The sequence below is a fragment of the Actinoallomurus vinaceus genome (assembly GCF_039542055.1).
Lineage (GTDB): Bacteria > Actinomycetota > Actinomycetes > Streptosporangiales > Streptosporangiaceae > Actinoallomurus > Actinoallomurus vinaceus.
The window spans coordinates 1-56,475 of record NZ_BAABHK010000027.1; the positions used below are offsets into that span (position 1 = coordinate 1).

A 56,475-nucleotide genomic window follows, 5' to 3' on the forward strand; every position below is an offset into this window, starting at 1 on the left:
GACGGGTGGTACTGGTCCGACGGGGCCCACTGGTGACGTCGGCGCGACCGGCGCGACTGGAGCCAGCGGTGCCACAGGTCCTACTGGTCCCACGGGTCCGACGGGTGGTACTGGTCCGACGGGGCCCGCCGGTGACGTCGGCGCGACCGGCGCGACGGGTTCTACGGGTCCGACCGGTCCAACTGGTGCCGCCGGTGCCACCGGTGCGACGGGGCCGTCCGTGTGCGTCGGTACGGCGGCGGCTCAGGGGCAGACGAAGGCGGTCGTGGCCGTTCGTAACGGGAAGGTGTTCGGTCAGACGGTCAACGAGGCGACGAGTCCGCCTACGCCCACGCCGCTTACCAACTTCACCTCGAGCTTCGGCGCCGTGACGGTGGCTTGTGCAGCGGTCTCGATCCAGGGCAACGCGAACGTGTTCGTCACCATCCGAACAGACACCAATCAGCTGCTAGAGGTCGGATGCACGCTGAACAACTTCCCGACCAGTTGTGGCGGCACGGTGGTCAACCTCGGGGTGATCCCCATGGGCGTTCAGGAGCAGGCGGATTTCCTCCGTCGGCTCAAGGCACGACTGGCGGCCATTCCAGGTCCGGTCAAACCACCGTCCGTCGGACATCGAGGTGCCCAGGGCGATAAACACCCGACGGTCGACCAGCGGGCTGCTCCTAAGAAAGACGGGCATCATCCATATCGTCCACATCGATAACCGTCTCGTCTTTGGCCTGGATTCCGCATCCAGGCCAAAGACGCGCGGCGGCCGTCAGGCCGTGTTCAGGGTCAGCGGCGGGTCTCGTCGTCGACGTACTCGAAGGCCGGTTTCGGGTGCATCAGGAAGTCATGGTGGGAGATGTTCCACGCGTACGCGCCGGCGAGGGCGAAGGCCACGACGTCGCCGAGGGCGATCCGATCCACGGGGACCTGCCGGGCGAACACGTCCTTCGGCGTGCACAGCTGCCCGACCAATGTCACCGCGCCGCTCGCGACCGGCCCGTCGCCCGCGGGCAGCCCCCCGAGCGCGATCGGCCCACCAGCCGCCGGTCTGCCGCTTACGCCCAGCCCACCGGCCACGCCCAGCCCGTCGAGTGCGAGCCGCCCGCCGAGTGCGACCGGCTCACCGCCCGCCGCCGGTCCGCCGCCTACGCCCGGCCCACCGGCGGCACCCGGTCCGCCGCCCGCGAGCCGCCTACCGCCCGATACCGGCCCGCCCTCCCTCGGTAGCATCGTGAACGGCTGGTCGTGGCCCTTCGTCACCGGCGTGCGCAGGTGGTGAGTGCCGCCGCGCAGTACCGCGTACCACTCCCCGTGCGAGCGCTTGAGGTCGAGCACGTCCGTGACGTACCACCCGCAGTAGGCGGTCAGCGCCCGGCCCGGTTCGATCCGGAGCGTCTCCTCGGGGCGTCGCAGGGACGCGAGGCCGGCGCCGTACGCCGCCCAGTCGAAGCGGGCGTCGGGGTTCCGGTAGTCGACGGCCATGCCGCCGCCCAGGTTGACCTCCTTCGGGCCGTCCATCCAGGTCCGGGCCCAGCCGAGGATCTGGGCGGCGACCTCCAGCAGGGGCCCGGCGTCCAGCCCGGACGCCAGGTGCGCGTGCAGGCCGCGCAGGCGCAGCCAGGGCGCGTGCTCCAGGATGTCCAGGCAGGCGGCGAGCGCCTCGGGGTCCATGCCGAACGGGCCGCTCATCCGTAGCGCCGCCCCGCTGATCGCGACCGGCAGGTTGACGCGCAGCAGCACCTCCGCCTCCGCGCGCAGGGCGGCGAGGCGCCGCAGCTCGTTCGGGCTCTCGACGTGGATCCGGTCGACCCCCGGACCGACCGCGGTTACGAGTTCGTCGTCCGTCTTGCCCGGTCCGCCGAACGCCAGGCGCGCGCCGGGCAGGGCCGCCCGTACGTGGGCGAGTTCGCCGCCGGAGGAGACCTCGACGCCGTTCACGTACGGGGCGAGCGCGGTGAGGACGCGCGCGTCGGGGTTGGCCTTCGCGGCGTAGAAGATCTCGACGGGGACCGCCGCGCGCACGGACGCGGCGTGGGATCGCAGCGCGGCGAGGTCGTACACATAGGCGGGCAGCCTCGTTGACAGGGCGCGCTCGCCGACCGCCTCCGGCAGCGCCGGGCCGGTCATGCCGGCTCCTCGGCGAGCGGACTCGGCGACGGTCGTGCCGGTTCCCCGGGTTCCGCGGCGGTCATGTCGGGTCCTCGGACGGCGGGTTCCGCAGCGGTCACGTCGGGTCCTCGGCGAGCGGGTTCGGCGGTGGTCATGTCCGGTCCTCGGCGAGCGGGCTCCGCGGCGGTCATGTCCGGTCCTACGCGAGCGGGTTCCGCGGTGGTCATGCGAGGGTCTCGGCGAGCGGGTTGGGCACCGGGACGTAGGCCGCCTGCCGGTCGGGGTCGCGGGCCCACCGGGTACGCAGGTTCGCCTTCGCGGGCAGCGGGACGCCGGCCAGCAGCGCTCGCAGGCGGGCCGCGCCGTCCGTCCCCGGCGGCGTCTCGTCGGCGCAGCGGGCGACGTGCCGCCGCACCACCCGCCACAGCGCGGGTTCCAGCGACGGGCACAGGTCCGCGAGGGCGGCCGCCACCTCGGCCAGGTGGTTGACGAACAGGCAGTACACGACGCGGTTCCAGCCGCGCTCGGCGTCGTAGGTCAGGGCGGCGGCCACGGGGCCGGGCAGGTCGGCGAGGAACGCCGCCCACGGCCCGGGCACGAGCTTGGTCCCCTCCAGGTCCCGGAAGACCGCCCGGATCGGCATGCCGTCGCCGTCGACCGCGACGAGGACGTTCTGCAGGTGAGGTTCGAGGACGACGCCGTGCCTCAGGTAGGCGTGCAGGACCGGGGGGACCACGTGCCCAACGTAGGCGTCCCACCAGGCCAGCAGCCGGTCCGGCGAGGCGTCGCCGCCGAGCAGCCGGGAAACGGCGGCGGGGCTGTCGCCGTCCGGGTCGGCGATGGCGGCGGCCAGCAGCGGCGTGCCCGGCAGGCCGCGCACGCCCTCCCGGACGATCACGCCGAGACCTTCCCGCAGGCGGGTGCCGCCGACGGACACCGTCCGGTAGCCGGGCTCGGTGAGCAGCTCGCAGGGCAGCCCGTCGAACACCGGCCGCAGCGCCCGCGTCAGCGCCACCGCGCCGGACAGCTCGTACCAGGCGTTCTTGCGCACGCAGTTGGTGATGCGGACGTCGAGGCTGAACTTCAGGAAGGCGTCCGGGACGTACACCGTCCGTACGGACGACGTCGGGGCCGCCTCCGGGCCGTACGGGCCGAGGTCGACGATCGCGTCGGACTCCGGCCGGAGCAGGGCGAGCTGCCAGGGGTGCGCCGGCAGGACGCGGTAGCCGGCCCGGACCGGCGGGCCCAGCCGGTCCAGGAGCGAGACGTCCCCCTCCTCCAGGACGGCGTCCTCCCGTACGGCGAGCCAGTGCAGCGGGAACCGGGCCCCGGTCTCGGGGGCATACGCCGGCCAGTCGGCGCCCTGCCGCGACTTGGGGGAGGGATGGAAGCGGTGCCCCGCGACCAGGGATTGCTCCGACCGCAGGAAGGGGTCGGCGTCGCCCGGCATCCGATGCCGGGTGATCAGTTCCATGGCGTCGTGGCTGGTCGCCACCTGCGCGGCGAACTCCGGGTTCGCCGTCCCCGTCGTCAGCTCCAGCTCTCCGGCGATCAGGTCGGTCAGCCGCCGCCAGTCCACGGGCGCCCAGTCGTCGCGCCGCTCCTCGATCGGGCCGGCCAGGCGGGGGCTCATCAGCGGGGGCCGGCGCAGGCGGGCGCGCAGGGTGACGCCGACGCGGGGCAGCCGGGCGGTGAGGTGTGCCTCGCCGACCCTCACCTGCTGCTCGGGCGCGCACAGCTCGCGGACCGCGCAGTTGAGCAGGGCGAGGGCGGTGGCCTCGTCCGCGTCGATCCGCCGGATCGCCGCATCGGACGAGTCGGGGGCCGTGGCCTCGTCCGCGTCGACTCGCCGGATCGCCGCATCGGACGCGTCGGGCGAGACCGGGGCGGTGGCCTCGCCCCCATCGACCCGCCGGGCCGCCGGATCGGACGGGCGGGCAGAGGCGGGGGGCGGGGCGAGCGGTGTCACGTGGCCGACCTTTTCGCGTTGAGGTAGTTCGGCCCGGGCGGGCCGTAGTGCTTGTTGATGTCCTGGGCGCCGGTGCGGTCCTTGGCGACGAGGGTCCCAGCGGTGATCATCGCCTTGACGGGCAGCCGGTCCGCGTCGAGCGTGCGCGCCCGCAGGAAGCCGGTGTCGTCGTACGCGTCGAGTGCCGCGCCGAGCCGGTCGCGGACGAGGCCGAGGCCGGTCTCCAGGTCGAGGAGGCCGCGCTCGGCGAGGCCGAAGGCGAGCGCCCCGGCGCACAGGTGCACGGTGATCGTGACGAAGACGCGGGCCAGGGCCTCCGGATCGGAGGTGAGCAGGCGCGGGTCGGCGAACTCCTTCGGGCCGGGGGCGTGGCCCAGCGCGCGGGCGAGCCGGTCCAGGTCGACGAGCGCACCGTCGTTGTCCTTGATGATCAGATGCGGCGGGTCGCCGGGCACGATCGAGACGTTCTGCTGGTGGGCCTCCAGCGCGATGCCGTACCGCGTCGCGAGGAGAACGTTCCAGTCGAACAGGACGCCGAGGTAGGCCCCGAAGAGGCCGGCGACGTCGTCGGCCAGCTCCTCGATGACGTACGGGCCGTCCGGCGTCCGGGCGAGCAGGGCCGCGACCGGGACGCCGTCGGCGGGCAGCCGCCGCACCAGGTATCCGCGCAGCGGGTCGTCGTCCGCGTGGCCGTACGTCTGCTCGTCGGCGAGCAGGATCGGAGCCTTCTCCCGTTCGGCCACGGCGCGCAGCACGCGCTCGACGAGCGCGCCGTCGGACAGCGTGCCGGGCATGATCACCCGCCGGTTGCGCAGGCCGAGTGTGCTGGTCGGCAGCGGGAGCTTCAGGTGTTCGCGGGCGTCCACCGCCACGGTGCGCATCGACAGCGTCGGGCGCACCGTGACGGCCGGCCCCGGCACCGTGGGCACCAGGCGGGCGGCCAGCGGATGGACGGGGAACACGTCGTGTCCCGCGGGCAGGCCCAGGTCGCCGGCGTCGGGCCACCACGCGGGCCGGTCGCCGTGCCGCTCCGAGCGGGCCACGGCGGTCCACGCGAGCCGGAACGACGGCCCGAACTCCGGCGCGTACGCCAGCAGGTCGCGCTCGTCCAGGCCGAGACGGCACCGGGCGGTCGGGTAGACCGGGTGGTCCAGGGCCGCGGCGAGGGCGTCGTACCGGGTGATCCCGGCCGGGCGCGTGCGCACCGCCTCATGCAGGCGCAGGGCCCGCAGCGTCTCCCGGCACTCGCGCTCGAACGCCGCGACGTCGTCGCGCGGATCGGCCAGCGCCCGTACGACGCCGAGCACCTCCTCCAGCCCGACGGCGTCGTCCACGACGCGCTCGGCGAGGAACCCGGGGTACCGCCCCCACCGGCCCGGATCCCCCGGCGCCGCCGCGCTCAGCGCGACGGCCCGGCCGCCGGGCAGGATCAGCCGGTCGCCGTCGACGCGGCGGGCGAGCCCGCCGTAGTCCTCGCGCAGCAGCGCGTCCAGCACGCGCGCGGCGAGGTACCCCTCCTGGGGAGAACGTCCCGCTGCGACGACAGTGCTCGGCGCGGACGGGTGGCTCATGCGTCGATCTCCCAGCGATGCCGCGCGCGGAACCGCCGGATCGCGGCGTCGACGCGGGCGGCGTCCGGGCCGACGGCGCGGATCGTACCGAGATAGTCGCGGTTGGTGCGGCTCCGCTCGATCACGTCACCGGCCGCGCGGACCGGCCAGTAGGCCACCCGCACGCCGTCATCCTCGAACTCCTGCCGTCCGGGCGCTGTGGTGAGCGTGCCGGACCGGTCCGCGATCACCGAGTCGACCGCCGCGTGCCCGGTGGCGGCCGGCGGCTCGGGCACCGGTTCGCCCAGGTGAGCGCGGAGCACCCACGCGAAGACCGGCGCGCCGAGCAGCTCGCCGAGCAGGAAGTCACAGTGGTCGCCGATGATCCGGTAGTTGACCTCGACGATCCGCGCCCGGCCCTCATGGACGACGTACTCGGTGTGGCAGGCGCCGAAGCCGACCCCGAGCCGCCGGAGCGCGTCCAGGACCTGGCCGGCGTACGGCGGCGGCGCCCAGTCGAGGCGTTCCTCGATGAAGTGCGGGGGCGGCGACAGCGTCGTGCGGAACCCGCCGAGGACCCGGCCGTTCAGCGTCTCCAGGGTGTGCAGGTCGCCGGGGAGGTACTCCTCGGCGACGAGCGCGCCCGGCCGCCGGTCCCAGATCTCGCGGCAGCGCGCGGCGAGCTCGGCCGCGTCCCGGACGAGGAAGACGTCCTCGCTGGCGACGCCCTCGCGTGGCTTGACCACCAGCGGGTACGGGGCGTCGGCGAGGGCGGGGGACTCCTGGCCGGGCAGCAGCTCGACGGCGAAGACGCCACCGAGCGCGCGGCGCATGAGCGCCTTGTTCTTGGTGCGGAGCGCGGCGCGCCAGTCCTTGCCCGGCAGCCCGAAGTACTCGGCGGCGAGGGCGGTGGGCGCCTGCAGGTGGTCGCTGTTGGAGAAGATCGCGGCGGGAGCCTCGCGCCGGGAGACCGCGTCGATGATCGCGCGGAAGTCGGTGACGTCGCACCGCACGGTCTCCTCCGGCCAGGGCCGGTCCGTGAGCAGGGTGACGTCGAGGCCGAGCGAGGCCGCCGCGGGCAGGAAGCCGTGGGCGACGGAGTCGGTACGCTTGCCCGCCACGATGTAGAGCCGCACGAGTCTCCCGAACGGTGAGGTTAGGCTTACCTAAGTCGATCGAGTGACCATAGTGGCGCGGCCGGCCCGCGGGCGCAACCAGCCGCACCCGTGCGTGTCGGCCTTATGTACGCTCGCTGTCGATGACTCCTGTGCTGCGTGTGGAAGACGTGCGCTTCGTCCGGGATCACCGGGCGCTGCTCGACGACGTGTCGCTCACCGTCCACGAGGGCGAGCACTGGGCCCTCCTCGGCGCCAACGGCGCCGGGAAGTCCACGCTGCTCAGCCTCGTCGGCGCCTACCAGCATCCGACGAGCGGGCAGGTCGAGATCCTCGGCCACCGGCTCGGCCGGATCGACGTCCGCGAGCTGCGCGCCTGGATCGGTCACGTCAACCCGCATCATCCGCTCCGGTCCGCGCGTACGGTCCAGGAGGTCGTCCTGACCGGTGCGACCGGGTCGATCGAGCTGGTGCCGCACTGGAAGCCCACGCCGGAGCAGTTCGACCGCGCCGAGGAGCTGATCGACCTGCTCGGCCTGACCGCCCGCCGCGACGCCCGCTGGCCGACGCTCTCGCACGGCGAACGCGGGCGCACCCTGATCGCGCGGGCCCTCATGCCCCGGCCGAGCCTGCTGCTCCTCGACGAACCGGCCACCGGCCTCGACGTCGCCGCCCGCGAGCAGCTCCTGCCCTCCATCGACCAGCTCCGGCGCGCGCAGCCGTCGCTGACCAGCGTCCTCGTCACGCACCACCTCGAGGAGCTGCCCGCCAGCACCACCCACGCGATCCTCCTGCGGCAGGGGCGCGTGCTGGCCTCCGGACCCGCCGACGACGTGCTGACCACCGACCTGATCAGCGCGTGCTTCGACCACCCCATCACCATCGACAGGTCCGGCGGTCGCTGGACCGCGAGGGCCGTGTGATGAGCCTGCTCACCCGGTGGCCCGGCCCCGAGGTCCTCGGTGCCGAGCTGATCCGCCGCTACGAGGAACCGCACCGCCGCTACCACACCGCCGAGCACCTCGCCGAGGTCCTCGACCGGATCGACGAGCTGGCCGGCGAGGCCGACGACGCCGACGCCGTACGCCTCGCGGCGTGGTTCCACGACGCGGTCTACCAGCCCCTGCACGCCGACAACGAGGAGCGCAGCGCCGTCCTCGCCGAGCGCATGCTCGCCGACACCGACCTGCCGCCCGAGACCGTGGCGGAGGTCGCCCGGCTGGTCCGGATGACCGCGGCGCACGACCCGGAGCCCGGGGACCGCAACGGCGCCGTCCTCAACGACGCCGACCTGGCGATCCTGGCCGCCGACCCGGAGCGTTACGCCGCGTACGCCGCGGCCGTGCGCGAGGAGTACGCCGCGATCCCGGACGAGGCGTTCCGGCAGGGCCGCGCCGACGTGCTGCGCGGCCTGCTCGACGCGCCCGCGCTGTTCCGTACGGCACCGGGCCGCGAGCGGTGGGAGACCGCCGCCCGCCACAACCTCGAGACCGAGCTCATGCTGCTGGGCCGCGCCTGACCTGCGACTTCCGGCGGCGCAGCCCCGACCCGATGAGCCGGGTCACCAGCTCCTGGGAGCCGACCGGCGTCGCGCCCAGGCCGATCGCCGCGTCGTACACCTCCGCCGGCACGTCGTAGTGATCCCGGTCGAACGCCCGGCGCGGCACGCCCAGCCGGTCGGCGAACGCGTGCAGTTCCTCGTACGACACGTCGCTGACCATGTGCGACCAGAGGCGACCGCGCGCGGGCCAGAGGGGGCGATCGATGTAGACGGACACCGGACTAGAGTGCCAGAGGACCTTCTTCCTGCCAGAAAGCTGCCCATGGACGCACGTGCTTACATCGACGCGAACGCGAGCGGGTTCTTCGACGCGCTGAAGGAGTGGCTGGCGATCCCGTCGATCTCCGGCGACCCGGAGCGGGTCGACGACGTACGGCGCTCCGCCGAGTGGCTGTCCGAGCACCTGCGCGACACCGGCTTCCCGACCGTGGAGATCTGGGAGACCGGGGGGCTGCCGGCGGTGTTCGCCGAGTGGCCGGCCGAGGACGCCGGCGCGCCCACGGTCGTCGTGTACGGGCACCATGACGTGCAGCCGGTCGAGCCCCTCGAGGAGTGGGAGACCTCGCCGTTCTCCCCGGTGGAGAAGGGCGAGCAGCTGATCGGCCGGGGCTCGTCCGACGACAAGGGCCAGGTCTTCTTCCACACGCTCGGGCTCAAGGCGAACCTCGCGGCGAGCGGCCGTACCGCCCCGCCCGTCACGATCAAGATGCTGATCGAGGGCGAGGAGGAGTCCGGCTCTCCGCACTTCGCCGACCTGCTGCGCGCCAAGAAGGACCGCCTGGCCTGCGACGCGATCGTCATCAGCGACACCACGATGTGGTCCGCCGAGGTCCCGTCGATGTGCACCGGCATGCGCGGCCTCACCGAGGCGGAGGTCTCGCTGTACGGCCCGTCGATCGACCTGCACTCCGGCTCCTTCGGCGGCGCGGTGCCCAACCCGCTGCACGCCATGACCACGCTGCTCGCCGGCCTGCACGACGAGAACAACAGGGTCACCCTCGACGGCTTCTACGACGGCCTCGTGGAGCTCACCGAGGAGGAGCGGGCGCTGTTCGCCAAGCTCCCCTTCGACGAGCGGGAGTGGCTCGCGACGGCGGGCGGGTCCGGCGCCGCGTACGGCGAGGAGGGCTTCACCACCCTGGAGCGCATCTGGGCCCGGCCGACCGCCGAGATCAACGGCATGTGGGGCGGCCACACCGGCCCCGGCGGCAAGACGATCGTGCCGCGCGAGGCGCACGCCAAGCTGTCGTTCCGGCTCGTCGCCGGGCAGGACCCGTCGCGAGTGCACGAGGCGGTCCGCAAGTACGTCGCAGAGCACACCCCGCCGGGCATCCGCGCGGAGGTCCGCATCCCGGGCCCGGGCGTGCGGCCGTGCTTCTCGCCGATCGACTCGCCCGGCGTGCTGGCGGCCAAGCGGGCGATGGAGAAGGCGTTCGGCACGGAGGTGCTGTTCACCCGCGAGGGCGGCAGCGGCCCGGAGGCCGACCTCGCCGACATCCTGGAGGCGCCGCTCGTGTTCGTCGCCGTCGGGCTGGACGACGACCGCATCCACGCGCCCAACGAGAAGGTCGAGATGCCGCTGCTGCTCAAGGGCGCGGAGGCCGCCGCGTACCTCTGGGACGAGTTCGCCGTCAGCCTCTGAGAGAGGGCCCCGCCGTGACCGAATCGCTGGAAGCACTCGACTGGCTGGCGCTCTCCCGCAGCACGCTCGACCGCGTGGGGGAGCGCCGCCGCGACGAGGAATGGCTGGCCACCGCGTGGGCCGACGCGCGGACCCGCGTCGTGGTCGTCGAGCGGGGCACCGCGCTGGTCCGGCCGGGACCGGCCCTGGTCCTCCTCGGCCCGGCAGAGGCCCCGGCCGGGGAGCGGTACCTGCTCGGGGCCGACGCGGACGGGGTCGTCTACTTCGCCGTCTCGGCGACCCTGCCCGCGATCGAGGGCACCGAGCCCGCCGACCTGCGGCGGGTGGGGGCCGCGCTCAGCGATCGGGACGCCGGGCTGCTCACCCAGGCCGTCGCCCTGCAGAACTGGCACGCCACGCACACGCACTGCCCGCGCTGCGGGGCGCTCACGACACTCGCCTCGGCGGGCCACACCCGGATCTGCACGGTCGACGGATCCGAGCACTTCCCTCGTACGGACCCGGCCGTGATCATGCTGGTCCACGACGGCGAGCGGATCCTGCTCGCCAGCGGCACCCGGTGGCCGGCGGACCGCGTGTCGATCCTCGCCGGGTTCGTCGAGCCCGGCGAGTCGCTGGAGCAGGCGGTCGCCCGCGAGGTCCACGAGGAGGTCGGCGTCACCGTGCGCGACTGCCGCTACCTCGGCAGCCAGCCCTGGCCACTGCCCCGCAGCCTCATGCTCGGCTTCGTCGCGGTGGCCGACGCCGGGCAGGAGATCCGCATCGACGAAGACGAGATCAGCGGCGCCCGCTGGTACACCCGCGAGGAGCTCAAGGCGGCGACGGAGTCGAAGGAGATCCGGCTGCCCGGACGGGTCTCCATCGCCCGTCAGCTCATCGAGCGCTGGTACGGCGGACGGCTCCCCGGCGACTGGTGACCCGCAAGCCGAAAGGTTGAGATCGTGAACCATCAGCACGACGCCGCGCCCGGGGCGACGGACTGGATCACCACGCCCGTCACCGCGGAGCTCCTTCGCGGCGCGCTCGAGGTGGAGCGCACCGAGCACGGCCTACTGCCGCACCGGCTGCCCGCGCGGGCCCGCGCGCAGGGCGCAGACGGGCAGCTGGCCATGGTGGAGGCCCAGCCCTCCGGCGTACGGCTGGTGTTCCGCACCCGGGCCACCGCCATCGAGCTGGACACGCTCCGCACCAAGAACGCCTACGAGGGCGCCCCGCCCCGTCCGGACGGCGTCTACGATCTGCTCGTCGACGGCCGCCTGGCCGGCCGGGCCGGTACGACCGGCGGCAACGTCCTGATGATCGACATGACCACCGGGTCCGCGGAGACCCGGCCGGGCCCGGTCGGCACCGTCCGGTTCACCGATCTGCCCGAGCGGGTGAAGGACGTCGAGATCTGGCTGCCGTACAACGAGATCACCGAGCTGGTGGCCCTGCGCACGGACGCCCCCGTCGAGGCCGCGCCGCCCGGGCAGCGCAGGGTGTGGCTGCACCACGGCAGTTCGATCAGCCACGGCTCCGACGCCGAGAGCCCCACCATGACCTGGCCGGCGCTGGCCGCCTCCCTCGGCGACGCGGAACTGATCAACCTGGGTTTCGGCGGCAGCGCCCTGCTCGACCCCTTCACCGCCCGCGCCCTGCGCGACACCCCCGCGGACCTGATCAGTGTCAAGATCGGCATCAACCTGGTCAACACCGACCTGATGCGCCTCCGCGCGTTCATCCCGGCCGTGCACGGCTTCCTCGACACCATCCGCGAAGGCCACCCCACCACGCCTCTGCTCGTGGTCTCGCCGATCCTCTGCCCCATCCACGAGGACACCCCCGGCCCCACCGCTCCGGATTTCAGCAAGCTCAGCGAGGGGAGACTGGCGTTCCGGGCCGCGGGCGACCCCGCGGAGATCGTCGCCGGAAAACTGACCCTGGGCGTCATCCGCGAGGAGCTCTCCCGCATCGTGAAGCAGCGGGCGGCCGACGACCCTCGTCTGCACTACCTCGACGGCCGTGAACTCTACGGCGAGGCGGACTTCGCCGAGCTGCCGCTGCCCGACCAGCTCCACCCGGACGCCGCCACCCACCGCCGCATCGGCGAACGCTTCGCCGCCCTGGCCTTCGGCGCCGGCGGCCCCTTCGCCGCCCAGCGTGCCTGAACCGTACGCGTCCTGCTCTGCCTGGCCGCACCTGGTGCCCCTCGTGCCTGGTGACCGCCTCGGCCAACGTGGACGGGTGCACCGGCTTCTCGGCCGATCTCGCGCGCGCCGAGTTCGGCACCCTGACCACTTCCAGGGAGCCGGGACGGGGTGATCGGAAATGCGGGAGACACGGCCCGGGCGGCTCTGCCAGCCTGGAGAGATGATCATGAAGGGGGCCTCGTGAGCGACGACGAGAAGTCCCGCCTCGGCGAGTTCAGCGCCCGGCTGGAGAGCGACGACATCGACGTCGTCTGCGGGACTCTGGACGATTACCAGTCGGCGCAGGCGGACACCAGGTGGGGTGTGGACAACCCCTACTGGCCGCTGGCCAATGAGGTGCGCTTCGCCGCCCGAGACCTCCTTGGGCAACCTCCGTCCGGCCGCAGCCACGCGAGCGCTCTCACCGTGATGTTGCATCTCGCCGAGGAGGAGGACGCGGACTTGATCGCCGACGCCCTCGAAGGGGCCCCGGATGCCGAGGTGCGGGAGATGGCGCTTCTCGCGGCCGGCACCGCCCTCGCGGAGGGCGAGGAGCCGAACCGGCGGCTGCTGGCGCTGATCAGCGCCATGGTGCTGGACGAGGGCCTCGATGTGCGGGATCGCAAGGACGCCGTGCACGCCCTGGACGATCTCGATCTCCCGCAGGTCGAGGACCTCATCGTCCGTCTCAGTGAGTCGTCCGAACTGGAACTCCAGGTGTGCGCGGCGGGTTGTCTCGCGACGCCCCTGCGGCTCCGCGTCCACCGCGACCGCGTCAGGCGGCTCGCGGAGTCCTGGCCGGAGGACGCGGGTTGGGGGGCCGAGCACATTCGCGAAGCGGTCGAGGGCTTCCACAGCACCTACTGGAAAGACGCCGAGCTGGACGATCCGGTACTCCAGGAGGCCCATGACGAGCTGAGGTTCCCGCTCAGCGACGAGGGATGCCTGCGAGCATTCGCCACCCTGCTCCGCAGCGAGGACCCGGTCGCCGTGGGCATCGCGCTCGACCATTACGAGTCCTCGGAGGGGCTGCGTCGTGTCCTGGAGGACGAGGAACGTGCCGAGGCCTACCTGCCCGAGGTGCTGGCCCGCGCTCGTGAGGTGCTCCGGCGGCCGATGTCTCCCGCCGAAGTGAGCGCCCTGAACATGATCGGGGCGCGGCACGCCGAGCCCGGCGATGCCGACGTCCTGCTGGACGTTCTCACGCGCACGGACTCGGACGCGGTGCGCAAGGAGGCCATCTGGATGGCCTACGGCGTGCTCGACGAGGCCGAGGTGAAGGACAAGAGGCTCGTCGCCGCCCTGGGTGACCTGATCTTCGACCCGTCCGTCGGCTTCTACATCACGAAGGAGACGGCGATCCGTGTCCTGGCCGACAGCCTCGGCGCGGACGCGGACGACATTCTCCTCCGGGCGCTCCGCGAGGGTGAGCCGAAGGTGCAGGCCCACGCGTCCTATTTCCTGGTCAGGACGGGAGGCCTGGATCGGCACCGCGCCATCCTGGAGGAGGTCGCGGAGAGCTGGGGCGACCGGCCTCCCCAGTACCCCTGGGGCGAGGACCCCATTGAGCTGATCTTCGGCAAGCCGCACAGCGTTCACTGGGAAGAACACCGGCTGGCGGACCCGGACCTGTATCGCGCCCACAAAAGGCTGAGGGCTCCCACGGTGGACGAGTCATATCACCAGGCGCTTCGCGCGCTACTCGAAAGCGACGACCAGGCGGCCGTGGGCATCGCCCTCGACCACTGGTGGAGTCCCGACGGCGCCGTGAAGCGGGGCGGCGAAGAAGCACGTGAACCGGAGAGGGCACTCGTCCTGGACCGCATCCGGGAGGTGCTGCGGCAGCCTCCCTCACCGGCCGAGCTCAGCCGCGTGTACGGGCCCGAGGCCAAGCACCTCACCGCACTGTCGGCGCTGGACGTCGTGGCAGCGGAAGAGCCGTCCCTGCTCGCCGAGGTCGTGGCGGCCGCCACAAGCGATCTCGTTCGAGAGCGGGCTCTCGATGCGGTGGAAGCGGTGTTCAAGGACGCGGAGGAGGCTGACCTACGACTCGTCGAGGCGCTTGAGAGTGTCGCCTGCGACGAGAACATGCCGTTGAACGACCGCGTCAGGGCACTGGAACTGCTGGACGAGTCTCCGGGGACCAACTCCGTGGACGCGCTCGTCCGGGCGACGCGTTGCCCCGAGGTAGAGGTTCAAGCGGCTGCGGCGTGGGGGCTGATGTGGGAAGAGGTCATCGAGGACCATCGCGCCATGCTTGAGGAGCTGAGCGCGACCTGGCCCGTGGAAGACGCCCCGTGGGAGGTCACGCGGGTGCGGGACATGCTCAACGCCGCTAAGAAGTGAGGCGGGCCGCGCGTCCGCGACCGGCACGTGCATTGTGGCGTGCGAGGCGGGCTCTCGCCCCCATCGCGAAGACGACCCGGCCGGGACGGCTCTCGTGGACGAAGTCGCGGTTCATGGCCGCACCCGGTCCGAGACGATGTCGAACTCGAGGAGCCGGAAGGGATTAGCGACGTCGTAGTGCTCGGCGCGAAGCGGATCGTCAACGACCGTCAACGGTCGGATCAGCGACTCCTTCACCCCGAACACCGCGTCGGAGTCCAAGTACGGGCTGCCCTCGACGAAGACGTGGGTGGTGAGCGAAGCGTGCCCGTCGGCTTCGGCGATGGTGTGGATGTGCGCCGGACGGTTGGGGTGCCTCTCGGTGGCGCCGAGTAGTCGGCCGACCGGCCCGTCGTGGGATCGGGTAGTAGCGGGGAACAACGGTCCGCAACCAGAAACGGCCGTGCTCGTCCGTGACGAACAGTCCCCGGAGGTTGCGCTCGGGCTGGACCTCGGGTTGCTGGACGTCGTAGTAGCCGGCTCCGTTGGCCTGCCACACGTCGACCCGTGCTCCGGGCAGCGGTGTCCCGTCGGACGATCGGACCTGCCCGGCGAACACACAGGGCTCACCGTTGTGGTCGAGTGAGATGTTCGCGCCCAGCTCACGCGGCGGGGACTCGACCATGTGGAACGGGCCGAGGACGGTGGTGTCGGTCGCGGGCGCGGATTTCCGGTTGTTGATCGCGTCGACCAGCATCGACACCCCGAGCACGTCGGACAGCAGGACGAACTCCTGGCGGGTGGCGTCGCACATGTGCCCGGTGGCGGTGAGGAAGTCGATCGCCTGTTGCCACTCCGCCTCGGTGGGCTCGACATCCCTCACGAACGCGTGCAGGTGCTCGACGAGGCTCGTCATCACCCGCTTCAGGCGCGGGTTCGGAGTGCCGGCGAAGCTCTCGGCGACGATCTCCGCTGCGTCGTCCTCGGAGAAACCAGTGTGCTGCCCAGTCATTGAGGCTCCTCGATGCTCGTGACGGCGCGGTGAGGCCCGCGCGGTCGAGGCGCCTACTCCTATGAGGAGATGACCTTGGGAGCGGTGTCCGTCGCAACCCCGATCCTCGGCCTGGACGGTCGAGTCCGCGCCGCACTCGGCATCGTGGCGCACGCTCGGGCCGCTGTCGACCGGCTCGCCTCCGCCGTACGTGCCGCGGCACTGGGCATCGCCCGCTGGGCCAACTGAGCCAGGTGGGCCACCGGGTTCAGACGAGACGGCGCATCTCGTTCATGGAGAAGCAGCGCAACGTCTCGGTCTCGGCGTAACCGCGGCCCGCGACGAAGACCGCGAACTTGGCGGCGACCTCGTCTTCGGGTGCCTCGATGAGGACGACCTGGTCGTACCGCCCCATGCTCAGGTAGGCGCCCAGGACCTTCCCGCCCATCTCCTCGAAGGTCTTGGTGACCTCGGTGACCCGGTCGGGCAGCGTCGCCACCTCGCGGCGTCCCATGTCCGTCCACTTACAGAGCAGCATGTACGTAGCCATGACGATGATCCCCCGATCAATGCGCTCATCAGGTCACATTCCCGCCCCCGATGCCGTCAACCCAGGGCTCGTGCGGCGGTCCTGGCCCTGGTGGCCGGGCCGCACGGCCAGTGGGCCCGATTCTTCGTCCGCTACTTGTTGTTCAGCCGGGCGATGAGCTCCTCGTAGTGCTGATTTTCGAGGACTTCTTCCCCGGAGGGGAGCATCACGAGGGCCATCAGGATAATGATAGGGAGAATAATTATCCAGATTGTCAAGGGCCACAAGAGAGTCGAAGTCTCCACACCGCCCGGCATCGGCGCATTGGCGTTCAATGCCACGCTGGTGGCGGCCATACCGGTGTAATGCATGCCGCACACGGCCAATCCCATGATCGGCACCGCGGCGGCCATGGCCAATTTGCGTCGGATATTTTTGGTTATCCACAGCGCCGCGGTCGCCGCTCCAACTGCGATCACCACGGACAGCACCACAAGCGGGACGTTGTATCTGGTCGACCCCTGCATCCGCATCGCTGCCATGCCCGTATAGTGCATTGCCGCGACGCCGCCTCCGGTGATCAGGCCGGCCAAGAGCAGCGTTCGCGGGCCGGACGCGCCGTAGCCGACCAGGAATACGCCGACTCCAACGATCGCAACGGCAATGAGGAGGCTCGCGACCGTCAATAGGACGTCCCACCTGACCGGCGAACCATGAACCGTGACCCCGAGCATTCCAGTGAAATGCATGCCCCATATTCCGGTGCCGCCGATCGACACCGCTGACAAGGCCAGCCAGAAGTTACGGGAAGTGCGGGTGCCGACCCGGGCTTGAGTGGTGCAGACCAGGCCCAGCCCGCAGCCGAGGCATGAGATCAGATAAGCGATCAGGGGTATGTACGTCCCGTTCTCCATGTGCCCCAAAGCCGAGCCGCCTCCAATGCGATCGCCGATAGTCAGGCACTGGACACCGCACGTAGCGGCGTGCATGACTGACTACATTCGGTTAGCGTTTTCGGTCACCAAGACATCTGCTCGACGGATGACCAAAAATGCGACCACACCTCAACACATGATCGAGGTTGATCACAAGAGCAGAGGCTGATCGGCATCGGAATTGACAATCCGTGTGGCGTGGGAGTCGGCAGGTATGTGGCCATGACGATCCCCCGATCGATGCACTTGCAAGATCGCGTTCCCGCACGTCACGCCCATCAACCCGTAGGTCTGGGGCAGGCGATCCCTGGTCGCCGCCCGATCGTTCCCGGGCCTGCGGGGGGTTCGGCCCTTCACAGAAGAACGTCCGTGGTCACCCCTTGACGATGCAACGGACATGGGCGTAAACACATAGAAACACAGACGAAACGGCGGTGAACCAACACGTGATCGTCACACTGACGCTCAACCCGAGCCTGGACCGCACGATCGAGGTGGACCGCCTCGTCACGGGTGCGGTGATCCGTGCCACCTCCGTGCGGCTCGACCCGGGCGGCAAGGGGGTCAACGTCTCCCGCACGCTGCTGGCGAACGACGTGCCGACGGTCGCGGTGGTGACGGCCGGTGGGGCGGACGGGGACCAGCTCGTCCACCTGCTGGAAACCGACGGCATACCGCTCCGTGCGGTGCCGGCGGCCGGCCGGACCCGGTCGAACGTGACGATCGTCGAGCCCGACGGCGTCGTCACCAAGCTGAACGAACCGGGCGAGCCCCTGTCCCGGGCGGAGCTGGACGCCGTCGCCGACATGGTGCTCGCCGCGACAGAAGGCGCGAGCTGGGTGGTGACGTGCGGCAGCCTGCCGCCGGGCGTGCCCACCGAGATCTACGCCCGGTTGTGTGAGTTCTTCACCGCCGCCGGGGTACGGGTCGCCGTCGACACCAGCGGGCCCGCCCTCCTCGCGGCACTGGAGGCGAAGCCCGTTCTCGTGAAACCCAACCGCGAGGAGCTGGCCGAGGCCGTCGGGCGCCCGGTCGGCAGCCTGGGCGACGTCATCGAGGCGGCGGAGGAGCTGCGCGATCGCGGCGCCCGGACCGTGCTCGCGAGCCTCGGCGCGGACGGCGCCGTGCTCGTCGAAGAGGAAGGAGTGACGATCGGCGAGGCGCCGGTCGCCGCGCCGCGGAGCACCGTGGGCGCGGGCGACGCGCTGCTCGCCGGATTCCTGGCCGCCGGAGCTCGGGGGGCCCCGGCGCTCGCCGAAGGGCTGGCGTGGGGGGCCGCCGCCGTGTGCCTGCCCGCCAGCCGGATGCCGCGCCCCGAGGACATCCGGCGCGACATCGTCCGCATCCATACGCGTCCGGACCTCGGCCGGTCGCTCATCGCCTGAACATGCAGATCTCGATTCATTAGTGCCGCGTCAACGAACGTTGGTGATTAGACCATGTTGTTGATCCTCGCCTGGGGCGAGCGACTCCCCACCGGGTGGTGGGGCGGGCCGCGGCCGGCCATGGGACCCGTTGACGGTGCCGTGATGGGGGCGTCGTCTTGGGTCACGCCGGGCTGGTTCGGTACCGGGGAGGTGCCGTCCGGCTCGACGGTGCGTGATCACCACCGGGAAGGGGTTCTTGTTGGTGGTGATGGTGCCGCCCGGTCCACGTCGGGCGATGTTAGCGCCGCCGACCAAGTCGCGGTGCCCACTGAAACCACAATGCATGCACCTGAACTGGCGGCCCCGGGGTTTGGGAACCCGCCGGTCGCAGGCTGGGCAGGTCGAGGAGGTCCCACGCTCGTCCACGAGGACGACGCGGATCCCGGCCTGTTCGGCCTTGTCCTTCAGATAGCGGAGCATCTGGCCGATCCGCCAGTCCTGAACGCGTTTGTTGTGCCGTCGCCCGACCTTCAACGTCAGCACCCCGCGCGGGTCACCGACTACCAGGGTCCCGATCCGGCGCTGGGCAGCCCAGGTGACCACGGTCTTGGCGGCCTCATGCTGCGCCTGCTTGACGCGCCGTTTGTGGCGGGTTTCGAGTTTCCGCTGGCGGGCGCGGTATTTACGCCACCGTCGCGACCCGGCCTGCCCCGGCTTGGGTGCCCGTTTGGCGACCGTGCGTCGGCGGTGTTTGGTGTCTTTGAGGTGCAGATGGGTCTCGGCGCGGATCGCGCGGCCCGATACGACCAGGCCTTCTCCGTCGGGTCCGGCCACCGCGAACGGATGGATCACTCCCGGATCCACTCCGGCCATCCGACTCGAGTCGGGTTCACATCCGGGCGGGTAGGTAGCGACGGGGATTTCGGCGGTCATCTCGACGAACAGCCTGCGGCCTTCGTTGAGGAGGGTGACCGACCGGATCTGCTCGGCGGGGTAGGGCACCTCCCGGTCAAGTCGCACCCACAGGGGCGGATGCCCTCGTGCGGTCGCCAGCCGCACCCGCTGATCCTCGATGACGAAGCAGCCGTACCGGAACCGCACGGGGACCAGACGGCGTTTGCGCCGGGGGAACCTCGCGGTGGCATCACCATTCTTGCGGCGTTTGGCGGCGGCGAACCATGCGTCGCTGTAGCGGCGCAGCACCCCTTCGGCGCATTGGGAGTTCAGCTCCCCGAACACGCCCGGCCCGGCCTTGTGGAGTTCGCGGCACAACTGCTGGAAGTTCGTGATGCCATACAGGCCGCGCTGACGCCGCCACCGGTTCATGTCCAGCACACACGCCCACGCGTCCCCGGCTGCCAGGAGCAGTCCGAAGCACCGCCGCCGCTGGCCGGCTGTGACACGCAGGCCCACCCGGGCGGTGCGCAGCACCACCCGGGGAGCATCCGGATCAACACGTCGAGGCACGGAGCGATTACAGCACGTGCCTACGACAGAACAGCACCGCCACTGATCCATGGCTATCCGGCCCGACCGCCCCAGGCCGCTTACACGACCAAGGTTTGCTCGACACGGCACTAGTAGGAGGCCCTTATGGCCACTGCGTACACCCCCACCGTCACCGGAACCGGCATCAAGGCCCAGATCCAGCGCCTGGGCGGCTACCTGGCCGGCATGGTGATGCCCAACATCGGGGCCTTCATCGCCTGGGGCCTCATCACCGCCCTGTTCATCCCGACCGGCTGGCTGCCGGACAAGCAGTTCGCCGCCCTCGTCGACCCGATCATCACGCTGCTCCTGCCGGTGCTCATCGGCTACACCGGCGGCCGGATGGTCCACGGCCAGCGCGGGGCCGTCGTCGGCGCGGTCGCCACCGTCGGCGTCGTCGTCGGCGCCAAGATCCCGATGTTCCTCGGCGCGATGATCCTCGGCCCGCTCGCGGCGTACGTGCTGAAGAAGGTCGACCAATTCACGGCCGACCGGACCAAGGCCGGCTTCGAGATGCTGGTGGATAACTTCACCGCAGGCATCATCGGCGGTGCCCTGGCCGTCTTCGGCGTCTGGGGCGTCGCTCCCATCGTCCGCCAGGTGACGTCGGCGGCGGGCCACGGCGTCGAGTGGCTGATCCACCATCATCTGCTGCCGTTCGCCTCGGTGCTGATCGAACCGGCCAAGGTGCTGTTCCTCAACAACGCGGTCAACCACGGCGTGCTCGGACCGCTCGGCGTCGCCGAGGCCGTGAACCACGGCAAGTCGATCCTGTTCATGCTGGAGTCCAACCCCGGACCCGGCCTGGGCGTCCTGCTGGCCTACCTGCTGTTCGGACCCAAGGCGCTGCGGCCCAGCGTGCCCGCCGCGATCGTCATCCAGTTCCTCGGCGGCATCCACGAGATCTACTTCCCGTACGTGCTCATGAAGCCGCGGCTCATCCTCGCCTCCATCGCCGGCGGCGCCGCGGGCATCGGAACCTTCATGATCACTGGCGCCGGTCTGGTCGCCACCCCGTCGCCGGGCAGCATCTTCGCGTACGCGGCCGAGACTCCGAAGGGCGGCTGGTTCGGCGTCTTCGCGGGTGTGATCGTCGCCGCGGCCGTGTCCTTCGCCGTCGGCTCGGCTCTGCTGGGCTTCGGCCGGCTCGCGGAGTCCGCGGAGGAGACCGCCGAAGATGGGACTGCCGCCGCGCCCGACGAGTCGGCCCCGGAGAGCACGGCCGGTGACGTCGAGCGGCCCGCCGCCCGCCCCGAACCCCAGGAAGCGTGAGGAAGATGAACGGTAAGGACGTCAAGAAGCTCGTCGTGGCCTGCGACGCGGGCATGGGCAGCAGCGTCATGCTGGCCAGCCAGCTGCGCAAGGAACTGCGGAAGTCCGCGGTCACCGTGGAGCACACCCCGGTCAACTCCATCCCCGGCGACGCGGACGTCGTGGTCTGTCACGCCGGGCTGGGCGCGCGGGCCAAGGCCTCGGCCCCGGACACCCCGATCATCACCTTCCAGGTGTTCCTGGGCGACCCGGCGGTGACCCGCCTGGTGACCGCGATCAAGAATGGGAGCGAGATCAATGCCTGACCTGCTCGATCGCGCCGCGATACGCCTGGATGCGGTCGCGGCCGACCGGGACGATGCGATCCGCCAATGCGGACACGCACTCGAGGGCGTGGGGGCGGTCGACGCCTCGTACATCGACGCGATGGTCGAACGGGAGCGTTCGGTCCCGACCTACGTGGGGGAGGGCGTGGCCATCCCGCACGGCACGCTCGCCGGCAAGGACGCCGTACGCCACGACGCGATCTGCGTGCTGCGCTTCCCCGACGGAGTCGACTGGGACGGGCACCTGGTGAAGCTGTGCGTCGGGATCGCCGCCAAAGGTGATGGGCACGTCCGGCTGCTCTCAGAGCTGGCCCAGATCCTGCTCGATCCGGACAGCGCCCGCGCGCTGCGAGAGAGCGCGAATGTCGATGAGGTGATCCGGCTGCTGCAGCCGGCCGCACAGGAGGTTCCCCAGTGAAGGTCGCCCGATTCCACGCCCCCGGAGACATCCGCCTGGAGGAGGCGCCCGAGCCGACTCCCGGTCCGGGCGAGGTCAAGGTCCGGGTGCGGAACTGTTCCACCTGCGGCACCGACGTCAAGATCTCCAAGTACGGCCACCACCACATCCGCCCGCCTCGCGTCATGGGCCACGAGATCGCCGGCGAGATCGCCGAGGTCGGCGACGGCGTGACCGGATGGCGGCCCGGGGACCGGGTGCAGGTGATCGCCGCGATCCCCTGCGGGCACTGCGAGGAGTGCCGCCGCGGGCACATGACCGTGTGCCCGAACCAGGAGTCGATGGGCTACCACTACGACGGCGGCTTCGCCGAGTACACCATCGTGCCCGCCAAGGTTCTGGCCGTCGACGGCCTGAACCGCATCCCCGACGGTGTCGGCTTCGCCGAGGCCTCCGTCGCCGAGCCGCTCGCCTGCGTCCTCAACGGCCAGGAACTGGCCCGGGTGGGGGAGGGCGATGACGTGGTGGTGATCGGCGCCGGGCCGATCGGCTGCCTGCACGTCCGCCTGGCCCGCTCCCGCGGCGCCGCACGGATCTTCCTGGCCGACCTCAACGCCGAACGCCTGGCCATGTCTGCCGAACGGGTGCACCCCGACGCGGCGCTGACCGGCACCGACGTCGTCGACCAGGTGCTGAAGCTGACGAACGGCCGGGGCGCCGACGTGGTCATCACCGCCGCGGCCTCCGGCGCAGCCCAGGAACAGGCCCTGCAGATGACCGCGCGCCAGGGCCGGATCAGTTTCTTCGGCGGGCTGCCCAAGGACAACCCGATCATCGCCCTCGACTCCAACCTCGTGCACTACCGCGAGCTGACGATCGTGGGCGCCAACGGATCCAGCCCCGCCCACAACGCCCGCGCCCTGGACCTCATCGCCACCGGCGCCGTGCCCGTCACCGACCTGATCACCCACCACCTCCCCCTGACCGACGTGCTGAAGGGCATCGACATCGTGTCCCAAGGCACCGCGATCAAGGTCACCATCGAGCCCTGACGAGGAGCAGACATGTCGACGCGTACCGTGGCCATCGCCTCCAGCACCGGCCTGCACGCGAGGCCGGCGGCGCTGTTCGTCAAGGCCGCCGCCGACCAGGACGTGCCCGTGCGCATCCGCGTCGGGGACGGCCCGGCCGTACCGGCCGCCAGCATGCTCGCCGTGCTGTCCCTCGGCGCCGGGCACGGCACCGAGGTCACCCTCGAGGCCGACGGGCCGGGTGCCGACGCGGCCCTCGACTCGCTCGCGGCCCTGCTCGCCCGCGACCTGGACGCCGAGGAAGCGGCCGATGCCTGACCTCGACGCCCCGCCGCGAGTCCTGCACGGGATCGGGGTCGGGCCCGGCCTGGCCGCCGGCCCGGTGGCGCGGATGGCGTCCCCGCCGGCGCTGCCGGACCCGCGCCCCGTCACCGATCCTGACGGTGAACTCGCCGACGCCGTACGGGCGCTGGAGGCCACCGAGGCCGACCTGCGGGCCCGCGCGGACGCGGCCACCGGCGAGGCCCGCGACATCCTGTCCGCGCAGGCGATGATCGCCGCGGATCCGACCCTGCGGGAGGGCGTGGCCGAGCGCGTACGGAGCGGGGACGACGCCCCGCACGCGCTGCGGACCACCTTCGACCGGCACCGGGAGATCCTCGCCGCGCTCGGCGGGTACCTCGGCGAACGCGCGGCCGACCTCGACGACATCGCCCACCGGGCGATCGCCGCCGCGCTCGGCCGGCCGATGCCGGGCCTGCCTGCCCCCGGGCACCCGTTCGTCCTGATCGCCGACGACCTCGCGCCCGCCGACACGGTCGGCCTCGACCCGGAGACCGTGCTCGCCCTGGTCACCGAGCGCGGTGGGCCGACCAGCCACACCGCGATCCTCGCTCGGGCGCTCGGCCTGCCCGCCGTCGTGGGCTGCGCCGGGATCCTGGACGTCCCGGACGGCACGCTGGTGACGGTCGACGGCACCTCCGGGCGGGTCGGCGCGGGTGTCGGCGAGGAGGAGGCGGCCGCCGTACGCGCGCGGGCGGCCGACGAGCGGAGCAGGCTCGCCGCCGGGCGCGGTCCCGGGCGCACGGCGGACGGGCATTCCGTCGACCTCATGGTCAACATCGGGTCCGCCGCCGATCTCCGGGGAGTGGACCTCGACGGGGTCACCGGGGTGGGCCTGTTCCGCACCGAGTTCCTCTTCCTGGACCGCAAGGACGCGCCCGGCCTGGATGAACAGGTCGCCGCGTACGCCGAGGTGTTCTCCCTCTTCCCGGAGGGCACCGTCGTCGTACGGACCCTGGACGCCGGCGCGGACAAGCCGCTGCCCTTCCTCGGCCTCCCGGAGGAGCCGAATCCGGCGCTCGGCGTGCGCGGCCTGCGGGTGGCCCGGGACCGGCCGCACATCCTCGAGACCCAGCTGGAGGCGATCGCGCGGGCCGCCGAGCGTGCGACCGCGGACGTGTGGGTCATGGCCCCCATGGTGTCGACCCCCGTGGAGGCGGAGGACTTCGTCGCGCGGGCCCGGGCGTACGGTCTGCACACGGCCGGCGTGATGGTCGAGGTCCCGGCCGCCGCGCTGCGGGCCGAGCGTCTCCTTGAGGTCGCCGACTTCCTCAGTATCGGGACCAACGACCTCAGCCAGTACACCCTGGCCGCCGACCGGCAGTCGGGCGCCCTCGCCGACCTGCTCGACCCGTGGCAACCGGCCCTGTTGCAGCTCATCGGGGCCTGTGCGGCCGCGGGCGGGCGCGGCGGCAGGCCGGTCGGGGTGTGCGGTGAGGCCGCCGCCGATCCCGCCCTCGCGCCGGTGCTGGTCGGCCTGGGCGTCACGAAACTGTCGATGAGCCCGCGCAGCGTGCCCGCCGTACGCGCCCGTCTCGCCGCGCACGAGCGTGCCGAATGCGAGGAACTGGCCCGGCTCGCGCTCGACGCCGCCGACGCGGCCGCGGCCCGTGCGGCCGTGCTCTCCGCAGGCCCCTGACGCCGTATCGAAAGAATGCCCTCCGCCGTCGCGGAGGGCATTCTTTTTGTGTCTGGCCGCCATTCCTTAGGGCGGCTTAAATTAGCGGACCAGAAAGACGTGTCCTCAAAATTCGTTATGCGGCTCTTAAGTGGCAGCTAAAGTAGTGTCGCCCATTTTTGACTATAAAGGAGGTGTCAGTAGAACTCATCGAGGAGGAATTCGATGAACCGAGTACGTGCGGGCCTGGTGGCACTCGCGGGAGTCGCGATGGTCGGGACCGGAGTGCTTCTTCCGGCCGGGCCGGCGAGCGCGAAGACGGTCACGGTGACGGGCGATCTGCTCGACACCTGCCCCGACTCCGGCGTGACCGTCCCCTACAAGGCCGACCGATGCAAGTTCGTCCCGGAGAGCCAGGAGTCGTTCCAGTCGGACTTCCACGTCCCGCAGAACGACGAATACGCCTGGAACTGCACGACCGCCGCGCAGGACCACCAGTACCAGATCACCGACGTCGTCGACGAGTCGAACACCTTCGGGATCAGCGGCGGCCCCAAGTTCAAACTGGGGGACGCCATCGAGATCGGGGTGGAGGCCAGCTACGGCCACGTCTGGAACAAGGGCAACTGGACCTGGAACGGTGACACCCACCACGTCCAGCCCGGCAACGTCGGCTGGCTCGAGCTCTCCACGGAGATGCTGAAGGTCAACGGTCACTGGCAGATCAACTACGGGGACCGGGTGAAGACCTCGGACGACGGCGACGCGCACTACGAGTGGTACGTCGGCGGCTCGGTGACCGACGACAAGGACGCCGGCACGCACAACGTGACGTTCAAGGAACGCCCCATGACCGACGAGGAGAAGAACCGGGTCTGCGGCGACAACGGCCAGGGCCCGGGCGAGGGTTCGCCGGGCCTGCGCAGGGAGGTCGTGAACATGGTGATCACGCAGGACGCGGCAGGCAACGTGCGCAAGTGACCGCCGGGGGCCGGGCGGCCGCACCGCGGCCGCCCGGCCCCTTCGCGCGCTCGCGGAAATGGAGATCCAATGAGCATCCGCATGGCCGGAAAGCCGCGGTTGGTGACCATCTTCGTCATCGCCGTCGCGAACATCGCCACGCTCACCACGGCCGTCGTCGCCCTGCCGGCGACCGCGGCGCACGGGACCAGGACCCATCGCTCCGAACGGCACGCCGAATACGCGAAGAGTGCCAACATCGACGAGATCTCGCAGGTCATCGCCGATTATTCGCCCGGCACAAAGAAGGTTCAGCGAGAGGGTCGGTAGTACAGTTTCGTCATGGCGAAGGTATTAGTAGTTGAAGACGACGTCGATGTCCGGACCGCTCTCGTACACGACCTGACCGAACGCCGTCACTCCGTCCGCAGCGTCGGGGCCGCCTGGGAGGCGCTGCGCGATATCTCCGACCGGCCCCCCGACGCCGTTCTGCTGGATCTCGGACTGCCTGATCTCGACGGTTTCGAATTGCTCAAGATGCTGCGGGCGGTATCCGAGGTACCGGTCATCGTGGTGACGGCTCGTGACGACGATCAGGAAGTCGTCCGGTTGCTGAATGCCGGGGCGGACGATTATGTCGTCAAGCCGTTCACGATCGATCAGCTCGAGGCGCGGCTCGGCGCGGTTCTGCGGCGGGCGCGGGGTGGCGGCGAGTCCACGGTCATCGAGGTCGGCGGGCTGCGCATCGACGTCGTCCGGCGTGAGGTGAAACTCGATTCGCGGCCCATCGAGCTGACGCGGCGGGAGTTCGACCTGCTGGCGTTCCTGGCCTCGCGGGCCGGGGAGGTCGTCCCGCGCGCCGATCTGCGGTCCGAGGTGTGGCAGCAGCCGTACGGCGACGACCAGACCATCGACGTGCACCTGTCCTGGCTGCGCCGCAAGCTCGGCGAGACCGCGGCCGCCCCGCGCTACCTGCACACGGTGCGCGGGGTCGGGTTCAAGCTCGTGGACCCGACGTGAGGAGATCCCTCGCGCTGGTCGCGCTGGCGGTGACCTCGATGGTCGCGCTGGCCTTCCTGATCCCGTCCGCCCTGGTCGTACGCGACGCGGCGGCCGACCGCGCGGTCATCCGCGCCCAGCGCCGGGCCGGCGCGGTCCTCCCGGTCGTGGTCGCCTCCGGCGACCCGGCCGCGGTGAGCCGGGCGATCGCGGGCGCGTCCGCCGGCGGCCGGGACCGCATCGGCGTGACGATGCCCGGGGGAACGCGGATCGGGGAGCGGTCGGCGGTGCCCCCGGCGGTCATCGCGCGGGTCCGCGACCGGGGGCAGGCGCTGGAGACGAGCGCCGACGATCGGCGGGTGGTCCTGCAGCCCGTCCCGGCCGGGAACGCGGGCCTGGCCGTGGTGGAGGTCGATGTCGGCGCCGGCCGCCTCCCGCCCGGTGTCGTACCGGCCTGGATCGTGATGACCCTGGTCGCCGTCTTCCTGGTGGCGTGCTCGATCCTCGCGGCGGATCGGCTGGGCCGGAGAGTGGTCGGCTCCGCGCGGCGGCTGGCGGGCGCGGCGGCCCGGCTCGGCTCCGGTGACGTGACCGTCCGCATCCGCCCGGAAGGGCCGCCCGAACTGGAGGAGGCCGCGTACGCCTTCAACGCCATGGCGGATCAGATCGCGCAGCGGCTGACCGCCGAACGCCAGTTCGCGGCCGACCTGTCGCACCGCCTGCGCACGCCGCTGACCGCCCTCCGCCTCAACATCGACCGTCTCGGCCAGGGGCCGGAGATGCGGAAGGCGCGCCTCGCGATGACCCGTATGGAGCAGGAGATCGACATCGTCATCAAGACCGCGCAGCGCCCCGGCGGGGAGCACGCGACGACCACGTGCGACGCGACCGAGGTCGTACAGGACCGCGTCGCGTTCTGGTCGGTGCTGGCCGAGGACCAGGGCCGCCGCTGGCGGCTGCACGGGCTCGACCACCCGGTGCCGGTGCCGGTCGGCCGCGGTGAGCTCGCGGCCGCCCTGGACGCCGTGCTCGGGAACCTGTTCCACCACACGCCCGAGGGCGCGGAGTTCGCGGTGACGATGCGGACCGGTCCCGACCGGGTCGGCGTCCTGGTCTCCGACGCGGGGCCGGGGATCGCCGATCCCCAGCTCATGCTGCAGCGAGGCAGGTCCGGAGGCGGCTCCACGGGTCTGGGCCTGGACATCGTGCGCCGGCTGGCCGAGTCCACCGGCGGTGAGCTGCGCATCGACCGATCCGCCATGGGAGGCGCGCAGGTGGGCGTCTGGCTGCGCACGACCGTCGCGCAGCGGAGGCGCCGCAGGCGGAGCCGGGCGGCGCGGCTGCTTCCGGGCCGGTCGGCCGATCGCGCGCCGTCGTGAGCCCGGTCGGTACGACCACGCTCGTCGGCTGATCGTGGTCAGCTCCACGCCGTCTTGAGCACCGCCACCCTGTCGGCGATCGAGCAGCCGGGTGGCACCGCCAGGAAGGCGATGTTGCCGTTGACGTCCCGGGTGCGTCCCTGGATCGTGTCCTGGCAGGCCGCGTCCGCCCGGACCGCCGTGATTTGGAAGAAACGGCCGATGTCGCGCGTGCCGTCGCCGATCTGCTGGATCGACGAGCTCCACTGGCCGTCCCGGATCGGCACCGGGCCGTCGTCGGTCAGGTAGAACCGCCCGTCCGGGGCGTAGACGAAGATGCGCAGGACGTCTCCCCGGAGGTCGCCGACGCGTCCGTGGACCAGCAGTCCGGCCCGGCCGTTGACCTTGGCCTGATCCGGGGGAGAGGTGATCGTGACGGCCGGGGCGGCCGTCGTCGGCGGTAAGGGAGCGGACCGGGTCGGCGTGGGGCGGGGACGGACCGACGCCCGCGGTGGTCTCGGACCGGGCGTGCGACTCGCGGTGCCGGGCGTGGTGCTCGCCGGTGGCGGCGCCGGCCGGGCCACCACCGGCATGGCCTGGTGGGTCTCGCCCCCCGTCGCGTAGATCTCCTGGATGCCGCAGTAGGAGGTCACGACGGCACCCGAGGTGACGAGCAACCAGACCGCGGCGTACTTCCGTTTTCCGCCGAGTGGCCGGCTGCGACGTCTGTGGCCGGGCCGGGGGGAACGCGTCATCTTCGGCCTCCGCTTCCGCGTAGGCGCCACCGGTCGATGTCCGTTTGACTGTCTTCCGGTTGCTTTTACTTTTGTTTAACGCTCTTTGTGTTGGTTGTCAACGGCGTCGTCAGCCGTCGCAAGGCAACTGGTAATACGCGTCCCAAGCCGCGGAAGGTTCAGAAGTGTGCGGTCCGTGTCAGACGCGTACGACCTCCGGGCCCTCCGCGGCGAGGTCCGCGGCGAGCCCGGCGTCCAGGCCGGTGTCCGTGATCAGAACGCTGACCTCGGACAACCTGGCGAACCGCGCGAGGTAGTCGTTTCCGACCTTGGTGTGGTCGACGAGGACGACCGTGCGCAGCGCGGCCTTCATCATCGACTCCTTCATCGCGGCCTCGGCCGGGTCGGGCGTGGTCAGCCCGGCCTCCACGGAGCATCCGTTCGTGCCCATGAACGCCACGTCGACGCGAAGCCGGTCGAGCGGCCGCATCGCCCAGTCGTCGACCGTCGCCAGCGTACGGCCGCGGACGCGGCCGCCCAGCATGATCACGTTCAGGTTGGCGCGCGTCGCGAGGACGGTCGCCAGGGGCGGCGAGTTGACGATGACGGTCAGCTCGCGGTCGCTCGGCAGGACCTCGACCAGACGCCCGGTCGTCGAGCCCGCGTCGATGATGATCGATCCCTCGTCGGGCAGCTCCGCGAGAGCGGCCTTGGCGATGCGCTCCTTCTCGGCGGTCAGCACCGCGTCGCGGGCCGCGAGCGCCGGCTCGAAGCCGAGCCGCTCGATGGGGATCGCCCCGCCGTGGACGCGGCGCAGCGTGCCCGCCCGCTCGAGGACCGTCAGATCCCGCCGGATGGTCTCCATCGTGACGCCGAAGTCCTCCGCGAGCGTCACGACGTCGACCCGGCCGGCCTCACGGGTGCGGCGGAGAATCTCCTGCTGGCGTTCTTCGGCGTACATGATGTTGGTCCGCTGCCCGTTTCTACGTTGTTTTCCTTTTGGTATCGCCATCAATGTGTGCCGTCAAGCCGCGCTGGTCGGGCTCCAGGCGGTCTGGCGGCTTCCCTGACGGATCGCCCCCTCGCGGATCGCCCCTCCTGGGCGGCCTCCTCCGTGGCATAAGCATCCGTTAAGGCGTGCATAAGGGTAGGGCGACGGCCTGCTCGGTATAACGGATCGGCCGCCCCTCCCCGGCTGGCTGTCCAGGCACAACGACTTTGTTGACACCTTGTTTTAAGGCGGTTAGTGTCCGGGATGACTGATAGGAAGCCTTCCTGTTAGTTGCCTTCGGGGGAGGCTGCCACACTCCGCTCCGGACCGAAGGGAAGCACCGTGCCCCATCGCGTCGACCCCGCGCGTTCGCACCGGTCCATCACCCTGTCTCTCTGCGCGCTCCTCGTCCTCATCGCCGCGCTGATGAGCGGCCCGGCCCCCGCCAGGGCCGCGGGCGAGTCCGTGAACATCTGGCTCACCACCACCGACGACTCCGCCGGACGCCACGTCACCCGCGGCCTGCAGCAGCAGACGCCGGTCTCCTTCGGCACCGGCGGCAGCGCCAACCAGACCATCACCGTCGACGAGAACACGAAGTACCAGCGGTTCACCGGTGCCGGCGCGTCGTTCACCGACACGGCCGCCTGGCTCATGAACAGCAGCGGCGCGCTCAGCTCCGCCACCCGTACCCAGGTCATGCAGAAGCTCTTCGACCCGTCCGCCGGCATCGGGCTCAGTTTCCTGCGCAACCCGATGGGCGCCTCCGACCTGGCGCGCTACAGCTACTCCTACGACGACATGCCCGCCGGCCAGACCGACCCCACGCTCGCGCACTTCTCCATCGCCCACGACCTGGCCGACGTCGTGCCCCTCACCAAGCAGGCCCGGCAGCTCAACCCGAACCTCACGGTCATGGGCACGCCGTGGAGCGGCCCGGCCTGGATGAAGGACAACGGCGACTTCAACAACCCAGGCTGGCTGCAGTCTCAGTACTACGCGGCCTACGCCCAGTACTTCGTGAAGTACCTCCAGGCGTACGAGGCCCAGGGCGTGCACGTGGACCTCGTCTCCGCGCAGAACGAACCGACCTGCTGCAACGGCTACCCGTCGATGAGCTGGAACGGCTCGGGCCTGAACTACTTCACCAAGACGAACCTGCTGCCCGCGCTGCACGCGGCGGGTCTGTCCACCAAGGTGCTGGCCCTCGACTGGAACTGGGACGCCTACGGCGGCTACGGCGCCCCCGTGGTCGACGACTCCACCATCCGGAACGACTCCCTCTTCGGCGGGATCGCCTGGCACGGCTACGGCGGCGACGTCGGCGAGCAGACCACGGTGCACAACCAGTACCCCTCCGTGGACGCCTACGACACCGAGCACTCCGGCGGCACGTGGATCGGCGACCAGCAGAAGGAGGACATGCACAACATCGTCGACTACACCCGCAACTGGGGGAAGAGCGTCGTCAAGTGGTCCCTCGCCGTCGACCAGAACATGGGCCCGCACAACGGCGGCTGCGGCACCTGCACCGGCCTGATCACCGTGCACAACGGCGACTCCCGTAGCGGCCAGGTCGACTACACGATCGAGTACTACGACGTCGGCCACCTCACCAAGTTCGTCCGGCCCGGCGCGTACCGGATCGCCTCCACCGCGAACAGCGCCGTGCCCAACGTCGCCTGGAGCAACCCGGACGGCTCGAAGGCGCTGATCGCCTACAACGACAGCGGCGCCACCCAGTCCGTCAAGGTGAACTGGGGCGGCCAGTCCTTCGTCTACACGCTGCCCGCCCGGACCACCGCGACCTTCACCTGGAACGGCACCCAGAGCGGCGGCGGCAGCGCCACCGGCCAGATCACCGGCATCGGCGGCAAGTGCGTCGACGTCGCCGGCGCGAACAGCGCCAACGGCACCGCCGTCCAGCTGTACGACTGCAACGGCACCGCCGCGCAGCAGTGGACGGTCGGCACGGACGGCACGATCCAGGCCCTTGGCAAGTGCATGGACCTCACCTCGGCCGGTACGGCCAACGGCACCCAGGTCCAGCTCTACGACTGCAACGGGACCGGCGCCCAGCAGTGGACCCGCGGAAGCGGGTCGACCGTCGTCAACCCCGCATCGGGCCGGTGCCTGGACGCCACCGGCGTCAGCTCCGCGAACGGCACCCGGCTGCAGATCTGGGACTGCGCCGGCGGCTCCAACCAGCAGTGGACGCTCCCCGGTTCCTGAGCCCCCCTGACCCTCTCCGCATGGGCTCCCGGGCGACCGCCCGGGTGCCCGGTCCCGGGCGCCCGCCCGCGACCCCTCCGTTCGGCGATGGCCGAAGACCCCATCAGGAGGATCCCCGCATGTCCCGTCCCCGCCTGAAAGCACTGATAGCAGCTGCGATACCCGTCGCGGGCCTGCTGTTCGGCGCGAGCCCGGCATACGCCGCCTCGGCGAACCCCGGCCCCGGATTCCCCGCTCACTACGCCGCCCCGTACGTCGAGACCTGGGGTTCGACGTCCGCGATGGCGAACGCCCAGTCGGCCACCGGGCTGAAGTACTACACGCTCGCCTTCGTCATCGGCGGAGGCGGCTGCAACGCCACCTGGAACGGCGACACGGCCATCGACAACAGCGGCTGGCTGACCGCCATCAACAACCTGCGTGCCTCCGGCGGCGACGTCATCGCCTCCTTCGGCGGCGCTTCGGGCACCGAACTCGGCCAGGCGTGCGGCTCGGTGTCCACGCTGGAGGCGCAGTACAAGAAGGCCATCGACACGCTCAACCTGACGCGGATCGACCTCGACATCGAGGGCGCGGCGCTGGACGACACGGCCGCGAACGACCGCCGCAACCAGGCCCTCGCCGCACTCCAGCAGCAGTACGCGGCCGCGGGCAAGCACCTGGACGTCGACTACACCCTCCCGGTCGACCCCAGCGGCCTGCTGTCCGACTCGCTCAGCCTGCTCAACAACGCCAAGAGCCGCGGCGTCACCGTCAACGCCGTCAACATCATGACGATGGACTACGGCCCGTCCATGGACATGGGGCAGGCCGCGATCAACGCGGCGACCGCGCTGCACGGCCAGCTCGGTCAGATCTGGACGTCGAAGACCTCCGCCGAGCTGTGGGCGATGGAGGGCAACACCCCGATGATCGGGGTGAACGACTCCACGAACGAGGTCTTCACGACCGCGAACGCCTCCTCCCTGGAGAGCTTCGCCGCGAGCAACGGCATCCAGGAACTCGCCTACTGGGCGCTGGGCCGGGACAAGGCCTGCGCGAGCAACGGCACCCTGTCCGACACCTGCAGCGGAACCTCGCAGAGCGCCTACCAGTTCGCCCGCACCTTCAACGCCATCACCGGCGGCGGCACGCCCCCGCCCACCGGTTCCACCGGCCAGATCACCGGCTACGGCGGCAAGTGCGTGGACGTGGCCGGGGCGAACAGCGCGAACGGCACGGCGGTGCAGCTGTACGACTGCAACGGCACGACGGCGCAGCAGTGGACCGTCGGCTCGGACCAGACCCTGCAGGCGCTAGGTAAGTGCATGGACGTGACCGCCGCCGGCACCGCCAACGGCACCCAGGTGCAGCTGTACGACTGCAACGGCACGGGCGCGCAGAAGTGGCAGGCGGGCTCGAACGGTTCGCTGGTGAATACGAATTCGGGGCGTTGCCTGGACGCGACGGGTCCGAGCTCGGCCAACGGCACGCGGCTGCAGATCTGGGACTGCGCCGGCAGCGCCAACCAGAAGTGGACGCTCCCGAGCTGACCCGGCGCTCCATTCCACCTCTTCCACCATGAAAGGGAAAGCGATGTCCTCGTCATCCCGCCGACTCAGGCCGGGCCGGCTGCTGCTGGCAGCGCTGCTGGTCACCGGGCTGGGCGGTACCGCCGCCGTGGCCGCGGGCGGCTCCCACTCGACGGCCCTCACGGCCGCCGCAGCCGCCACCGCCACCTTCACCGACGACTTCGACGGCGCCGCCGGATCAGGCGTCGACGCGAGCAAGTGGCGCCCGGAGACCGGCGACAACGTCAACAACCACGAGCGGGAGTACTACACCAGCGGTACGCACAACGCCGCTCTGGACGGCCAGGGCCACCTGGTCATCACCGCCCGCAAGGACAACCCGGGCGGCTACAACTGCTGGTACGGGACCTGCCAGTACACCTCCGCCCGGCTGTCGACCGCGTCCACGTTCACCCAGGCGTACGGCCACTTCGAAACCCGGATGAAGATCCCGAAGGGACAGGGCATGTGGCCCGCCTTCTGGATGCTCGGCAACGACATCGGCAGCGTCGGCTGGCCGAACAGCGGCGAGATCGACATCATGGAGAACATCGGCAAGGAGCCGGGCACCGTGCACGGCACCATCCACGGGCCGGGCTACTCCGGTTCCGCCGGTATCGGCGCGGGCTACACCCTGCCGGGCGGGGCGAACTTCTACGACGACTTCCACACCTTCGCGGTGGACTGGTCGCCGAACCAGATCAAGTGGTCCGTCGACGGCAATGTGTACGAGACCCGCACCCCGGCCGACCTGAACGGCAACCGCTGGGTCTTCGACCACCCGTTCTACATCATCGTCAACCTCGCCGTCGGCGGCTACTGGCCCGGCGACCCGGACGGCAGCACGCCCTTCCCGGGGCAGCTCGTCGTCGACTACGTGCACGTCACGACGAGCTCCACCGGCGGCGGGACCACCGGTCAGATCACGGGCTACGGCGGCAAGTGCGTGGACGTCGCCGGGGCCAACAGTGCGAACGGTACGGCGGTGCAGCTGTACGACTGCAACGGCACGTCGGCGCAGCAGTGGACGGTGGGTTCGGACCAGACCCTGCAGGCCCTGGGCAAGTGCATGGACGTGACGGCGGCCGGTACGGCAAACGGCACGCAGGTGCAGCTCTACGACTGCAACGGCACGGCTGCGCAGAAGTGGCAGGCGGGCTCGAACGGATCGCTGGTCAACCCCAACTCCGGGCGCTGCCTGGACGCCACGGGCCCGAGCTCGGCCAACGGCACGCGGTTGCAGATCTGGGACTGCGCCGGCAGCGCCAACCAGAAGTGGACGCTCCCGAGCTGAGGCTCTCGAACTGAGATTCACCTCTCCACGCGGGGAGGACGGCACCGGGCGTGCCGTCCTCCTCGTACGGGTATGAGGGACCTTCGGGGGGGACGATTCAGGTGAAAGCGGCGCGCGCTTATCCGATCACCGCGCACACGACGGATGTGCGGATCGAGCAGGTGGAGATACCGGCCCCCGGCCCAGGCGAGGTCCTCGTCCAGATCACCGCGGCGGGCGTGACGCGGCTGGACCACTCCGTGGCGGCCGGCGGCCCGTCCGCGATGGGGCTGCTGCCGCTCACGCTGGGCAGTGAGGGCGCCGGCCTCGTCGTCGCCGACCCCGGTGGGCGCTGGGCGTCCGGCACGCGGGTGATGTTCTTCGCCGGTGACGGCGGCGTCACCGCCGACGGGACGATGGCCGAGTTCGCCGTGGTGCCCGCCCGGAACCTGGCCGCGATCCCGGTCAGTGTGTCCGACGAGGTGGCGGCGGCCGTCCCGATCGCGTACCTCACCGGCCTGCTCGCCCTGCGGGCGGGCGCCTTCGAGCCCGGCATGTGCGTCTTCGCGCCGGGCGTCGGCGGCAGCGTCGGCAACGCGACGGTCCAGCTGGCGCGCGCCCTCGGGGCGGCCGCCGTCGCGGGCGGCGTGGGGACAACGGCCAAGGCGGAGGCCATCCGGGCGGCGCCGTGGGCCCGGGGGATCCGGATCGTCGACCTGGAGCGCGACCGGCTACGGGACGGACTCGGCGACGGGTTCCCCGGCGGCGTCGACGTGGCCGTCGACGGCGTCGGCGGCCCGGTGACCGCGCAGATCGCGGCGGCGATGGCGCCGGGCGGTCACCTGGTCCTGGTCGGCTGCTCGGGCGGCCATAGCACCGAGCTGCCGCTCTGCGAGGTCATCGAACGCCGCACCACGCTGCACGGGTTCTCGCTGCGCGCCGCGACGTCCGCGCGGTCGAGGGCCGCTTGGACCGACATCACCGAACTGCTGGCGACCGGACGGATCAGCCCGGTCATCGACTCGATCTATCCGCTGGAGGCGGTGGGGGAGGCGCTGCGCCACCTGGTCGAGGACCGTCCCGTCGGAAAGGTCGTCATCACCGGCCTGTCCTCACCCCGGCGCTGAAGCCGCCGTCTCAGGCCGCAGCCCCGAGTGCGTACGGAGTCGGCGCCTGCTCCGCGTCAGCTCGCGGTCGTCACCGGGCGTTCGTCCGAATCGCCGAGCGAGGCCTCGGTCGCGGCGATCGTCCGGCTCAGCAGGCTCCGCGCGGCGGCGATCTCGGCGGAACGCCGGTCGAGGGCGTCCAGCTGTTCCCGGAGGGCGTTCAGGACGCCAGGGCACGGGGCGACGGCGGTCTCGGCGGTCGTGCAGGGGAGGACCTGACGGATCACGCGGGTCGGCAGGCCGGCCGCCAGGAGCGCCCGTATCCGCTCGACCGTCTCGACGGCCGTCTCGTCGTAGGCGCGGTAGCCGTTCGGCTCGCGCTCCGGCCGGAGCAGCCCGACCCGCTCGTAGTAGCGGAGCAGGCGTTCGCTCGTCCCGGTCCGCGCGGCCAGCTCCCCGATGAGCACGGTTCCGGTCCCTCCGGCTTGACCTTCCAACTGTGTCAGGGGGCAACAGTGGGCGCACCGGCCGCATTCCGGCGGCCGACGTCGCCAGGAGGCCGACATTGATCATCGACGCGCACAGTCATGTCCACGACCCGGTGGAGACGCACCTTCGTCTCCTGGACGACGCGGGGGCCGACCGTACGGTCCTGTTCCCCACCCGGCCGCACCCCGAGCGGGCCACCGACCTCGACTCGCTGCGCCAGGAGATGAGCGTGCTGGAGAGGGCCGTGAGCGGGCGCGGCACGGGCGACGACGGCCATGCCACCGCATGGCGGGAACTGGACGACGCGCTGGCCGCCCACCCGGATCGCTTCATCGGCTTCGGGTCCGTACCGCTGAGCCTGTCCGAGGATGAGGTGGCCGCGTTCGTCGAGCGGGAGATCGTGGGGCGCGGTCTGCGCGGAATCGGAGAGCTCACGCCGCCTCCCGGCCGGGCCGGCCGGGTGGAGCCGGTGCTCGCGGCGGCGCACGACCACGGCGACCTGCCCGTGGTCGTGCACGGGTTCGCCCCGACGACCGAGGAGGACCTGCGCACGCTGGCCACGCTGGCGGTACGCCACCCGTCCGTGCCGTTGGTCGTGAGCCAGCTCGGCGGCCTCAACTGGATGACGGCGATCGAGCTGGCGAAGGAGACGCCGAACCTCTATCTGGAGCTGTCCACCGCGTACATCGTCTTCGCGGTGAGACTGGCCGTCCGGGAGCTTCCGGAGCGCACGCTCTTCGGCTCGGACGCGCCGTACGGCGACCCGGTGCTCGCGCGTGCCACCGTCGAGCGCGTCACCGCGCCCGGGCAGGTGCGGGACCTGGTCCTCGGCGGAAACCTCGCCCGGCTGCTGAACCTCTGAGGATCAGCGACCGGCGATGGCGGCGAGGCGCTTCTTGACCTCCTTGGCCGAGGGGTTGGTCACCGCGGTGCCGTCGGGGAAGACGACGGTCGGAACCGTCTGGTTGCCGCCGTTGACGTTCATGACGAACTCCGCGGCCGCCGGGTCCCGCTCGATGTCCACCTCGACCATGTGGATGCCCTCACGGGCCAGCTGAGTCTTGAGCCGACGACAGAAGGCGCACCAGGTGGTGGTGTACATCGTCAGCTCACCCGTCACGGGCGCGGTCATGGCTCTCCTTGTCCTGGGCCGACGGCGATCAGCAGTGGCAACGCCCGGCCCCCGAACGGCATTCCCGAAGCGCCGGGTCGGCCACGGCCGGGTGCCGGGCCTGGGAGGATGGAAAGGAGTTAAAGGAGGGACGATGGAGGCCGAGCAGATCCTCGCCGGGCTCGACCCGGACCAGCGCGCGGTCGCCGAGGCGACCCGTGGACCGGTGTGCGTGCTGGCCGGTGCGGGCACCGGCAAGACCCGCGCGATCACCCACCGGATCGCGTACGGGGTGCTGACCGGTGTCATCACCCCGCAGCGGGTGCTGGCCGTGACCTTCACCACCCGCGCCGCCGGCGAGCTGCGCGGGCGGCTGCGGCAGCTCGGCGCGCCGGGCGTGCAGGCCCGTACGTTCCACTCGGCCGCGCTCAAGCAGCTCTCCTACTTTTGGCCGAAGGTGATCGGGGGGGAGCCGCCCACGCTCATCGAGTCGAAGTTCGGCCTGGTCATGGAGGCGGCGCGGGCCTTGCGCCTGTCCCTCGGCCGTACGGAGCTGCGCGACGCCGCGGCCGAGATCGAGTGGGCGAAGGTCACCCAGACGCGGCCGGAGGACTATCCGGCCTCGGCGGCCAAGGCCGGGCGCACTCCGCCGACCGACGCGCCCGACTTCGCCCGGCTGTACGAGGCGTACGAGGAGCTCCGACGCGAGCGCAACCTGCTCGACTTCGAGGGCATGCTGGAGCTGACCGCCGCGATGCTCACCGAGCATCAGGAGGTCGCGAACCAGGTGCGCGACCAGTACCGCTACTTCGTCGTCGACGAGTTCCAGGACGTCAACCCGCTGCAGAAGCTCCTGCTGGACGTCTGGCTGGGCGAGCGCGACGAGATCTGCGTCGTCGGGGATCCCAACCAGACGATCTACTCCTTCACCGGCGCCAGCCCCGCGTACCTCCTGCGGTTCACGGTCGAACACCCCGAGGCGAAGGTCGTCAAGCTGGTCCGCGACTACCGGTCGACGCCGCAGGTGGTGCACCTCGCCAACGGCGTGCTGGCGCAGGCGAGGGGAGAGGCGCGCAAGCACCGCCTGGAGCTGGTCGCGCAGCGGCCCGACGGTCCGGAGCCGACCTTCCACGAGTACGACGACGAGGTCGCCGAGGCGGAGGCCGTCGCCAAGCGGGCGCGGGCGCTCATCGAGGAGGGCGTGCCCGCCCGCGAGATCGCGGTGCTGTTCCGCATCAACGCCCAGTCCGAGCCGTACGAGCAGGCCTTCGCCGACGCCGGCGTCCCGTACGTCCTCAAGGGCGCGGAGCGGTTCTTCGAGCGCGCCGAGGTGCGCCAGGCGGTGGTGCTCCTGCGCGGCGCCGCCCGGTCCGCGAACGACGGCGAGCCCCTCGTACGGGCCGTGCGCGACGTGCTGGCCTCCGCCGGGCTCACCGACCGGCCGCCGGAGGGGCGCGGCGCGGCGCGGGAGCGCTGGGAGTCCCTCGCCGCGCTGGCTCAGCTCGCCGAGGACGTCGCCGCCGACCGGCCGGGCGCGGGCCTGCCGGAGTTCGTCGCCGAGCTGGAGGAGCGCGCGAACGCCCAGCACGCCCCGGCGCTGGAGGGCGTGACGCTCGCCACGCTGCACACCGCGAAGGGCCTGGAGTGGGACGCGGTGTTCCTCGCCGGCCTGGTCGAGGGCACGCTGCCGATCATCTACGCGGAGAAGAGCCCCGAGCAGATCGAGGAGGAACGCCGGCTGCTGTACGTCGGCGTGACGCGGGCGCGCGAGCACCTCGCCCTGTCCTGGGCGCTGGCCCGGTCGCCCGGCGGCCGCAAGGGACGCCGTCGGTCGCGGTTCCTCGACGGCCTCGCCCCGCAGAGCGCCGGACCGCCCCGCGTCGACCGGTCGAAGCGCCGCGCCCCGGCCACGGGGCCGCAGCCGTGCCGGGTCTGCGGACGCCCGCTGACCGCCGCGATCGAGCGTAAGCTCGGCCGCTGTGAGACCTGCCCGGCCGACTACGACGAGGACCTCCTCACCCGCATGAAGGAGTGGCGCCTGACGGCGTCCAAGGAGCAGAAGGTCCCCGCCTACGTCGTCTTCACCGACGCGACCCTGCAGGCCATCGCCGAGCGCGCCCCCGCGACCGAGGCGGACCTGGCCGCGATCCCCGGTGTCGGGGCAGTCAAGCTGGACCGGTACGGTTCGGCGGTACTCGCGCTGTGCCGGGGCGAGACGCCGGAAGCCTGAGGAGTAGGGAAGCCATGAACGCCGCGCTGAAGGAGCTGCTCGATCTGCTCGACCTCGAGCAGATCGAAGTCAACATCTTCCGCGGGCGCAGCCCGGAGGAGCGCCAGCAACGGGTGTTCGGCGGGCAGGTCGCCGGCCAGGCGCTGGTCGCCGCCGGCCGTACCGTCCCCGACGACCGTCACGTGCACTCGCTGCACGCCTACTTCATCCGGCCCGGCGACCCGAGCGTGCCGATCGTCTACACCGTCGAGCGGGTCCGCGACGGCCGGTCGTTCACCACCCGCCGCGTCTCCGCGATCCAGCACGGCAAGACCATCTTCACCCTGTCCGCGTCGTTCCAGATCGCCGAGGACGGCCCGTCGCACCAGGCGCAGATGCCGGAGGTGCCCGAGCCGGAGTCGCTCCCGACGTTCCAGGAGCGGATGGAGCGGCTGTTCGGCAAGCTCGACAACGAGTTCCTGCGCAAGCGGCCCGTCGACCTGCGGCACGTGACGCCGCTGACCTGGGAGGCCGCCCGCGACCCGGAGCTGACCGGCCCCGAGTCGCTGGTCTGGCTGCGCGTGAACGGCGAGCTGCCCGACGACCCGCTGCTGCACGTCTGCCTGATGACGTACGCCTCGGACATGACGCTGCTGGACACCGTGCTGCTCAACCACGGTCTCGCCTGGGGCGACCGCAGGACCATGGGCGCCAGCCTCGACCACGCGATGTGGTTCCACCGGCCGTTCCGCGCCGACCGGTGGCTGCTGTACGCCCAGGACACCCCGAACGCCTCCGGCGCCCGCGGCCTCGCCCGCGGCCAGGTCTTCACCCAGGACGGCGAACTCGTCGTCTCCGTCGTCCAAGAGGGCCTCGTCCGCGTCACCGACTCCTGAACCCGAAGACGGACCCCGCGAAGGATCAGAAGTACCCTCCGCCGTGGGTTACGCCCTTGCCCTTCCACGCCTGGATGCGGAAACACATCCCGCGCGGGTACGGCGGCACCACTCCATTGCGTATGACCGCCTCATAGACCTTGGTCGAGTGCGGCGGCAGCAGCCAGTCGCTCAGCACCTTGGGTTTCTTGGCGCAACTGACGATGCGCATCTTCACGTGGGGGCCGGAACGGTGCTGCAGGGAGATGTGGCCCTTGCAGCCGAGATCGGCTCTGACCCAGTGCACGTGGTACGGGGCGGTTGTCGCGTATGAGTTCTTGCGGAGTTTCAGAACGACGGATGCCTTGACGGGTTCGCCCTCGCGGCACCGCCGGGCCTGAGCGGTCGGGGCCGTCGCGGCTCCGGCGGGAGTCGCCACTGCGGTGGCAATGGCAGCGACCGCGATCGCGGCGGCCGTTGTCGTTCTCATCATCAGGAGGCCCTTTCCAGACGCGCCGGGACGCGCCGTTCGGATGACGCGATCGGGATCGGGAAATTCGCGCCGGGCCAAGACTCGGCTGAAAAGGCCATCACGTCAATAAGTCCTGCGGCTTAATCGCAGCCGCCCGACCTGGGACCTACGGACCAACGCGCGGTGCCGTGGGGTCGGGCCTGGTGCGCATGACCAGGCCCGCACCCGAGGACATTCGCCGTCACCCGGGACGGCGAGCTCGTCGTCTCAGTCGTCCAAGAGGGCCTCATCCGCGTCACCGACTCCTGAACCCGAAGATGGACCCGCGCAGGATCAGAAAGACGCCCCGCCGCGGGTTACGCCCTTGCCCTTCCACCCCTGAACCCGGAAACACGTCCCGCGCGAGAACAATGCGACTCTGTTATTGCGCTTTACGCCGGTATAAGTATGGGTCGAGTGCGGTGGCAGCATCCAGTCGCTCAGCACTTTGGGTTTCTTGGCGCAGCTGATGACGCGCAGCTTCACGTGGGGGCCGGAGCGGTGCTGCAGGGAGATCGCGCCCTTGCAACCCATATCGGCGTCGACATACGACACGTAGGACGGGGTGGTTTTCGCGTACGAGTTCTTGCTGAGCTGTAGGAAGACGGCCGCACGGACAGGCTCGCCGCTGCTGCATTGCTTGGCGTGTGCGGTAGGGGCCGCCGTCGCAGCTCCCGCCGGAGTCGCCGCCGTGGCGGCGGTGGCGGCGGCCGCGATCGCGACCGCCGTCGTGGTCCTCATCATCGGGAAATCCTTTCTTGGCGCTGGATACGCCGCTTTATCGTGTGACGAAACATGCAGAACGAGGGCAGTCGCGTGCCCTGCGGGGGATCAGTAATACGCCCTACCGCGAACCGTGCCCTTGCCCGGCTTCGCCTGGATACGGAAGCACGTTCCCAGCCTGAACGCCCGCGGGTGCCCGTTCTTCCGGACGGCGGCGGAGGTGACCGTCGACCGCGGCGGCACCTCCCAGTCACTGGTGAAGGGGTTCTTCCCGCAGGTGATGACGCGCATCCTCACGCGGGGACCGGAATGGGTCTGCAAGAAGAAATGCCCGACCAAGTGGCCCTTGCTGTCCCTGCCATCAGCGGTCTGCAAGGTGTATGTGCTGTAACTCGTCGAGACCTTCTTCTTCTCCAACTGCAGGAAGACGGCACCCTTGACGTAGCGTTTGGCCGTGGCCTGGGCGGCGGGAGCGGAGGTGGTGGGCGCCGCGCTCGCGGCGCCGGCCGGAATCGCCACCGTGGCGGCGATGGCAGCGGCGATCGCGGCCGCCGTCGTGGTCCTCGTCATCGGGAAACCCTCTCTTGGCGCTGAACGCGCCGTTCGGAATGGCGCGGTCATGATCGCGGAAATTCGCGACGGGCCAAGAGTCGACTGAAAAGGTCATTGCGTCAATGAGGCCTGCGGCTTAATCGCAGCCGCGTACCCAGGACCTGAGGACCAATGCGCGGCCCCGGGACCGTTTGCGTACGGCAGCGCCCGCGGCACCTTCGGCACGCCGGAGCGTGATCACCAGGCGTACGCCTCGGGCGCGGGCTTGGCACCATTGGGCGCGGGCGGCGGGAAGAGCTCGTCCAGCTTGGCGAGTGTGGCGTCGTCGAGCGTGATCTGCAGTGCGCGCAGCGAGCCGTCGAGCTGCTCGATCGTCCGCGGCCCGACGATCGGTCCGGTCACGCCGTCCTGCGCGAGCAGCCATGCCAGTCCGACGTGGGCCGGGTCCTCGCCGATCTCGGCGCACAACTTCTCGTACGCCTCGACCGACTCCCGCTGCTCGGCGAACGCGGCGGCCCAGAGCCCCGAGCCGCTGCGCGCGGCGGTGCCCTCACGCTGTTTGCGCAGGACGCCGCTGAGGACACCGCCGTGCAGCGGCGAGTACGGAATCACGCCGAGCCCGTACGCCCGTGCGGCGGGCAGCACCTCGAGTTCGGCCCAGCGGGCCATCAGGTTGTAGATGGACTGTTCGGCGATGAGCCCGAGGAAGTGCCGGGACCGCGCGGCCTCCTGTGCTTGGGCGATGTGCCAGCCGGCGAAGTTGGAGGAGCCGTAGTAGAGGACCTTTCCCTGCTGGTGAAGGACGCTGAAGGCCTCCCAGACCTCGTCCCACGGCGTGCTCCGGTCGATGTGGTGCATCTGGTATAGGTCGATGTGGTCGGTCTGCAGGCGCTTGAGCGAGGCGTCGACCGCGCGCCGGATGTTCAGCGCGGACAACCCGCGGTCGTTCGGCCCGTCCCCCATCGGAAGGAAGACCTTGGTGGCCAGGACGGTCTTGTCGCGCCGGCCGCCGCCCTGGGCGAACCACCGGCCGATGATCTGTTCGGTGAGGCCGTCGCCCTGCCGCACGCCGTACGAGTTGGCCGTGTCGAAGAAGTTGATGCCGTGCTCGTGCGCACGGTCCATGACCGCGTGACTGTCCTCTTCGGACGTCCGCGACCCGAAGTTCATGGTGCCGAGGACGAGCCGGGACACCGAGAGGCCGCTGCGGCCGAGGCGGGTGTACTCCACGTGTTCCAACCTTTCAGGAGGCGTCACTAGTCGCATCAACAAGGACGCGATGAAGCTACAACTTGCAACATCAGTGATGCAAGTCCGCGATGAACCGTGACGCTGCCGTATGCTTTCCGCATGAAGACACAGCGGCGGTCGACACCCGCCGGCGGCCGGCCGCTGCGCGCGGACGCCGAGCGGACGGTGACGGCGATCCTGGAGGCGGCCGAACGCACCCTGAGCCGCGATCCCGCGGCCACGATGGAACAGATCGCCGAGGCCGCCGGCGTCGCCCGCACCACCGTGCACCGGCGCTTCGCCACCCGCGAAGCACTCATCGACGCCCTGGCGGTGTGGGCCACCCAGCGGTTCGCCGCGGCGGTGGACGCCGCCCACCCGGACACGGCTCCGCCGCTGGTCGCCCTCTACCAGACGACCGCGAACGTCCTCGGTGTCAAGGTCGGCTGGGGATTCGCGATGAGCCAGGCCTCCTCGGCCAACCCGGAGGTGGCGCGCGTCCACGGCGATGTCCGGGAGACGTGCGAACGACTGTTCCGCCGCGCCCGGGAGGCCGGCGTCCTGCGCGCCGACGTCGACATCCCATGGACCCGCCGCGTCTACTACGCCCTCATCCACGAGGCCGCGCAGAACAGGGACGAGAAGGACACCGACGCCCTCGCGACGCTCGTCGTGGACACCCTGCTCCGCGGCGCGGGCACCCCACACCCCGACCGCCTGTGACCCCCGCCCCCAGGCGGGAGCCGACCACCAGGACGGCACCGCGGCCCAGCCCCATGCCGCGGCCCCGGGAGCGGGTCGAGACGCTCTGGGGCAGACCGAAGAGGCTGCATACCTGTCCGTGCCGATGCCGCCCAACGAGAGGCATGGAAGCCGTGGCCTCGGACGGCGGCGGTATCCGTCAGGGGGGCTGAGCGGCCGTGATCTGCGGAGGGGCGGGCGGGGCGGGACGGGGAGCGTGGCGTACGGTTGCTGTCTGATGCGGATCACGACGCGGAACGCGCGGTTTCAGCAGTGGGCGGCGTTGCTCACCAATCGGACGAAGCGGCAGCGGTCGGGGGAGTTCCTGGTGCAGGGCGTCCGGCCGATCACGCTCGCCGTCGAGCACGGGTGGCCGCTGCGCGCACTGGCGTACCCCTCAGGGGTGCGGCTGTCGGACTGGGCGCAGGGGATGCTGGACGAGGTGTCCGCCGAGCGCGTCGAGATGGCGCCGGCGCTGCTGGACGAGCTGGCCGGTAAGGACGACGCCGAACTGGTCGCCGTCGCGGCGCTGCCGCCGGACGACCTGGCGCGCATCAGGCCGGAGGGTCCCGTCGTCGTCTTCGACCGGGCCGCCGAGCCCGGCAACATCGGCACCGTCGTCCGTTCCGCCGACGCCTTCGGCGCTTCCGGAGTGATCGTGACCGGGCACGCGGCCGATCCGTACGACCCGAAGTCCGTGCGCGCCAGTACGGGCTCGCTGTTCGCCCTGCCGGTCGTACGGGCCCCCGCGCCCCGGCCGGTGGTCGACTGGGCGCGGGAGAGCGGGCTGCGCATCGTCGGGACGGACGAGACCGGCACCGTCGACGTCGGCGACCACGATCTGCGCGGTCCGGCGCTGCTCGTCATCGGCAGCGAGACCCGCGGCATGAGCGGCGCCTGGGCCGCGGCCTGCGACGACGTCGTCCGCATCCCGATCGTGGGGGCGGCGAGCTCGCTCAACGCCGCCTCCGCCGCGACGGTGTTCCTCTACGAGGCCGCCCGGCAACGCGGAGTGGCCGCCGCGGCGGCGCGAGAAAAAATAAGAAGTCGCAGGTAGAAAATACGTTGCCCCGATCCTGTGGGCGATCGTACGCTTCTCGCGAGCACTTGAACGGCTCCGCTCGGCGGAGCCCCGACGGATGAGTGGAGGTGGCAGTCCGGTGAGGAACACACTGATTTCTTCGACCTGGGCCGCCGCCTGCGCGCGTCCGACGATGGTGTCCCCCAGCGGTTCCACCGTTGTCGCCGCGTCCCTGCCGAGTCTTGAGTCGGTCCGCTATGCGTCCGTCGAATCCGGACGTGTGCGGCCTGGCGGCATGGATCTGCAGGCGTGGCATGTCCTTGGGATGTTCCCGGCTACCCAGACGAATGCCCAGGTCAAGGGCGCTGCCCGTAAGCGCGCCGCAGTGGGTCCGTACCCCTGGAGACCACCGGAGCAATAGCTCCGAGTGAGGCCTCCAGGCCGCGGATCCCAACCGGGAACCGCGGCCTTTTTGTTTGGCCAGAACCGTCCGAGCCAACGAGATCACTTCAAGAGAGGGGTGGAGACCTTGGAACTCGCGTTCACCGCGATCAGCGAGAACCTTGATCTTCCCTGCCGGACCGAGCCTGAGCTGTTCTTCGCCGAGTCGCCGCAGGACGTCGAGCTGGCCAAGGCGCTGTGCGCCGAGTGCCCGGTCCGGCGCACCTGCCTCGCCGGTGCCAAGGAGCGCCGGGAGCCCTGGGGCGTCTGGGGCGGGGAGCTGTTCGTACGTGGCGTCATCGTCCCCCGCAAGCGGCCGCGTGGTCGTCCGCGAAAGAACGCCGTGGTGGCGGCATGACGCTCCGACCGGAACCTCGCATCGATATGGAGAAAGAGCAGCAGATGAGCTTGCTCAGCATCGAACTGTCCCAGGAACGAATACGGGACGCCGAGCGTGAGTCCACGCGCCGCCGCGACGCCGCCCAGGTCCGCGCCATGCGCCGGGCCCGGCGCGACGAGGCGACCGCGGTCCGCCTCCGGCGTCTGCTGACCACGCGCTGACCGTCTCCCGAAGAGACCGACGCGCCTCCCGAGAAAAACGGGCCCCCGGCACCACACGGCCGGGGGCCCGTCGTCGTCCGGTGACACGGAGTGTGGCGTGGCTCTCGGACGGCGCGTTCGGCTTTCGCGCGCCTCCCGGATCAGGGATCCTGGGGGGAGAGCCGAGTGAGGGGGCGTGGGGGATGGTCAGCTGTTCATCGTGCGGAGCCACTGCCGAGGCGCCACTGGGGTGGATGACCGAGGTGACCGAGCGGGGCCCGCTCTACCTGTGTGATCGCTGCAGCCGGGACAACATCCGCTCGATCGAAGGCCGCCTGGACCCCGTCTACTGGTAGTCCAGGCCGGGCCGTTCAGCTCGCGATCTCTTCGTCGTCCTCGTCGTCGGTGAGGTCCGGGTCGTCGTCGGCGAAGCCGGGGACCCAGGTCAGCGCCTCGTCGCGGAACCTTCCCTCGGCCTCGAGCTGGCACAGCACGCCGGTGCCGGCGGCCACCACGCGGTGGATCAGGACGTACGACGGCGGCAGGTTGAGCTGGCGGACGACGTTGGTCGGGCGCAGGTCCGCGACGCGGGCGGCCTCCTGGCGCAGCCACTCCCGGCTGAACTTGAAGGTGTCCTCGATCAGCGGTTCGGCGATCGGGGCGATGAAGGCGTGCAGCGACTCCGGGTCGACCTCGACGCCCTCGCGGATGAAGTCCTCCTCACGGAGGGCCTCGACGATCTGGTCGACGTCGCCGATCGTGCCGATGCGCATGAGAACGCCGATCCGCCGGTGGAAGCCGCCGGGCAGCCGGTCGACGGCGCCGAAGTCGATGACGCCGAGCCGGCCGTCGTCGAGCAGCCGGAAGTTGCCGGGGTGCGGGTCGGCGTGCAGCAGGCCGCAGCGCGCCGGCCCGGAGAACAGGAACCGGCAGTACAGCAGGCCCGCGTGGTCGCGCTGCTCCTGCGTGCCGTCGCTGATGATCGCCGACAGCGGCGTGCCGTCGATCCACTCGGTGACGAGCACGTGGCCGGATTGGGCCACGACGTCGGGGATGAGGAAGTCGGGATCGTCGGCGTACGCCTCGGCGAAGGTCGCCTGCGAATCCGCCTCGATCGTGTAGTCGAGCTCCTCGGCGACCCGCCGTTTCAGCTCGGCCAGCATCGCCTTCACGTCCAGTCCCGGCGCGAGGACCGCGAACAGCTTGCCGAGCCGGGCGAGCTGGTTGAAGTCGCTGAGCAGCGCCTTGCCCGCTCCGGGGTACTGCACCTTGACGGCGACGGCGCGGCCGTCGTGCCAGACGGCCTTGTGCACCTGGCCGATGGAGGCCGCCGCGGCCGGCCGGTCGTCGAACTCGGCGAAGTCGTCGCGCCAGTCCGGTCCCAGGTTTTCGGCCAGCACCCGGTGCACCGTCGCGGCGGGCAGCGGCGGGGCGGCCTCCTGGAGCTTGGTCAGGGTGGCCCGGTAGGGGCTGGCGATCTCGGGCGGGAGCGCCGCCTCGAAGATCGACAGCATCTGGCCGAACTTCATCGCGCCGCCCTTGAGCTCGCCGAGCACCTTGAACAGCTGCTCGGCGGTGCGCTGCTGGATCTCGGTGGCGACCAGCTCGGCGGGGCGGCCGATCGTCCGCTTGCCGAACCCGAGGGCGGTCCGCCCGGCGAAGCCGATGGGGAGGGACGCCAGTTTGGCGGTCCGCGTCACAGCGCGGCGGGGGAGATCGCTCATTGAGTACCTGCTCTCAGCGCATCCGCGAGGCGGCCGTGCAATGCCGGTTCGCTCCGCACGTCACCCTATTCTCGGCGAGGCACGGCGTGGGTTCCACATCGCCCGGTGGGGCATCTCGCGCCGCTCGCCCGGCCGGTCGTACGCGAGGGGTGGTGACCAGCGCAAACGGGTAAGTGTGTGCTTTCTCACGTCGGCCGCGGCCGTACCCCGGCCCTCTCGAACGCCGCGCGCCCGGGGTCCACAGGGTACCGGCCGGGACACTCCGAGCCTGTGGAAAACCTGCGCAAAGCCTGTGGATGGCCCTGGGGATCTCCAAATTACGGGGTCTCTACCAGCGAAAACGTGACCCACCCCCTGTGGAGAAAACGAAGTTTTCGGTACGGTGCTTAGCGTGCCCCCCACTGGCGAGATCGAGGTGCGTCGCAGCGCCCGGCGCCGGCGGACCATTACTGCACGCCGCGACGGTGACAAGACCGTCGTGATGGTGCCCGCCGGGCTGAGCGCCGCAGAAGAGCGCGAATGGATCGACACCGTCCTCAAACGCCTGGCCGCTCGCGAGCGTCGCAGGCATCCGAACGACGACGCGCTCTTCGACCGCGCACGCGAGCTGTCGCGGCGCTACCTCGACGACCGGGCCGTCCCCGCCAGCGTCCGCTGGGTGACCAACCAGCGCAGCCGCTGGGGCTCGTGCACCCCGGACGACGGCACCATCCGGCTGTCGACGCAGCTGCGGGGGATGCCGGGCTGGGTCGTCGACTACGTCCTGCTGCACGAGCTCGTCCACCTGATCGTCCCCGGTCATGGCCCGCCGTTCTGGAAGCTGGTCAACCGCTATCCCCGGACCGAGCGGGCGCGCGGTTACCTCGAAGGGGTGGCTGCCGCGGCGGGACTGCCCCTGATGGACGGCGATCCGCCGCGCGACCGGATCGCCGAGGCCGGCGACGCCTCCCGGGACCTGGACGGAGACCTGATTCTGGACGAGGACACCGGCACGTGACGGGCAGCCGAGCGACGAGCCGCCGAGCGAGCGGTGGGGAACCAGCCGGCCGCGGAGCGAGTGAGAAGGCGAGCGCGACATGAGATTCGCCGCCGTCCTCGCCCGTACGGACGCCGCGGCGCCGCCCGGCACCGACCCCGACGAATACCGGCTCGCCCTGCTGGAGGACACCTACGAGGTGGTCGCCGGGCTGGAGTTCGTCACCCCCGTGCTCGCGCTGACCGCCCCCGATCCGGCGGCGGAGGCCGTGACCTGGCCGGGCACGCCCGTTCTCCACGTCGCCGGGCTCGAGGATCTGCTGCGCGCCCTGCACGATCTCGGCGCCGAGCAGGCCGCCGTCGTCACACCCGACGCGCCCGACCTGCCGGCCCTGCTTCTCGGCAAGCTGTTCCGCGCCCTCGGCAGCGGGCAGGTCGCCGTCTGCCCGGCGGCGGGCGGCGGACTGGTCGCGCTGGCGGCCCGGCTGCCGGCACCGTCCTGGCTCGCCGGAATCGGCCTGGACACCCCCGACGCCCCCGCCCGGCTGCGCACCGCCGCCGGCGTTCAGGGCGCCGTACGCTCCGCCCCGGGCTGGCACCGGCTGCGCGCACCCGCCGACGTCTCCCTCCTCGACCCCGGCCTGGAGGGCTGGGACAACACCCGGGCGCTACTCACAGGTCACTGACCCGGTCACGCGTAGCCCACTGACACTCGCAGGTCACTGACCCGGTCACGCGTAGCCCACTGACACTCGCAGGTCACTGACCGGGTTACGGCTTTATGTCCGGGACGTTACATTGACCGACTCTGCAAAGGATTGCAGAGTTTCATGCATCCGACCCACCCCAAGGAGTCGCGGTGCCGGTGACCATCCAGGACGTCGCCCGTGAGGCGGGAGTTTCGGTGTCCACCGTCTCCCGGGCCTTCACGGTTCCCGACCTGGTCAAGGACGAGACCCGGCAGCACGTGCTCCACACCGCGGAGCGGCTGGGCTACCGCCCGAACCGCGCCGCCCGGGGACTGATCACCGGCAAGACCGGAAACTTCGGCGTGATCGTTCCTGATCTGTCCAACCCGTTCTTCCCCACCGTGCTGAAGGGCGTCCAGGCCCGGGCCCGCGAAGCGGACTACGCCGTCTTCCTCGCGGACTGCGACGAGAACGCCACCGAGGAGATCGCCCTCGTTCAGGCCATGGCCAAACAGGTCGACGGCGTGATCCTCTGCTCGTCGCGGATGTCACCGAGCCAGCTCGAACGCGTGGTGGGGACGACGTCCCTCGTATTCATCAACCGCCAGGTGCGCGACCACCCGGCCGTGCTGATGGGCGCGGCCGGCGGAATGCGCCAGGCCATCGACCACCTCGCGGCGCTCGGGCACCGCCGGGTCGCGTTCCTGAACGGTCCGAAGGCGTCCTGGTCGAACCGGGAGCGCCGGCGCGGACTGCGCCACAGCGCCCGGTACGACATGGAGATCGTGGAGCTGGGGCCGTTCGCCCCGCGCTTCGAGGGCGGGCCGCACGCGGCCGACCTGGCGATCGCCGAGGGCGTCACCGCGATCATCGCCTTCAACGACCTGCTGGCGCTGGGGGTGATGTCCCGGCTGGCCGACCGGGGCGTCTCGGTGCCAGAGGAGATGAGCGTCGTCGGGTTCGACGACATTCCGATGGCGGGCATGGCCACCCCGCCGCTGACCACCGTCGCCATGCAGAACGAACGGGCCGGCCGCGCCGCCGTCGACCTGCTCGTGAACCTCCTGACCGTCTCCGGCGCCGAAGCGGGGGATCTCCGCCGGGAACTCGACTGCCAGCTGATCGTGCGGGCCTCGACCGGCGTTCCCGCCCGATCGTGACCGGAAGGAAAGATCCCTCATGCGCGCTAAGAAGTGGTGCCTCGCGACGGCGTTCGTCCTCGTGGCGGGCGCCTGCGGTTCGCCGAACTCGGGGGGCGGGGCCAAGGACGTCACCCCCGACAAGGTGCCCGACAACCCGAAGAACCCGGTGACCCTCAACATCATCGACGTCGCGGGCAACCTGCAGCTCACCCAGGGGATGATCGACGAGTTCGTCAAGGCGCACTCCAAGGTGATCAAGAAGGTCACCTACACGAAGGCCACGGCCCCGGAGCTGCCCGGCAAGATCAAGGCCCAGCAGAGCGCCGGTCAGGTGCAGATCGGCCTGGTCCTCACCGGCACCGACGGCCTGTCCGCCGGCATCGACCAGAACCTGTGGGTCAAGACCGACGACTACTCCAGTCGCATCGGCAACCCGAACTACCAGGCGCCGGCGGCCAAGATGCAGGAGCTGGCGCAGGGGCACGGCATGGAGCTCGTGTACAGCCCCGCCGGCCCGCTCATCGAGTACAACCCGCAGAAGGTCCCCAACCCGCCGACGACGACCCAGGAACTGCTCGCCTGGGCCAAGGCGCACCCGAAGAAGTTCCAGTACGCCCGGCCCGCCAACTCCGGCCCCGGCCGTACGTTCCTGATGGGCCTGCCGTACCTCCTCGGCGACAGCAACCCCAAGGACCCGAAGACGGGCTGGACCAAGACCTGGTCCTACCTCCAGGACCTCGGCAAGTACGTCGACTACTACCCGTCCAAGACGTCGGAGACGATGACCAACCTGGCCAACGGGTCGGCCGACATGATCGCCACCATGACCGGCTGGGACATCAACCCGCGGGCGCTCGGCCAGGTGCCGCCGGGCGTCAAGGTCACCTACCTGAAGGGCATGCACTGGGTGACCGACGCGCAGTACGCCGTCATCCCGCGCGGCGTGTCCGCCGACGTCGTCTCCGCCGACATCCAGCTGATCAAGTGGATGCTCACGCCGCAGCAGCAGGCCAAGGCGTACGACACCGGCTACTTCTACCCGGGCCCGGCGGTCAACGGTGTGACGGTCTCCATGGCTCCGCAGAAGTCGCAGCAGGTCATCCAGCAGTTCGGGCGCCCCGAGTACGACAGGTGGATCTCCCAGTTCCCCATGGAGACGTCGCTGCCCGCGGAGCAGCAGACCGCGGCCTTCGACCAGTGGGACCGGACCGTCGGCGGCGGAAAGGTGCACAAGTGAGCCCGGCGTCGACCCTGCGCGGCACCCGCGAGGAGCGGAAGTGAGCCAGACCAAGATCTCCGAGCTTCGGCTCGACCACGTGACCCGGGAGTTCGGGGGCGTGCGCGCGCTCGACGGGCTCGACCTGACCATCACCGGCGGCGAGTTCGTGGCCCTGCTCGGCCCCTCCGGCTGCGGCAAGTCGACCGCGCTGAACTGCCTGGCCGGGCTGCTGCCGCTCACCGGCGGCGCGATCTCGCTGGACGACCGCCGGATCGACGGCCTGCCGCCGGAGCAGCGCGGGTTCGGCATGGTGTTCCAGAACTACGCGCTGTTCCCGCACATGTCGGTGCGCGGCAACATCGGCTTCGGCCTGCGCATGGCCAAGGTCCCCAAGGCCGACGCGCGCCGCCGCGTCGAGGACGCGCTCAACCTCGTCCAGCTCACCGACCACGCCGACAAGTTCCCGGGGCAGCTGTCCGGCGGCCAGCAGCAACGCGTCGCGATCGCCCGCGCGATCGTCATGGAGCCGCCGCTCGTGCTGATGGACGAGCCCCTGTCGAACCTCGACGCCAAGCTGCGGCTGGAGATGCGCACCGAGATCAAGCGCATCCACCAGACGCTCGGCCTGACCACCGTCTACGTCACGCACGATCAAGAGGAAGCGCTTTCTCTGGCCGACCGGCTGGTCCTGCTCCGCGAGGGCAGGGTGCAGCAGATCGGCTCGCCCGAGCACGTCTACACCGAGCCGGCCAACCGGTTCGTCGCCGGCTTCATGGGCTACCGCAACGAGCTCGAGCTGCCGGTGAAGCAGGTCAACGAGAAGACCGTCGTGCTCGACGGTCTCGGGGACGGCGGGCTCACCGGCGTCCGGCGCGACGACCTCGGCGGGCGGGCGGTCGCCGCGATCCGGCCCGAGGACTTCACGGTCGGCACCGGCCCCAACGCCACCGAGGTCGCCGTCGAGGTCGTGGAGTACCAGGGCCGCGAGCAGGCCATCCAGGCCCGTACGGACGACGGCGTCGAGCTGCACCTGCGGGCCGGGACGCGCCTGGCGCCCGGCGACCGGGTGACGGTGTCGGTGCCGCCGGAGCGGGTGCTGGTGTTCGCCGCCGAGAGCCCGGCGGCACCCGAGGAGGTGGCGTAGGTGGCATCGTCGGCGGTGGTCCGGCCGCGGATCGCGCTGCGGCACCGGCTCGCCGAGCGCGGCGTCGACCGTACGCTGCTGCTCCTGCTGCCCGCGGTCGTCTTCGTCGTCGCGCTGTTCATCTACCCGTTCGTGTACGGGCTGCAGCTGTCGTTCCAGCCGCAGCCCGGCTCGGAGGCGGTGAGCAGGTACGGGTCCGGGCCGTTCGCCGACTACCGGAACTTCTTCGGGGACGCGTACCTGCGCGACACGATCTGGACGACCCTGAAGATCGGCCTGCCCGCGGCGCTGTTCAACGTCCTGGCCTCGGTGCCGATCGCGTACCGGATGCGCGGCAGGTTCCGTGGCAAGCGCACGGTCACGACGATCCTCGTCGTGCCGATCACGCTCGGCACGGTCCTCACCGCCGAGGGCCTGCTCGCCTTCATGGGGCCGACGGGGTGGCTCAACCGGATCCTCCTCGACATCGGGATCGTCGACCACCCGGTGCGGCTCACGCACAACTACTGGGGCGTCGTCTTCTCGCTCGTCATCACCGGCTTCCCGTTCGCCTTCCTGCTCACGCTGTCGTACCTGACCGGGATCGACCCGACGCTGGAACGCGCGGCGGCGACGCTGGGGGCGGGCTGGTGGCAGCGGTTCCGGACCATCACTCTGCCGCTGCTGGCGCCGGGCCTGGCCATCACGTTCTGCCTGTCGTTCGTGCTGGCCTTCTCGGTGTTCCCCTCGGCGATCATGGTCGGTGAGCCCGCGCGGCAGACGCGGGTGATCTCCATCGCCGCGTTCCACGCCGCCTTCGAGCAGTACGACTACTCCATGGCCTCGGCCATCGCGATGATCATGGGCGCCGTCGAGCTGATCGTGATCGGTCTCGTCCTCGGCTGGCGCGCCCGCCTGTACCGCGGAGCGACAGGAGGGAAGGGATGACCACTCTCACCGAAGCCCGGCCGCCCGTCACGGAGGAGAAGGCGCCGAGGCGGGTCGCGCTGCGGCCCGGGGCCTGGGTCGTCTGGGGCGCGGTCGTCTTCTTCCTGCTCATCCTGGTCGGCATCGTCGGCGCGGTCGTCGTGAACTCGTTCGGCAAGAAGTGGTTCGGCGGCTGGCTGCCGAAGGGCTGGACGACGCACTGGTACGGCGCGACGTGGAAGGAGTTCGACCTCGGCAGTGTCCTCACGGTGACGCTGGAGGTCGCGATCGCCGTGGTCGTGGTCTCGGTCATCGTCGGGGTCCCCGCCGCGTACGCGCTGGCCCGCCGGAACTTCCCCGGCAAGCGGGTGCTCATGGTGGCGTTCCTGCTGCCGATCCTCATCCCGCCGATCACGTACGGCGTGCCGCTGGCCACCGTGCTCTACAAGTTCCACCTGGCCGGGAAGCTGAGCGGCGTCATCCTGGCCAACCTCGTGCCGGCGGTGCCGTTCGTCATCCTCGTGATGACGCCGTTCATCGAGCAGATCGACCCGAAGATCGAGGCGGCGGCCCGCATGTGCGGCGCCAAGACCTGGGTGATCTTCACGCGGATCCTAGGCCCGCTGCTGATCCCCGGCATGCTCGCCGCGGCGATCCTCGTCCTCGTGCGGACGGTCGGCATGTTCGAGCTGACGTTCCTCACCGCCGGGGCCGACAGCCAGACCCTCGTCGTCGCGCTGTACTACTCGGTCTCGGCGGCGGGCATCCGCGCGCAGCAGGAGATCGACGCGATGGCGGTCATCTACACCCTGTCCATGCTCGTGCTGCTCGTCGTGGCACTGCGCTTCGTCAACCCCACCCAGCTGGTCACCCAGATCAAGGAGAGAGATTGAAGACCCTGCTGACCCCGGGCAAGGACACCGAGCTGATCGGCCTCGAGGTGGCCGACCTGGCCGAGGGCGAGACCCTGGAGCTGAACCGTGACGAGGAGATCGTCGCGGTGGTCGTCTCGGGCGTCGTCGATGTCGACGGGCTGGGCACGGCCGGCGGCCGGAGCGGTGTGTTCGAGGGGCCGGGCCACACGGTGTACGGCCCGCCGGGACACACGCTGACGTTCCGGGCGACCGGCGGGCCCGCGCAGATCGTCGTCGCGACCGCCCCGCTGGGCGACGGCACGCCCGGCCAGGCGCGGATCATCGGCCCGGACGACCAGCAGGTCGACGAGCGCGGTGAGGGCAACTGGTCCCGTACGGTCCGGACGGTCCTCGGCCCGGGCGACGACGCCGGGCGGCTGCTGTTCGGGGAGACGATCAACCCGCCGGGGAACTGGTCGAGCTACCCGCCGCACAAGCACGACACCCACGAGCCGCCCCGTGAGGTCAGGCTCGAGGAGGTCTACCTGTTCAAGTTCGACCCGGGGAACGGCTTCGGCGTGCAGATCCGCTACGACGGCGAGGGCGAGGAGTGCTTCACCGTCCGCGACGGCGACGTCGCCGCGATCCCGGCCGGCTACCACCCGGTGGTCGCCGCCCCCGGGTACTCGATGTGTTACCTGTGGTTCATGGCCGGCGAGGGCCGGCGGATGATCCCCTACCTCGACCCCGAGCACGCCTGGGTGCAGAACGGCTGACGAGATGAAGACTCGGCGTGAGGATGTCGCGGTGGCGCGGGCCGGTGCGGGCCCGCGGGAGCACGAGTCCGGCGAGGTGGCCGCGCCGGTGGGCTTCGAGGGGATCGTCCGCCCGGACGGGCGGGTCGGCACCCGGAACCACATCGGCATCCTCACGTCGGTGAACTGTTCCGCGACGGTCGCGAAGATGATCGCGAGCCGGTCGGCGGCCCTCGCGGAGGAGTTCCCGAACGTCGACGGCGTCGTGGCCCTCACCCACGGCACGGGCTGCGGGATGGCGGCCGACGGCGACGGCATCCGGCTGCTGCGGCGCACCCTGAACGGCTACGCCCGGCACCCGAACTTCGCCGCCCTGCTCGTGGTCGGGCTCGGCTGCGAGGTGGCCCAGCTCACCGGGTTCGACCTGCCCGAGGGCACGCCGACGATGACGATTCAGGAGATGGGCGGCACGGCGGCGACCGTACGGCACGGCGTCGAGGTGGTCCGCGAACTGCTGCCCGAGGCGGACCGGGTCGAGCGCACGCCGGTGCCCGTCGCGGAACTCGTGCTCGGCCTGGCCGACACCGGCACGGGCGGCCCCGCGAACCCGGCGCTCGGCGCGGCGGTCGACCTGCTCGTCCGGCACGGCGGCACCGCCGTCCTGGCCGGCACACCGCAGGTGCGCGGCGCCGAGC

General features: G+C 71.0%; 56 protein-coding genes and 2 pseudogenes (1 of these 58 only partly in view). 39 read left to right on the plus strand and 19 right to left on the minus strand.

Annotated elements, in window-relative coordinates:
- The first annotated feature begins 265 nt into the window (after positions 1-265).
- Entirely contained in the window at positions 266-706 is a 441-nt protein-coding gene (locus tag ABEA24_RS49500; RefSeq protein ID WP_345442838.1) for a hypothetical protein, read from the plus strand.
- Between the two features lie 71 nt (positions 707-777).
- Here the strand turns inward: ABEA24_RS49500 and ABEA24_RS49505 are convergent, their stop codons facing one another.
- The 4 genes from ABEA24_RS49505 to ABEA24_RS49520 form a co-directional block, all read right to left on the minus strand.
- Positions 778-2,118 carry a type III PLP-dependent enzyme gene (locus ABEA24_RS49505; RefSeq protein ID WP_345442841.1) on the minus strand — a complete coding sequence of 447 codons (1,341 nt, stop codon included), beginning with the start codon at positions 2,116-2,118 and terminating at the stop codon, positions 778-780.
- Between the two features lie 205 nt (positions 2,119-2,323).
- On the minus strand, positions 2,324-4,069 hold the full coding sequence (locus tag ABEA24_RS49510; RefSeq protein WP_345442843.1) for an IucA/IucC family protein: 1,746 nt from the start codon (positions 4,067-4,069) through the stop codon (positions 2,324-2,326).
- A complete protein-coding gene (locus tag ABEA24_RS49515) occupies positions 4,066-5,640 on the minus strand; it encodes an IucA/IucC family protein (RefSeq protein WP_345442845.1) in 1,575 nt (524 codons plus the stop codon). Before ABEA24_RS49515 ends, ABEA24_RS49510 begins: the two co-directional genes overlap by 4 nt.
- A complete protein-coding gene (locus ABEA24_RS49520; RefSeq protein WP_345442847.1) occupies positions 5,637-6,755 on the minus strand; it encodes a siderophore biosynthesis protein in 1,119 nt (372 codons plus the stop codon). Before ABEA24_RS49520 ends, ABEA24_RS49515 begins: the two co-directional genes overlap by 4 nt.
- A gap of 122 nt (positions 6,756-6,877) precedes the next feature.
- Here ABEA24_RS49520 and ABEA24_RS49525 point away from each other — a divergent pair, with 122 nt between their 5' ends.
- Entirely contained in the window at positions 6,878-7,657 is a 780-nt protein-coding gene (locus ABEA24_RS49525; protein ID WP_345442849.1) for an ABC transporter ATP-binding protein, read from the plus strand.
- Entirely contained in the window at positions 7,657-8,253 is a 597-nt protein-coding gene (locus ABEA24_RS49530) for an HD domain-containing protein (RefSeq protein ID WP_345442851.1), read from the plus strand. The genes ABEA24_RS49525 and ABEA24_RS49530 overlap by 1 nt, the downstream gene beginning before the upstream one ends.
- Here ABEA24_RS49530 and ABEA24_RS49535 read toward each other — a convergent pair.
- Positions 8,231-8,512 (minus strand): DUF4031 domain-containing protein, encoded by a 282-nt coding sequence (locus tag ABEA24_RS49535; RefSeq protein WP_345442853.1) that lies wholly within the window; start codon positions 8,510-8,512, stop codon positions 8,231-8,233. The genes ABEA24_RS49530 and ABEA24_RS49535 overlap by 23 nt on opposite strands.
- A gap of 45 nt (positions 8,513-8,557) precedes the next feature.
- On the opposite strand from ABEA24_RS49535, the gene ABEA24_RS49540 reads away from it, so the two are divergent.
- From ABEA24_RS49540 to ABEA24_RS49555, 4 genes are all read left to right on the plus strand, one after another.
- On the plus strand, positions 8,558-9,937 hold the full coding sequence (locus ABEA24_RS49540; RefSeq protein WP_345442855.1) for a dipeptidase: 1,380 nt from the start codon (positions 8,558-8,560) through the stop codon (positions 9,935-9,937).
- A gap of 14 nt (positions 9,938-9,951) precedes the next feature.
- Positions 9,952-10,854: an NAD(+) diphosphatase gene (gene nudC / locus ABEA24_RS49545; protein ID WP_345442857.1), complete on the plus strand. Its 903-nt coding sequence runs from the start codon at positions 9,952-9,954 to the stop codon at positions 10,852-10,854.
- A 24-nt stretch (positions 10,855-10,878) separates the two neighbouring features.
- Positions 10,879-12,084: an SGNH/GDSL hydrolase family protein gene (locus tag ABEA24_RS49550; protein ID WP_345442859.1), complete on the plus strand. Its 1,206-nt coding sequence runs from the start codon at positions 10,879-10,881 to the stop codon at positions 12,082-12,084.
- Positions 12,085-12,306: 222 nt separating this feature from the next.
- Positions 12,307-14,451, plus strand: a complete 2,145-nt coding sequence (locus ABEA24_RS49555) for a hypothetical protein (protein WP_345442861.1) — start codon at positions 12,307-12,309, stop codon at positions 14,449-14,451.
- Positions 14,452-14,562: 111 nt separating this feature from the next.
- Here the strand turns inward: ABEA24_RS49555 and ABEA24_RS53985 are convergent, their stop codons facing one another.
- Together ABEA24_RS53985 and ABEA24_RS49560 are read right to left on the minus strand one after the other, a co-directional pair.
- Positions 14,563-14,871: a dioxygenase family protein gene (locus ABEA24_RS53985; RefSeq protein WP_486303935.1), complete on the minus strand. Its 309-nt coding sequence runs from the start codon at positions 14,869-14,871 to the stop codon at positions 14,563-14,565.
- Positions 14,807-15,442, minus strand: a pseudogene (locus ABEA24_RS49560) (dioxygenase); the annotation flags it as partial. The gene ABEA24_RS53985 and the pseudogene ABEA24_RS49560, both read right to left, overlap by 65 nt.
- Positions 15,443-15,505: 63 nt before the next feature.
- Between ABEA24_RS49560 and ABEA24_RS49565 the strand changes: the two are divergent.
- Positions 15,506-15,670: pseudogene (locus ABEA24_RS49565) on the plus strand (hypothetical protein); the annotation flags it as partial.
- Between the two features lie 19 nt (positions 15,671-15,689).
- Here ABEA24_RS49565 and ABEA24_RS49570 read toward each other — a convergent pair.
- Both ABEA24_RS49570 and ABEA24_RS49575 read right to left on the minus strand, forming a co-directional pair.
- Positions 15,690-15,971 carry a GYD domain-containing protein gene (locus tag ABEA24_RS49570; RefSeq protein WP_345442866.1) on the minus strand — a complete coding sequence of 94 codons (282 nt, stop codon included), beginning with the start codon at positions 15,969-15,971 and terminating at the stop codon, positions 15,690-15,692.
- Positions 15,972-16,102: 131 nt separating this feature from the next.
- Positions 16,103-16,864, minus strand: a complete 762-nt coding sequence (locus tag ABEA24_RS49575) for an MHYT domain-containing protein (protein ID WP_345442868.1) — start codon at positions 16,862-16,864, stop codon at positions 16,103-16,105.
- A gap of 455 nt (positions 16,865-17,319) precedes the next feature.
- Here ABEA24_RS49575 and pfkB point away from each other — a divergent pair, with 455 nt between their 5' ends.
- On the plus strand, positions 17,320-18,270 hold the full coding sequence (gene pfkB, locus ABEA24_RS49580) for a 1-phosphofructokinase (RefSeq protein WP_345442870.1): 951 nt from the start codon (positions 17,320-17,322) through the stop codon (positions 18,268-18,270).
- Positions 18,271-18,300: 30 nt separating this feature from the next.
- On the opposite strand, the gene ABEA24_RS49585 is transcribed toward pfkB, so the two are convergent.
- On the minus strand, positions 18,301-19,719 hold the full coding sequence (locus ABEA24_RS49585) for an RNA-guided endonuclease InsQ/TnpB family protein (protein ID WP_345442872.1): 1,419 nt from the start codon (positions 19,717-19,719) through the stop codon (positions 18,301-18,303).
- 126 nt (positions 19,720-19,845) lie between these two features.
- Here ABEA24_RS49585 and mtlA point away from each other — a divergent pair, with 126 nt between their 5' ends.
- The 10 genes from mtlA to ABEA24_RS49635 all read left to right on the plus strand — a co-directional run bounded on the left by mtlA (position 19,846) and on the right by ABEA24_RS49635 (position 28,064).
- Positions 19,846-21,012: a mannitol-specific PTS transporter subunit IIC gene (mtlA, locus tag ABEA24_RS49590; RefSeq protein WP_345442874.1), complete on the plus strand. Its 1,167-nt coding sequence runs from the start codon at positions 19,846-19,848 to the stop codon at positions 21,010-21,012.
- A 5-nt stretch (positions 21,013-21,017) separates the two neighbouring features.
- The gene (locus ABEA24_RS49595) at positions 21,018-21,317 is read left to right on the plus strand and encodes a PTS lactose transporter subunit IIB (protein WP_345442876.1); all 300 of its coding nucleotides are present in this window, start codon (positions 21,018-21,020) and stop codon (positions 21,315-21,317) included.
- Positions 21,310-21,756 (plus strand): PTS mannitol transporter subunit IIA, encoded by a 447-nt coding sequence (locus ABEA24_RS49600; protein ID WP_252845791.1) that lies wholly within the window; start codon positions 21,310-21,312, stop codon positions 21,754-21,756. The genes ABEA24_RS49595 and ABEA24_RS49600 overlap by 8 nt, the downstream gene beginning before the upstream one ends.
- A complete protein-coding gene (locus ABEA24_RS49605) occupies positions 21,753-22,787 on the plus strand; it encodes a zinc-dependent dehydrogenase (RefSeq protein ID WP_345442879.1) in 1,035 nt (344 codons plus the stop codon). Before ABEA24_RS49600 ends, ABEA24_RS49605 begins: the two co-directional genes overlap by 4 nt.
- Before the next feature lie 12 nt (positions 22,788-22,799).
- Positions 22,800-23,084: an HPr family phosphocarrier protein gene (locus ABEA24_RS49610; protein ID WP_345442881.1), complete on the plus strand. Its 285-nt coding sequence runs from the start codon at positions 22,800-22,802 to the stop codon at positions 23,082-23,084.
- Complete coding sequence (gene ptsP / locus ABEA24_RS49615) at positions 23,077-24,747, plus strand: phosphoenolpyruvate--protein phosphotransferase (RefSeq protein WP_345442883.1); 1,671 nt, start codon at positions 23,077-23,079, stop codon at positions 24,745-24,747. The genes ABEA24_RS49610 and ptsP overlap by 8 nt, the downstream gene beginning before the upstream one ends.
- 204 nt (positions 24,748-24,951) lie before the next feature.
- Positions 24,952-25,707, plus strand: coding sequence for a hypothetical protein (locus tag ABEA24_RS49620; RefSeq protein WP_345442885.1), 756 nt, complete (start codon positions 24,952-24,954; stop codon positions 25,705-25,707).
- Positions 25,708-25,776: 69 nt separating this feature from the next.
- On the plus strand, positions 25,777-26,016 hold the full coding sequence (locus ABEA24_RS49625) for a hypothetical protein (RefSeq protein ID WP_345442887.1): 240 nt from the start codon (positions 25,777-25,779) through the stop codon (positions 26,014-26,016).
- Between the two features lie 12 nt (positions 26,017-26,028).
- A complete protein-coding gene (locus tag ABEA24_RS49630) occupies positions 26,029-26,706 on the plus strand; it encodes a response regulator transcription factor (RefSeq protein ID WP_345442889.1) in 678 nt (225 codons plus the stop codon).
- Positions 26,703-28,064, plus strand: coding sequence for a sensor histidine kinase (locus ABEA24_RS49635; RefSeq protein WP_345442891.1), 1,362 nt, complete (start codon positions 26,703-26,705; stop codon positions 28,062-28,064). The genes ABEA24_RS49630 and ABEA24_RS49635 overlap by 4 nt, the downstream gene beginning before the upstream one ends.
- A 38-nt stretch (positions 28,065-28,102) precedes the next feature.
- Here the strand turns inward: ABEA24_RS49635 and ABEA24_RS49640 are convergent, their stop codons facing one another.
- On the minus strand, positions 28,103-28,798 hold the full coding sequence (locus tag ABEA24_RS49640) for a hypothetical protein (RefSeq protein WP_345442893.1): 696 nt from the start codon (positions 28,796-28,798) through the stop codon (positions 28,103-28,105).
- Positions 28,799-28,976: 178 nt separating this feature from the next.
- Positions 28,977-29,738 carry a DeoR/GlpR family DNA-binding transcription regulator gene (locus ABEA24_RS49645; protein WP_345442895.1) on the minus strand — a complete coding sequence of 254 codons (762 nt, stop codon included), beginning with the start codon at positions 29,736-29,738 and terminating at the stop codon, positions 28,977-28,979.
- Between the two features lie 372 nt (positions 29,739-30,110).
- On the opposite strand from ABEA24_RS49645, the gene ABEA24_RS49650 reads away from it, so the two are divergent.
- From ABEA24_RS49650 to ABEA24_RS49665, 4 genes are all read left to right on the plus strand, one after another.
- Complete coding sequence (locus ABEA24_RS49650) at positions 30,111-32,000, plus strand: ricin-type beta-trefoil lectin domain protein (protein ID WP_345442897.1); 1,890 nt, start codon at positions 30,111-30,113, stop codon at positions 31,998-32,000.
- Positions 32,001-32,119: 119 nt separating this feature from the next.
- On the plus strand, positions 32,120-33,532 hold the full coding sequence (locus ABEA24_RS49655; RefSeq protein ID WP_345442899.1) for a ricin-type beta-trefoil lectin domain protein: 1,413 nt from the start codon (positions 32,120-32,122) through the stop codon (positions 33,530-33,532).
- Between the two features lie 43 nt (positions 33,533-33,575).
- Positions 33,576-34,844, plus strand: coding sequence for a family 16 glycosylhydrolase (locus ABEA24_RS49660; protein WP_345442901.1), 1,269 nt, complete (start codon positions 33,576-33,578; stop codon positions 34,842-34,844).
- A gap of 101 nt (positions 34,845-34,945) precedes the next feature.
- Positions 34,946-35,950 carry a quinone oxidoreductase family protein gene (locus tag ABEA24_RS49665; RefSeq protein WP_345442903.1) on the plus strand — a complete coding sequence of 335 codons (1,005 nt, stop codon included), beginning with the start codon at positions 34,946-34,948 and terminating at the stop codon, positions 35,948-35,950.
- Between the two features lie 56 nt (positions 35,951-36,006).
- Here the strand turns inward: ABEA24_RS49665 and ABEA24_RS49670 are convergent, their stop codons facing one another.
- The gene (locus ABEA24_RS49670; protein ID WP_345442904.1) at positions 36,007-36,396 is read right to left on the minus strand and encodes a MerR family transcriptional regulator; all 390 of its coding nucleotides are present in this window, start codon (positions 36,394-36,396) and stop codon (positions 36,007-36,009) included.
- A gap of 98 nt (positions 36,397-36,494) precedes the next feature.
- Between ABEA24_RS49670 and ABEA24_RS49675 the strand changes: the two genes are divergently transcribed.
- A complete protein-coding gene (locus ABEA24_RS49675) occupies positions 36,495-37,280 on the plus strand; it encodes an amidohydrolase family protein (protein ID WP_345442905.1) in 786 nt (261 codons plus the stop codon).
- A gap of 3 nt (positions 37,281-37,283) precedes the next feature.
- On the opposite strand, the gene ABEA24_RS49680 is transcribed toward ABEA24_RS49675, so the two are convergent.
- On the minus strand, positions 37,284-37,550 hold the full coding sequence (locus tag ABEA24_RS49680; RefSeq protein WP_345442907.1) for a mycoredoxin: 267 nt from the start codon (positions 37,548-37,550) through the stop codon (positions 37,284-37,286).
- A 133-nt stretch (positions 37,551-37,683) separates the two neighbouring features.
- On the opposite strand from ABEA24_RS49680, the gene ABEA24_RS49685 reads away from it, so the two are divergent.
- Entirely contained in the window at positions 37,684-39,759 is a 2,076-nt protein-coding gene (locus ABEA24_RS49685) for an ATP-dependent DNA helicase UvrD2 (protein ID WP_345442909.1), read from the plus strand.
- Between the two features lie 14 nt (positions 39,760-39,773).
- The gene (gene tesB, locus ABEA24_RS49690; protein ID WP_345442911.1) at positions 39,774-40,634 is read left to right on the plus strand and encodes an acyl-CoA thioesterase II; all 861 of its coding nucleotides are present in this window, start codon (positions 39,774-39,776) and stop codon (positions 40,632-40,634) included.
- 25 nt (positions 40,635-40,659) lie between these two features.
- Here tesB and ABEA24_RS49695 read toward each other — a convergent pair whose 3' ends face one another.
- The 4 genes from ABEA24_RS49695 to ABEA24_RS49710 form a co-directional block, all read right to left on the minus strand.
- Positions 40,660-41,184 carry a hypothetical protein gene (locus ABEA24_RS49695; RefSeq protein WP_345442913.1) on the minus strand — a complete coding sequence of 175 codons (525 nt, stop codon included), beginning with the start codon at positions 41,182-41,184 and terminating at the stop codon, positions 40,660-40,662.
- A 234-nt stretch (positions 41,185-41,418) separates the two neighbouring features.
- Positions 41,419-41,868, minus strand: coding sequence for a hypothetical protein (locus tag ABEA24_RS49700; RefSeq protein WP_345442915.1), 450 nt, complete (start codon positions 41,866-41,868; stop codon positions 41,419-41,421).
- A gap of 87 nt (positions 41,869-41,955) precedes the next feature.
- Positions 41,956-42,417 (minus strand): hypothetical protein, encoded by a 462-nt coding sequence (locus ABEA24_RS49705; RefSeq protein WP_345442917.1) that lies wholly within the window; start codon positions 42,415-42,417, stop codon positions 41,956-41,958.
- A 219-nt stretch (positions 42,418-42,636) separates the two neighbouring features.
- Entirely contained in the window at positions 42,637-43,629 is a 993-nt protein-coding gene (locus tag ABEA24_RS49710) for an aldo/keto reductase (RefSeq protein WP_345442919.1), read from the minus strand.
- A gap of 120 nt (positions 43,630-43,749) precedes the next feature.
- On the opposite strand from ABEA24_RS49710, the gene ABEA24_RS49715 reads away from it, so the two are divergent.
- The 4 genes from ABEA24_RS49715 to ABEA24_RS49730 all read left to right on the plus strand — a co-directional run bounded on the left by ABEA24_RS49715 (position 43,750) and on the right by ABEA24_RS49730 (position 46,393).
- Positions 43,750-44,352: a TetR/AcrR family transcriptional regulator gene (locus tag ABEA24_RS49715; RefSeq protein ID WP_345442921.1), complete on the plus strand. Its 603-nt coding sequence runs from the start codon at positions 43,750-43,752 to the stop codon at positions 44,350-44,352.
- Between the two features lie 256 nt (positions 44,353-44,608).
- Complete coding sequence (locus ABEA24_RS49720) at positions 44,609-45,427, plus strand: TrmH family RNA methyltransferase (RefSeq protein ID WP_345442923.1); 819 nt, start codon at positions 44,609-44,611, stop codon at positions 45,425-45,427.
- A 493-nt stretch (positions 45,428-45,920) separates the two neighbouring features.
- Entirely contained in the window at positions 45,921-46,190 is a 270-nt protein-coding gene (locus tag ABEA24_RS49725; RefSeq protein ID WP_425551339.1) for a WhiB family transcriptional regulator, read from the plus strand.
- A gap of 44 nt (positions 46,191-46,234) precedes the next feature.
- Entirely contained in the window at positions 46,235-46,393 is a 159-nt protein-coding gene (locus ABEA24_RS49730; RefSeq protein WP_345442927.1) for a hypothetical protein, read from the plus strand.
- A 350-nt stretch (positions 46,394-46,743) separates the two neighbouring features.
- Here the strand turns inward: ABEA24_RS49730 and ABEA24_RS49735 are convergent, their stop codons facing one another.
- Positions 46,744-48,096: an ABC1 kinase family protein gene (locus ABEA24_RS49735; protein WP_345442929.1), complete on the minus strand. Its 1,353-nt coding sequence runs from the start codon at positions 48,094-48,096 to the stop codon at positions 46,744-46,746.
- Positions 48,097-48,541: 445 nt separating this feature from the next.
- Between ABEA24_RS49735 and ABEA24_RS49740 the strand changes: the two genes are divergently transcribed.
- From ABEA24_RS49740 to ABEA24_RS49780, 9 genes are all read left to right on the plus strand, one after another.
- Positions 48,542-49,093: a M48 metallopeptidase family protein gene (locus ABEA24_RS49740; RefSeq protein WP_345443024.1), complete on the plus strand. Its 552-nt coding sequence runs from the start codon at positions 48,542-48,544 to the stop codon at positions 49,091-49,093.
- 79 nt (positions 49,094-49,172) lie between these two features.
- Positions 49,173-49,757: a glycosyltransferase family protein gene (locus tag ABEA24_RS49745; RefSeq protein ID WP_345442931.1), complete on the plus strand. Its 585-nt coding sequence runs from the start codon at positions 49,173-49,175 to the stop codon at positions 49,755-49,757.
- Positions 49,758-49,930: 173 nt separating this feature from the next.
- A complete protein-coding gene (locus ABEA24_RS49750) occupies positions 49,931-50,920 on the plus strand; it encodes a LacI family DNA-binding transcriptional regulator (RefSeq protein ID WP_345442933.1) in 990 nt (329 codons plus the stop codon).
- A 19-nt stretch (positions 50,921-50,939) separates the two neighbouring features.
- Positions 50,940-52,139 (plus strand): extracellular solute-binding protein, encoded by a 1,200-nt coding sequence (locus tag ABEA24_RS49755; protein WP_345442935.1) that lies wholly within the window; start codon positions 50,940-50,942, stop codon positions 52,137-52,139.
- Positions 52,140-52,179: 40 nt separating this feature from the next.
- Positions 52,180-53,265: an ABC transporter ATP-binding protein gene (locus tag ABEA24_RS49760; RefSeq protein ID WP_345442937.1), complete on the plus strand. Its 1,086-nt coding sequence runs from the start codon at positions 52,180-52,182 to the stop codon at positions 53,263-53,265.
- Entirely contained in the window at positions 53,266-54,192 is a 927-nt protein-coding gene (locus tag ABEA24_RS49765) for an ABC transporter permease (protein WP_345442939.1), read from the plus strand.
- A complete protein-coding gene (locus tag ABEA24_RS49770; RefSeq protein WP_345442941.1) occupies positions 54,189-55,064 on the plus strand; it encodes an ABC transporter permease in 876 nt (291 codons plus the stop codon). The genes ABEA24_RS49765 and ABEA24_RS49770 overlap by 4 nt, the downstream gene beginning before the upstream one ends.
- Entirely contained in the window at positions 55,061-55,801 is a 741-nt protein-coding gene (locus ABEA24_RS49775) for a 5-deoxy-glucuronate isomerase (protein WP_345442943.1), read from the plus strand. Before ABEA24_RS49770 ends, ABEA24_RS49775 begins: the two co-directional genes overlap by 4 nt.
- Positions 55,802-55,805: 4 nt before the next feature.
- On the plus strand, positions 55,806-56,475 hold the 5' portion of the coding sequence (locus ABEA24_RS49780; protein WP_345442945.1) for a UxaA family hydrolase. 512 nt of this gene lie beyond the right edge of the window; 670 of the gene's 1,182 nt are visible here — the first part of the coding sequence; it begins with the start codon at positions 55,806-55,808; its stop codon lies beyond the right edge, outside the window.

Coding starts and splice junctions, on each gene's coding strand:
- tesB (WP_345442911.1), top strand. CDS start 39,774: ATGAACGCCGCGCTGAAGGAGCTGCTCGATCTGCTCGACCTCGAGCAG.
- ABEA24_RS49700 (WP_345442915.1), bottom strand. CDS start 41,868: ATGATGAGGACCACGACGGCGGTCGCGATCGCGGCCGCCGCCACCGCC.
- ABEA24_RS49515 (WP_345442845.1), bottom strand. CDS start 5,640: ATGAGCCACCCGTCCGCGCCGAGCACTGTCGTCGCAGCGGGACGTTCT.
- ABEA24_RS49640 (WP_345442893.1), bottom strand. CDS start 28,798: ATGACGCGTTCCCCCCGGCCCGGCCACAGACGTCGCAGCCGGCCACTC.
- ABEA24_RS49540 (WP_345442855.1), top strand. CDS start 8,558: ATGGACGCACGTGCTTACATCGACGCGAACGCGAGCGGGTTCTTCGAC.
- mtlA (WP_345442874.1), top strand. CDS start 19,846: ATGGCCACTGCGTACACCCCCACCGTCACCGGAACCGGCATCAAGGCC.
- ABEA24_RS49570 (WP_345442866.1), bottom strand. CDS start 15,971: ATGGCTACGTACATGCTGCTCTGTAAGTGGACGGACATGGGACGCCGC.
- ABEA24_RS49625 (WP_345442887.1), top strand. CDS start 25,777: ATGAGCATCCGCATGGCCGGAAAGCCGCGGTTGGTGACCATCTTCGTC.
- ABEA24_RS49715 (WP_345442921.1), top strand. CDS start 43,750: ATGAAGACACAGCGGCGGTCGACACCCGCCGGCGGCCGGCCGCTGCGC.
- ABEA24_RS49755 (WP_345442935.1), top strand. CDS start 50,940: ATGCGCGCTAAGAAGTGGTGCCTCGCGACGGCGTTCGTCCTCGTGGCG.
- ABEA24_RS49610 (WP_345442881.1), top strand. CDS start 22,800: ATGTCGACGCGTACCGTGGCCATCGCCTCCAGCACCGGCCTGCACGCG.
- ABEA24_RS49595 (WP_345442876.1), top strand. CDS start 21,018: ATGAACGGTAAGGACGTCAAGAAGCTCGTCGTGGCCTGCGACGCGGGC.
- ABEA24_RS49705 (WP_345442917.1), bottom strand. CDS start 42,417: ATGACGAGGACCACGACGGCGGCCGCGATCGCCGCTGCCATCGCCGCC.
- ptsP (WP_345442883.1), top strand. CDS start 23,077: ATGCCTGACCTCGACGCCCCGCCGCGAGTCCTGCACGGGATCGGGGTC.
- ABEA24_RS49655 (WP_345442899.1), top strand. CDS start 32,120: ATGTCCCGTCCCCGCCTGAAAGCACTGATAGCAGCTGCGATACCCGTC.
- ABEA24_RS49525 (WP_345442849.1), top strand. CDS start 6,878: ATGACTCCTGTGCTGCGTGTGGAAGACGTGCGCTTCGTCCGGGATCAC.
- ABEA24_RS49600 (WP_252845791.1), top strand. CDS start 21,310: ATGCCTGACCTGCTCGATCGCGCCGCGATACGCCTGGATGCGGTCGCG.
- ABEA24_RS49730 (WP_345442927.1), top strand. CDS start 46,235: ATGAGCTTGCTCAGCATCGAACTGTCCCAGGAACGAATACGGGACGCC.
- ABEA24_RS49680 (WP_345442907.1), bottom strand. CDS start 37,550: ATGACCGCGCCCGTGACGGGTGAGCTGACGATGTACACCACCACCTGG.
- ABEA24_RS49575 (WP_345442868.1), bottom strand. CDS start 16,864: ATGGAGAACGGGACGTACATACCCCTGATCGCTTATCTGATCTCATGC.
- ABEA24_RS49630 (WP_345442889.1), top strand. CDS start 26,029: ATGGCGAAGGTATTAGTAGTTGAAGACGACGTCGATGTCCGGACCGCT.
- ABEA24_RS49685 (WP_345442909.1), top strand. CDS start 37,684: ATGGAGGCCGAGCAGATCCTCGCCGGGCTCGACCCGGACCAGCGCGCG.
- ABEA24_RS49660 (WP_345442901.1), top strand. CDS start 33,576: ATGTCCTCGTCATCCCGCCGACTCAGGCCGGGCCGGCTGCTGCTGGCA.
- ABEA24_RS49645 (WP_345442895.1), bottom strand. CDS start 29,738: ATGTACGCCGAAGAACGCCAGCAGGAGATTCTCCGCCGCACCCGTGAG.
- ABEA24_RS49620 (WP_345442885.1), top strand. CDS start 24,952: ATGAACCGAGTACGTGCGGGCCTGGTGGCACTCGCGGGAGTCGCGATG.
- ABEA24_RS49505 (WP_345442841.1), bottom strand. CDS start 2,118: ATGACCGGCCCGGCGCTGCCGGAGGCGGTCGGCGAGCGCGCCCTGTCA.
- ABEA24_RS49530 (WP_345442851.1), top strand. CDS start 7,657: ATGAGCCTGCTCACCCGGTGGCCCGGCCCCGAGGTCCTCGGTGCCGAG.
- ABEA24_RS49770 (WP_345442941.1), top strand. CDS start 54,189: ATGACCACTCTCACCGAAGCCCGGCCGCCCGTCACGGAGGAGAAGGCG.
- ABEA24_RS49735 (WP_345442929.1), bottom strand. CDS start 48,096: ATGAGCGATCTCCCCCGCCGCGCTGTGACGCGGACCGCCAAACTGGCG.
- ABEA24_RS49720 (WP_345442923.1), top strand. CDS start 44,609: ATGCGGATCACGACGCGGAACGCGCGGTTTCAGCAGTGGGCGGCGTTG.
- ABEA24_RS49745 (WP_345442931.1), top strand. CDS start 49,173: ATGAGATTCGCCGCCGTCCTCGCCCGTACGGACGCCGCGGCGCCGCCC.